The sequence below is a fragment of the Leucothrix arctica genome (assembly GCF_003172895.1).
Lineage (GTDB): Bacteria > Pseudomonadota > Gammaproteobacteria > Thiotrichales > Thiotrichaceae > Leucothrix > Leucothrix arctica.
Map to the genome: position 1 here is coordinate 288,357 of NZ_QGKL01000029.1, position 45,055 is coordinate 333,411.

At 42.7% G+C, this 45,055-nt stretch carries 41 protein-coding genes and 1 riboswitch (1 of these 42 running past the window's edge); of the genes, 17 read left to right on the plus strand and 24 right to left on the minus strand.

The features are described 5' to 3' along the window. Positions 1–464, plus strand: the final stretch of a protein-coding gene (locus DKT75_RS10420; protein ID WP_109823361.1) for an ankyrin repeat domain-containing protein. It extends 841 nt beyond the left edge of the window; only the last 464 of its 1,305 coding nucleotides appear in the window; its start codon lies off the left edge, out of view; it ends in the stop codon at positions 462–464. A 4-nt stretch (positions 465–468) separates the two neighbouring features. Here DKT75_RS10420 and DKT75_RS22505 read toward each other — a convergent pair whose 3' ends face one another. Continuing rightward, positions 469–747, minus strand: coding sequence for a magnesium chelatase subunit ChlI family protein (locus DKT75_RS22505; protein WP_109823362.1), 279 nt, complete (start codon positions 745–747; stop codon positions 469–471). After that, entirely contained in the window at positions 690–1,982 is a 1,293-nt protein-coding gene (locus DKT75_RS10430) for a YifB family Mg chelatase-like AAA ATPase (RefSeq protein ID WP_109823363.1), read from the minus strand. Before DKT75_RS10430 ends, DKT75_RS22505 begins: the two co-directional genes overlap by 58 nt. 158 nt (positions 1,983–2,140) lie before the next feature. Between DKT75_RS10430 and gpmI the strand changes: the two genes are divergently transcribed. After that, a complete protein-coding gene (gene gpmI, locus DKT75_RS10435; RefSeq protein WP_109823364.1) occupies positions 2,141–3,679 on the plus strand; it encodes a 2,3-bisphosphoglycerate-independent phosphoglycerate mutase in 1,539 nt (512 codons plus the stop codon). 71 nt (positions 3,680–3,750) lie between these two features. After that, positions 3,751–4,386 carry a CAP domain-containing protein gene (locus DKT75_RS10440; protein ID WP_109823365.1) on the plus strand — a complete coding sequence of 212 codons (636 nt, stop codon included), beginning with the start codon at positions 3,751–3,753 and terminating at the stop codon, positions 4,384–4,386. Here DKT75_RS10440 and DKT75_RS10445 read toward each other — a convergent pair. Next, entirely contained in the window at positions 4,383–5,006 is a 624-nt protein-coding gene (locus tag DKT75_RS10445; RefSeq protein WP_109823366.1) for a DsbA family protein, read from the minus strand. The genes DKT75_RS10440 and DKT75_RS10445 overlap by 4 nt on opposite strands. Positions 5,007–5,029: 23 nt before the next feature. Here DKT75_RS10445 and DKT75_RS10450 point away from each other — a divergent pair, with 23 nt between their 5' ends. Then, positions 5,030–5,368 (plus strand): hypothetical protein, encoded by a 339-nt coding sequence (locus DKT75_RS10450; RefSeq protein WP_109823367.1) that lies wholly within the window; start codon positions 5,030–5,032, stop codon positions 5,366–5,368. Between the two features lie 76 nt (positions 5,369–5,444). Here DKT75_RS10450 and DKT75_RS10455 read toward each other — a convergent pair whose 3' ends face one another. Together DKT75_RS10455 and DKT75_RS10460 are read right to left on the minus strand one after the other, a co-directional pair. Next, positions 5,445–6,185 (minus strand): phosphoadenylyl-sulfate reductase, encoded by a 741-nt coding sequence (locus DKT75_RS10455; protein WP_109823368.1) that lies wholly within the window; start codon positions 6,183–6,185, stop codon positions 5,445–5,447. Between the two features lie 97 nt (positions 6,186–6,282). After that, on the minus strand, positions 6,283–7,527 hold the full coding sequence (locus tag DKT75_RS10460) for a multifunctional CCA addition/repair protein (RefSeq protein ID WP_109823369.1): 1,245 nt from the start codon (positions 7,525–7,527) through the stop codon (positions 6,283–6,285). A 134-nt stretch (positions 7,528–7,661) separates the two neighbouring features. Here DKT75_RS10460 and DKT75_RS10465 point away from each other — a divergent pair, with 134 nt between their 5' ends. From DKT75_RS10465 to DKT75_RS10475, 3 genes are all read left to right on the plus strand, one after another. Next, positions 7,662–8,285 carry a LysE family translocator gene (locus DKT75_RS10465; RefSeq protein ID WP_109823370.1) on the plus strand — a complete coding sequence of 208 codons (624 nt, stop codon included), beginning with the start codon at positions 7,662–7,664 and terminating at the stop codon, positions 8,283–8,285. A 52-nt stretch (positions 8,286–8,337) separates the two neighbouring features. Further along, positions 8,338–8,480, plus strand: a riboswitch (FMN riboswitch). Between the two features lie 90 nt (positions 8,481–8,570). Beyond that, positions 8,571–9,029 (plus strand): 6,7-dimethyl-8-ribityllumazine synthase, encoded by a 459-nt coding sequence (locus tag DKT75_RS10470; RefSeq protein ID WP_170310670.1) that lies wholly within the window; start codon positions 8,571–8,573, stop codon positions 9,027–9,029. 574 nt (positions 9,030–9,603) lie between these two features. After that, entirely contained in the window at positions 9,604–10,389 is a 786-nt protein-coding gene (locus tag DKT75_RS10475; protein WP_109823371.1) for an alpha/beta fold hydrolase, read from the plus strand. Position 10,390: 1 nt separating this feature from the next. On the opposite strand, the gene DKT75_RS10480 is transcribed toward DKT75_RS10475, so the two are convergent. Then, the gene (locus DKT75_RS10480; protein WP_158278837.1) at positions 10,391–11,212 is read right to left on the minus strand and encodes an HAD-IIB family hydrolase; all 822 of its coding nucleotides are present in this window, start codon (positions 11,210–11,212) and stop codon (positions 10,391–10,393) included. 29 nt (positions 11,213–11,241) lie between these two features. Beyond that, positions 11,242–12,246 carry an NAD(+) diphosphatase gene (nudC, locus tag DKT75_RS10485; protein WP_109823373.1) on the minus strand — a complete coding sequence of 335 codons (1,005 nt, stop codon included), beginning with the start codon at positions 12,244–12,246 and terminating at the stop codon, positions 11,242–11,244. Between the two features lie 294 nt (positions 12,247–12,540). Between nudC and DKT75_RS10490 the strand changes: the two genes are divergently transcribed. The 3 genes from DKT75_RS10490 (at position 12,541) to DKT75_RS10500 (ending at position 15,682) form a co-directional block, all read left to right on the plus strand. Beyond that, positions 12,541–13,050: an RDD family protein gene (locus DKT75_RS10490; RefSeq protein ID WP_109823374.1), complete on the plus strand. Its 510-nt coding sequence runs from the start codon at positions 12,541–12,543 to the stop codon at positions 13,048–13,050. A gap of 108 nt (positions 13,051–13,158) precedes the next feature. Further along, on the plus strand, positions 13,159–14,988 hold the full coding sequence (gene pabB / locus DKT75_RS10495) for an aminodeoxychorismate synthase component I (protein WP_109823375.1): 1,830 nt from the start codon (positions 13,159–13,161) through the stop codon (positions 14,986–14,988). Between the two features lie 82 nt (positions 14,989–15,070). After that, positions 15,071–15,682, plus strand: a complete 612-nt coding sequence (locus tag DKT75_RS10500; RefSeq protein WP_109823376.1) for a hypothetical protein — start codon at positions 15,071–15,073, stop codon at positions 15,680–15,682. 84 nt (positions 15,683–15,766) lie between these two features. Here the strand turns inward: DKT75_RS10500 and DKT75_RS10505 are convergent, their stop codons facing one another. The 4 genes from DKT75_RS10505 to DKT75_RS10520 all read right to left on the minus strand — a co-directional run bounded on the left by DKT75_RS10505 (position 15,767) and on the right by DKT75_RS10520 (position 17,744). Further along, entirely contained in the window at positions 15,767–16,291 is a 525-nt protein-coding gene (locus DKT75_RS10505) for a hypothetical protein (RefSeq protein WP_109823377.1), read from the minus strand. A 40-nt stretch (positions 16,292–16,331) separates the two neighbouring features. Continuing rightward, a complete protein-coding gene (locus tag DKT75_RS10510; RefSeq protein WP_211665346.1) occupies positions 16,332–16,895 on the minus strand; it encodes a CPCC family cysteine-rich protein in 564 nt (187 codons plus the stop codon). Positions 16,896–16,961: 66 nt separating this feature from the next. Further along, the gene (locus DKT75_RS10515) at positions 16,962–17,291 is read right to left on the minus strand and encodes a S1 domain-containing protein (protein ID WP_109823378.1); all 330 of its coding nucleotides are present in this window, start codon (positions 17,289–17,291) and stop codon (positions 16,962–16,964) included. A gap of 90 nt (positions 17,292–17,381) precedes the next feature. Further along, positions 17,382–17,744 (minus strand): tetratricopeptide repeat protein, encoded by a 363-nt coding sequence (locus DKT75_RS10520; protein WP_158278838.1) that lies wholly within the window; start codon positions 17,742–17,744, stop codon positions 17,382–17,384. Between the two features lie 222 nt (positions 17,745–17,966). Between DKT75_RS10520 and DKT75_RS10525 the strand changes: the two genes are divergently transcribed. Both DKT75_RS10525 and DKT75_RS10530 read left to right on the plus strand, forming a co-directional pair. Then, complete coding sequence (locus DKT75_RS10525) at positions 17,967–18,722, plus strand: SGNH/GDSL hydrolase family protein (protein ID WP_109823380.1); 756 nt, start codon at positions 17,967–17,969, stop codon at positions 18,720–18,722. 81 nt (positions 18,723–18,803) lie between these two features. Next, positions 18,804–19,226 (plus strand): hypothetical protein, encoded by a 423-nt coding sequence (locus DKT75_RS10530; protein ID WP_211665347.1) that lies wholly within the window; start codon positions 18,804–18,806, stop codon positions 19,224–19,226. 77 nt (positions 19,227–19,303) lie between these two features. Here the strand turns inward: DKT75_RS10530 and DKT75_RS10535 are convergent, their stop codons facing one another. From DKT75_RS10535 to fabF, 3 genes are all read right to left on the minus strand, one after another. Continuing rightward, complete coding sequence (locus DKT75_RS10535; protein ID WP_211665349.1) at positions 19,304–20,545, minus strand: mechanosensitive ion channel family protein; 1,242 nt, start codon at positions 20,543–20,545, stop codon at positions 19,304–19,306. Between the two features lie 136 nt (positions 20,546–20,681). Beyond that, on the minus strand, positions 20,682–24,554 hold the full coding sequence (locus tag DKT75_RS10540) for a GEVED domain-containing protein (RefSeq protein WP_158278839.1): 3,873 nt from the start codon (positions 24,552–24,554) through the stop codon (positions 20,682–20,684). A gap of 435 nt (positions 24,555–24,989) precedes the next feature. Further along, positions 24,990–26,255, minus strand: coding sequence for a beta-ketoacyl-ACP synthase II (gene fabF / locus DKT75_RS10545; RefSeq protein ID WP_109823382.1), 1,266 nt, complete (start codon positions 26,253–26,255; stop codon positions 24,990–24,992). 113 nt (positions 26,256–26,368) lie between these two features. Here fabF and DKT75_RS10550 point away from each other — a divergent pair, with 113 nt between their 5' ends. Beyond that, the gene (locus DKT75_RS10550; protein WP_109823383.1) at positions 26,369–27,010 is read left to right on the plus strand and encodes a TetR/AcrR family transcriptional regulator; all 642 of its coding nucleotides are present in this window, start codon (positions 26,369–26,371) and stop codon (positions 27,008–27,010) included. 16 nt (positions 27,011–27,026) lie between these two features. On the opposite strand, the gene DKT75_RS10555 is transcribed toward DKT75_RS10550, so the two are convergent. From DKT75_RS10555 to DKT75_RS10585, 7 genes are all read right to left on the minus strand, one after another. Beyond that, entirely contained in the window at positions 27,027–29,627 is a 2,601-nt protein-coding gene (locus tag DKT75_RS10555; protein WP_109823384.1) for a CheR family methyltransferase, read from the minus strand. Next, positions 29,624–31,711, minus strand: coding sequence for a putative bifunctional diguanylate cyclase/phosphodiesterase (locus DKT75_RS10560; protein WP_109823385.1), 2,088 nt, complete (start codon positions 31,709–31,711; stop codon positions 29,624–29,626). The genes DKT75_RS10555 and DKT75_RS10560 overlap by 4 nt, the downstream gene beginning before the upstream one ends. A 215-nt stretch (positions 31,712–31,926) precedes the next feature. Next, positions 31,927–32,439, minus strand: coding sequence for a response regulator (locus DKT75_RS10565; RefSeq protein ID WP_158278840.1), 513 nt, complete (start codon positions 32,437–32,439; stop codon positions 31,927–31,929). Positions 32,440–33,014: 575 nt separating this feature from the next. Further along, positions 33,015–33,890 (minus strand): NAD(P)-dependent oxidoreductase, encoded by an 876-nt coding sequence (locus DKT75_RS10570; RefSeq protein WP_109823387.1) that lies wholly within the window; start codon positions 33,888–33,890, stop codon positions 33,015–33,017. A gap of 475 nt (positions 33,891–34,365) precedes the next feature. After that, positions 34,366–36,009: a DUF1501 domain-containing protein gene (locus DKT75_RS10575; protein WP_158278841.1), complete on the minus strand. Its 1,644-nt coding sequence runs from the start codon at positions 36,007–36,009 to the stop codon at positions 34,366–34,368. Between the two features lie 10 nt (positions 36,010–36,019). Then, positions 36,020–38,197 (minus strand): DUF1800 domain-containing protein, encoded by a 2,178-nt coding sequence (locus DKT75_RS10580; protein WP_109823389.1) that lies wholly within the window; start codon positions 38,195–38,197, stop codon positions 36,020–36,022. 236 nt (positions 38,198–38,433) lie between these two features. After that, positions 38,434–39,366, minus strand: coding sequence for an AEC family transporter (locus DKT75_RS10585; RefSeq protein WP_109823390.1), 933 nt, complete (start codon positions 39,364–39,366; stop codon positions 38,434–38,436). A gap of 286 nt (positions 39,367–39,652) precedes the next feature. On the opposite strand from DKT75_RS10585, the gene DKT75_RS10590 reads away from it, so the two are divergent. The 3 genes from DKT75_RS10590 to uxuA are packed head-to-tail and all read left to right on the plus strand — an operon-like array spanning position 39,653 to position 42,565. Further along, positions 39,653–40,390: a FadR/GntR family transcriptional regulator gene (locus DKT75_RS10590; RefSeq protein ID WP_109823391.1), complete on the plus strand. Its 738-nt coding sequence runs from the start codon at positions 39,653–39,655 to the stop codon at positions 40,388–40,390. A 51-nt stretch (positions 40,391–40,441) separates the two neighbouring features. Next, positions 40,442–41,356 (plus strand): sugar kinase, encoded by a 915-nt coding sequence (locus DKT75_RS10595; protein ID WP_109823392.1) that lies wholly within the window; start codon positions 40,442–40,444, stop codon positions 41,354–41,356. Between the two features lie 27 nt (positions 41,357–41,383). Next, positions 41,384–42,565 carry a mannonate dehydratase gene (gene uxuA, locus DKT75_RS10600; protein WP_109823393.1) on the plus strand — a complete coding sequence of 394 codons (1,182 nt, stop codon included), beginning with the start codon at positions 41,384–41,386 and terminating at the stop codon, positions 42,563–42,565. Between the two features lie 97 nt (positions 42,566–42,662). Here uxuA and DKT75_RS10605 read toward each other — a convergent pair whose 3' ends face one another. Together DKT75_RS10605 and DKT75_RS10610 are read right to left on the minus strand one after the other, a co-directional pair. After that, a complete protein-coding gene (locus DKT75_RS10605) occupies positions 42,663–43,238 on the minus strand; it encodes a 2-hydroxychromene-2-carboxylate isomerase (protein WP_109823394.1) in 576 nt (191 codons plus the stop codon). Positions 43,239–43,330: 92 nt separating this feature from the next. Beyond that, positions 43,331–43,774 (minus strand): hypothetical protein, encoded by a 444-nt coding sequence (locus tag DKT75_RS10610; protein WP_146201354.1) that lies wholly within the window; start codon positions 43,772–43,774, stop codon positions 43,331–43,333. Positions 43,775–43,901: 127 nt separating this feature from the next. Between DKT75_RS10610 and DKT75_RS10615 the strand changes: the two genes are divergently transcribed. Further along, a complete protein-coding gene (locus DKT75_RS10615; protein ID WP_109821420.1) occupies positions 43,902–44,885 on the plus strand; it encodes an IS481 family transposase in 984 nt (327 codons plus the stop codon). Here DKT75_RS10615 and DKT75_RS22015 read toward each other — a convergent pair. Further along, the coding region (locus tag DKT75_RS22015; RefSeq protein WP_211665096.1) for a hypothetical protein at positions 44,841–45,055 on the minus strand (215 nt) is incomplete at its 5' end. The genes DKT75_RS10615 and DKT75_RS22015 overlap by 45 nt on opposite strands.

Sequence of the window (45,055 nt, forward strand, 5' to 3'; positions counted from 1 at the left end):
CACTCAAAGGTACTCCGATACAAATGGCTATTCGTACAGGTAATGCAGCTATCGTAGGCTTACTGACACGTGGTGGCGCATCATCTAATGTATCTGACAGTATCGGTGAGAGCTTGTTACACAAAGCATCTGCTCGTGGCTTAACAGGCGTTGTCCAGTCACTTATTAGTGGTGGCGCGGATGTTAATGCAACCGATAAATTTAACGAGACGCCTCTGCACGAAGCTGCAGCAAAGGGTCAGTTGGACGTCGTTAAATTACTACTAGCAAGCGGCGCAAACAAAAGAGCCCTAACGACTAAAGGCTGGACAGCATTACATGAGTCTGCACGTTTCGGTCATGCCGAAACATCGTCATACCTTATTGCTCAAGGCTTAAGTCGTAACGCTAAAAACAGTGACGGCATGACACCAAAAGCACTCGCAGCACATTTGAATCATACTGCTGTTATGCCAATGCTATAAACGACTATTGGGCTGCCAATAATCGATCCATCGCACGATACGAGACAGCTTCACTCAGGTGGGCTGTCTCGATGTTTTCTGCTTGATCAAGATCCGCAATGGTTCTTGCGACCTTCAATATCCGATGCCTGGCTCTCGCTGACAGTTTAAACTTCTCTAATACCATCCCCAGTAACTCTTCATCATCCTTCGACAAGCCGCAGTACGTTTTAATTTGGCTAGCCGCTAATGCATAATTTGGTTTCTGCTGACGCAGCTGTTGTATTTCTCTAGCTGCACACACACGTCTTTCACTTGCTGACTTGTTTCTGAGTCCTCATCATTACTCATATCCACATGACTCACTCTCGGAACATTGATTTGTATATCGATGCGATCAAGGAAAGGCGCAGATAGTCGTTTACGATAACGACGCTGCTGCTCCATCGTGCACTGGCACTGAGTATTCAAGTCACAATCTAAACCTTGAGGACATGGGTTCATCGCAGCAATGAGTTGGAACTGTGCAGGATAATTAGCTTGTCGTGCCGCACGCGATAAGACAATTTTACCCGTCTCTAGTGGCTCTCTTAACACCTCTAACACAGGCCCTTTAAACTGAGTTAACTCATCTAAAAACAATACACCATGATGTGCCAATGAGATTTCACCCGGCATGACTTTCGCTCCACCGCCAACTAAGGCGACTGCCGAAGCGGTATGATGCGGCTCACGAAAAGGACGCCTTGCCCAATCATCTGGATCAAAGCCATGATGACTCACCGACGCAATTGAAGCTGACTCCAACGCCTCTTGCTCAGTCATCTCTGGCAAAATTGTGGGTAAGCGACTCGCCAACATGGTTTTACCCGTACCTGGAGGCCCCACCATTAATAAATGGTGCCCGCCCGCTGCGGCTATTTCTAATGCTCGTTTTGCTTGAAACTGGCCTTTCACATCAGACAAGTCGACGGTGTAACTACTCTCCTGCTGACTAATATCCGCACGCTTATAGTGATCCAGTAGTTTTTTGTTATTAAGATGCTCGACTACTTCAATCAAATTTCGGCAAGGCAGTACTTTTGCCTGCTGAATTATCCCGGCTTCTTTCGCATTTTCAGCCGGTAATATAATTGCCCTTCCCTCACCATGCGCCGCAAAAGCGGTTGGCAATACTGCACTGACGACACGTAATTCACCACTTAACGCTAACTCGCCGATAAACTCATATTCATCTAAAGCAGATTGTTCAATTTGTTGTGACGCTGCCAAAATACCAACGGCAATCGGCAAGTCAAAACGCCCACCTTGCTTTGGCTTATCGGCAGGTGCAAGGTTGACAGTAATGCGATTATTAGGAAATTCAAAACCAGAATTAATGATCGCAGAACGTACTCGATCCTTACTTTCTTTAACCGCAGCTTCCGGTAATCCAACAATAGAAAACCCTGGTAAACCATAACTAAGATCAACCTCAACACTGACTTGGGGAGCATTTACACCATCGTTGGTGCGCGTATATGAAACGGCTAGAGTCATGATTTTATTATTAGTTATTTGACAAGACTCTCCATGCTAGCAAAAGGCCAGAGCATCCGTCGCAACATCAGACAAGAGGAAGTAAGCTTTAATGTGCAGCAAAAGCCAAAATAATCTACACTAGGCCTATTTATGTGATCCCTTAAAGGCTTATTACTGTGACTACTGTTTCTGCTCCTCGTCGTAACACAATTTTGATTATTCTTGATGGCTTTGGTACTAACCCTAGCAAACAAAACAATGCCGTTTATGAGGCTAATACTCCTAACTTGGATCGTTACTTCGGCTCAAACACACACACAACACTACAAGCATCGGGTAACCCTGTCGGACTTCCAGAAGGCCAAATGGGTAACTCTGAAGTGGGTCACTTAACCATTGGTTGCGGCACCATCATCAAGCAAAACTTGGTACGTATTGATGACGCGATTGAAGATGGTAGCTTTGCTAAAGACGAAACGATCCTAAACGCAATCAAAGCAGCGAAATCAGCTAACCGCCCTTTACACTTAATTGGATTAGCTTCTGACGGTGGTGTTCATAGCCATATCACCCACCTTTGCGCTTTAATTGAAATCTGTGCTGAGAATGGTGTAACGCCAATGATTCATGCGATTACAGATGGCCGTGACACGTCACCTAAGTCAGGTAAGCGTTTCATCAAAATCATACAAGACTGCCTAGACAAGAATGGCGGAAAAATCGCATCAGTCAGTGGTCGTTTCTACGCAATGGACCGTGACCAACGCTGGGAACGTACTGAGCAAGCATGGCAAGCAATGGCAAACCACCAAGGCCCTAACTTCGCTAATGCTATGGATGTCATGGAAGCGGGCTATGCGGCTGGTGAGACTGACGAATTCATTACACCTTGCTTCATTGATGGCGCAGAAAAGGTTCAAAGTAATGACTCTGTTTTATTCTTCAACTTCCGTAATGACCGTCCACGCCAAATGGCTGCCGCACTAGCACCAACAACATTTGACGGTTTTGATCGTGGTGATTTTGAAGGTGTTAGCCTCACAACAATGACTGAGTATGATAGTGTCTTAACAGGCCCTATCGTTTTTGCTAAAGAAGAGCCTGCAACATGCCTATCTAAGGTCATCAGTGAAGCAGGCATCAAGCAACTTCATTGTGCTGAAACAGAGAAATACGCTCACGTTACTTTCTTCTTCAACGGTGGAAAAGAAGAGCCTTATGAAGGTGAAGACCGTATCGTTATCAAGTCACCAGATGTAACAACATACGATGAGTGCCCAGAAATGAGCGCTGCTGAAGTGGCTGATACGGTTGTTGGAGCACTGAATGAAAAAGAGCATGGTTTCATCGTTGTAAACTTTGCGAATGGCGACATGGTAGGTCACACAGCGATCCCTGATGCCATCATCAAAGCAGTTGAAGCGATGGATACTGAGGTAGGTCGTGTCCTAGACGCTGCTGTCGCAAATGATTACTCAGTGATCTTAACGGCTGACCACGGTAATTGTGATGAGTATGTTGACCCGATCAGCAAAGAGCCAAATACACAACACACGGTTTACCCTGTACCTTGCTTACTAATCGACCAAGTATATTGGACAGTTAGCTCAAGTGGTGGTCTTGGAAACCTTGCACCTACCATCTTGCAATTGATGGGCTTAGAGCAACCAAAAGAAATGAGCTGTAAGTCATTACTACTGACTGAACTCGCATAAAAACAGTTTGCTAAAGGATCTGCAGACTCGTTCAAATGGATTTGTTTTCTGAATTTAATAGGAAAATAATAATGTCTTGGAAAAACACCAAAAAGGTCGCTATTAGTTTAGCGGCCGCTGTATTACTTGTGGCTTGCGGTGGTGGAAATAGCAACCAAAAAGAAGTTGTTAGACACACTGCTCCAGATGCACATGGACACAAAGAAGCAACAGCCTTAGGCGCAATTTCTAATCGTAGTCGGTTTGCTAATAGTGTTGCAGCACACAACAAAGTCAGAACAGCGCACGGGCTTAACCCGATGCGTTGGTCAGATAGTTTGGCGGCTTATGCTCAGGAATGGGCTGATCAGTTAGCAAACACTAACAATTGTAAAATGCGTCATCGTCCACACAATGGCGGGAAGTTTAACCAAGTACACGGTGAAAACTTATGGTGGGCAAGCCCAAGAGTGTGGTCTGACGGTTTGAAAGAAGTTCAAAACATTACTATTGATCGTGTTGTAAAAGATTGGGCCGATGAAAAGCCGTTTTACAACTACAATACTAACGGCTGTAAAGCCGGCGAACAATGTGGCCACTACACACAGATAGTATGGAGAGAGACCACAGAGGTCGGCTGTGCTTACCAACAATGTAGTGATAAGTCACAGCTTTGGGTGTGTAACTACAACCCACCGGGTAATTATATCGGTGAGCGTCCTTACTAAACGCCCAGTGCTTTTAGTGTCGCTTTAGCTTGGTTGTAATCTAGCGGGATAGACTTATACCCTTTAGAAGTATGTAGTATCAAACTAGGAAAGCCTTGAGCGCCGATTTCAGCGCTCAAGCGCATTTCCGCTTTCAGTGCTTTATTCGTGTGCGCGCTGTTCAAGTCTTTCTCAAAGTACACTTCATTCAGACCCAACTCACCTGCAATCTCAACTAACGTAGCATCGTCTGACGGATTTCTCGCGTTCAAATAATACGCTTCTTGGATAGCACGAATCATCGGCTTTTCTTTATCTGGGTTCTGACTTTTTGCCGCAAGTACCGCGCGACATGAAGGGTAAGTAGAACGACGTGGGTGGCATTTTTTCCAGAAGTCAAAGTTGAATTCTGTACCCGGAATGCGCTTCTGAATATCTTTCCAAGTACCTTGTAACGATTTCTGCATTTCTTTAGGCATTGGCGCTGTTGAATCTGGTGCTAAACCACCCATTACATAACGAACCTCAATATGCTTAGGTAGTTTGTGTAAAATTCTTTCCCACGTAGGCACAAAGCCCCAACACCAACTGCACATTGGGTCGTGAACGTAGTAAAGTATAGTCTGATTACTCTGAGTCATTATTGAAACCTATAGGAGAAAAAATGTTACGCAAAATCATTTTATTAGTTGCGTTAAGCACGCTACTAGCGGCTTGTACGCAAGAAACACAAAATCGCCTGAGCCGTTCAATCAACAACTGGACAGGTACTAACGGTATACTTGAAATCTACGCAGGCGACAAGCTTGCTAAGCGTTTCATGAAAATAGACAAACTATCAACAGCTGCTGGAACAACGTCAGAAGTTGATCGCCCTTACCGCTACGGCTATGGCGTTCTTGACGCTAACTTAAACGGTAAAGCTGATTCTGGCGAAAAGAAAGTTTACTTCGAATTCAGTGACTATTCTACTTCTTACATCTTCTACGAAGATCCAGCGTAAGTAGACTCACTAAAAAAGGCAGCTTTCTTAAGCTGCCTTTTTTGCTAGCAATACTATAAAAGTGAAAGGGTATGAGCTAACTTTCATCTAGGTGTAAGCCACACTCTCGAGTAACACCATTAAAACGCGTATCTTCCTCACGCATCCCTTCTACAAACTTACGTGTGGTGTGTGTATCACCAACACTCACATAACCTTGCTCCCATAGCGGGTGATACGGTAAATCATGTTCCTTAAGATACAAGTGCACATCACGGTTTGACCAATCGACAATAGGATGAAACTTCACACGGCCTGTTTGAAACTCAAGGAGTTTACGCTCAGAACGCGACTCCGACTGTGAACGACGTAAGCCGCTATACCATGTACCAGCAGCGACTTTAGTCATCGCTCGTAACATCGGCTCAACTTTATTGATGCGGTTATATTTTTTCAACCCGTCTTCACCCTGCTCCCATAACTCACCAAAACGTGCTTCTTGCCAAGCGGGTGTCATATCAGCACTAAACACTTGCAGGTTCAGATTTAGGCGCTCTTTCATTTCATCGACAAAGCGATACGTTTCTGGAAATAAGTAGCCAGTATCAAACAACAACACTGGAATATCAGGCAAATGCCTCGTCATTAGATGCAACATCACCGCTGATTGAATGCCAAAGCTAGAAGACAACACATGGTCACGTGGCAAGTTCTCTAACGCCCACTCAATGCGTGTATCAACAGACTGTGTTTCTAACCACTCATTCGCAGTGTTAAAGACTGTTGGCCATTCTTTCTTTTGCTGAGTGTCTGCTTGCGGATTCGTGGATTCAATCATTAGAGGGTTTCCCAATTTTCAGTGTGTCGAGATTATAGCGGAGAATACGTTCATTAGCCCATTGCTGTCTTGCAGAACAAGTATGCGTTAGCGCATCTCAATAAATGCCCTCAGGCCCTTTGCTCTCACGCTTAATTTCACTGATCACCCTAAGTCGCACAAGTCTCAGCTGTTCTTTCACATCCGCACCCGTAAACCCTGCATCCAAAATCGGCTTAACAGGTACAACACTCGTCGCTTCCATCAACTTCGTATAAAAGTCGGCCTGCAAATAAGCGCGGTCTTCAAACGTTGGACGTCCACGACTATCAGCCTTACATGCCAGTAAGAACTGCTTGAAACGCTCGGGTTTACGATAAGCATCTGCTGCCATAATCGTTTTCAGTAGCGTCTTTGGTTTCACATCAAATGCACGGTGCACATGTGTGTGATAACGACAGGTTAACTCAGCAAGTTGGCGATATTCAGTCGGTACTTTCAATCGCTGGCACAGCTCAGTCACTAATGGCACACCTGACTCTTCATGCCCATAGTGATGCGGCAATATGTCCGCCGGCGTTATGCCTTTACCCAAGTCATGTGTTAACGCAGCAAAGCGTGTCACTGGGTCATCAGTCAACAAGCAGCATTGATGAACAACCATCATCACATGAATGCCCGTATCAACTTCAGGATGGTATTCCTTCACTTGCGGCACACCAAACAAACGGTCAATTTCTGGGAATAATACCTTTAATGCACCACAACTGCGTAATGCTTGGAAAAACTCTTCAGGGTGATCTTCTGTCAGTGCTTTTTGAGTCTCTTGCCACACGCGCTCAGGCACTAATGCATCAACCTCGCCTGCAGCGACCATGTCTGTCATTAGCGTGAGTGTTTCATCTGCAATAGTGAAACCAAGTTTATGGAAACGCGCCAAAAAACGAGCAATACGTAGGATACGCACAGGGTCTTCAGCGAATGCTGATGACACATGCCTTAACACGCGATTTTTAATATCTGCCTGACCATCATAAGGGTCAATTAAGCCACCCTCCGCATCTTCAGCGATGGCATTAATGGTTAAGTCACGACGCGCCAAATCTTGCTCAAGCGTCACGCACTCCGCAGTATCAAATTCAAACCCGTGATAGCCCGCTTTGGTTTTACGCTCAGTGCGAGCTAGTGCATATTCTTCATGAGATTCAGGATGCAGGAACACAGGAAAGTCCTTACCGACAGAGCGATAACCTTTCTCCAACATCCGCTTAGGACTTGTTCCAACCACCACCCAGTCACGGTCTTTAACAGAGATCCCTAACAACTTATCTCGTACTGCGCCGCCAACTAAAAAAATATCCACTTTCCACTCCCATCAAGCTATACCAGCTTTAAATCTATTCAATACTACTTAGGCGATGAGCCTCACACTTTTTAAAGACATAAGCAATAGTTTCCGATTTAATAGCCATTTCTGTCCCCCTTACTGTTATTAAAATGATCGACTTATCCTTACTAGTGATTTTTATTCCGACCTTTTTCTTTGTCTCAATCACACCAGGTATGTGCATGACACTAGCCATGACTATGGGCATGACCATTGGCGTAAAACGTGCACTATGGATGATGCTAGGCGAGCTAGTGGGCGTGGGTCTCGTTGCAATACTTGCCGTTATTGGCGTAGCGGCGGTTATCGTCACCTACCCTCAAGTATTCACAACCTTCAAGTTCATCGGTGGCGCTTACCTGTTTTACATAGGCGTACAAATGTGGCTATCGCGCGGTAAAATGGCGATTGGCGAGAACTTTGAAAGCCAACAGGCATCATCTCGCACCGAACTCATCATTCAAGGATTCACCACAGCAATCGCCAACCCTAAAGGATGGGCATTTTTCATCTCATTACTGCCTCCTTTTGTAAATACAAACCTGCCGCTTACGCCTCAGCTCGTTGTGCTAATTTCACTTATTTTAACCCTAGAGTTCAGCTGCCTCCTTATCTACGCTACAGGTGGCCGTACACTTCGACGCTTCCTAGAGAAAAGTGGCAATGTCCGTATACTTAACCGTGTCGCAGGCACACTCATGATGGGCGTTGGTGTTTGGCTAGCGGTTGGCTGACCATCAAGTCAGATTAGGCATTGCTAAATTAATTATCTCTGTAGTAACATTAAATTGTTCTCAGGGCGGGGTGTAATTCCCCACCGGCGGTAAGTACTCCTGTACAAGCCCGCGAGCGCCAAGGTTTTCCTTGGGTCAGCAGATCTGGTTAAATTCCAGAGCCGACGGTCATAGTCCGGATGAGAGAGAATCACTTCTAGCGGTTAGTCGCGTCTGTAAAAAGTCGGGACTACGAACGCCGCGCGTTGTTCTGCCCTGTTTAAATTTAACTTAAGGATTTAAACAATGTCTATTCAAAACAGTAAAATCGCATTCATTCGTGCACGTTGGCACTCAGAAATCGTTGATCAGGCCTATGAAGGCTTTAAAGCTCAGGCGGTAGCGCTTGGTTTCGACGAGAAAAATATTGAAGTATTTGATGTGCCCGGCGCATTCGAAATGCCATTCCTAGCAAAACGTATTGCAGAAGAAAAAGATATTGATGCAATCGTTGCTGCCGCTTGGGTTGTTGACGGTGGTGTATACCGACATGACTTTGTTGCATCAGCAGTCGTTGACGGCTTGATGAGTGCACAAATGACAACGGGTGTTCCCGTGTTTTCAGTATCACTGACACCTCACCAGTACCAAGAAACAGACTTCCACAACGAAACATACATTAAGCATATGTATAAAAAAGGTGAAGAAGCAGCTGGTGCAGTTGCCATACAGCTAGAGACACTAGAAAAGCTAGACCGCAAGTAATACACGTCAGCGTTCGATAAGAAGCCATGTTTTTTAGCATGGCTTTTTGATGCCTGTAAATCGGGTAATTATGAGCATGAAGATGACTACTTTAGAATATTTTAAGCGGTGACAAATCGCCTTTATTTATTACAGTAGCCATCTCCAATTTTCTTGTTTGAGCAGCGTTAGCGACAACATTTTTTTATTAATTACGGCTCATTCTCCCTATCGCTCCATAAGTTTTGCTATCACCTCAAAACTTATAAACCTCTAAGTCCTTCTCCACTAAATCACTCACAATCCGTGTGATAGATGCACTAGATCTGTGCTACTGCTAGATGGCGACACCCCATAAATAAGCAGCTAAGTGGACTTAACACACTAAATAACAGCCTAGGTGGCCCTAAATAGTTATCCTTGTAAATATATATGCAGAAAACGTGCCAAAGATCATCTTACTCGAAGAGCCTCAATAACGATTGGACATGACAATCACATGTAGCCCTGGAGGCTTCATTAATATCTGATGATTGATGGTTAACGGTTATTTATATATGCTGGAAATACATTTAAAGGCAATTAGGCTAATTTTATGAACAATATTTTTTTCGCCCATGCCATCGGTTTTCCCAGCCGTAGCTACCAACCTTTTTTTAATGAGTTAGAAAAGTACGATTACACTATCGACTTTATTGAAAAGATTGGGATGAATCCAAAGTACCCAATTACCAATAACTGGCCACACTTAATTGAAGAGCTAGCAGATGAAATTCGGAGTCGTCACAGCGAACCAGTGATTGGCATTGGACACTCAGCAGGTGGTTTACTGACTTACTTAGTCGCACGCAAATACCCAGAATTGTTTAGCCAAATAGTTGTGCTGGATGCACCCGCGATCAATGGCTTGCAGAATATACCGTGGTGGATATTAAAGAAGCTTGGACTGAGCGACTTAGTCACGCCAGCAAAACAAAGTAAACACCGTAAAACGCACTTCAAGTCGCTAGAAGAGATTAATGAACTACACTACTCTAGGCTGTTGAGAAATATTCAAGACGACTCATTTTCATCCTACGTTGAGCACGGCTTTGTACCACACAAAGATGGAGGGTTTACTTTAGCCTTTCCATTAGACACTGAGCTTGCCCTATTCCGAAACGCGCCTGATAACTTATGGCGTTATAAAAAACCACTAGCGGTTAGAGGGATTTATATTTCTGCTGAAGAGAGTGAGTTTTCCCAGCTACCTTTTGCTGAGCGTTTATGCAAAAAGGCAGAGATGGATTACCATGTTTTGAAAGGTAGCCACATGTTCCCGCAGGAACACCCAAAGGCGTCCGCTGACTACATAGAACAGTGGCTAACTAGCGCTAGCTAACTTACAGCGAGTAACGCTGACGAAGGAATCGTGCAACGCCGTCTTCTTCGTGATGACCAATGACGCCTGTCGCCATCGCCTTTAGCTCATCCAGAGCATTGGCGGTGGCATACGCTTCATCCGCCATTTGAAACATACTAAAGTCATTATCGCTGTCACCAAAGCAAACCACCTTATCAAACCCTAAGCTTGCCTTAAGTGTTTGGACGGCCTCACCTTTGGATGAACTGTGGTGATGAAGATCCATCCAGTGATAGCCCGCGGTGTACATATCGCCACCGTTATAAACCACTAACTCTGGGGCTGTACGAATCTCAGCACACAACTGGGCAATAACCTGCTCATCACCCAGAGCATTAACATTAGTGATCTTCACACCTTCATGCAAACTCTCTAAAGGCTTTACCGCCAACCCTTTACGCGCATCAAACTTATCACCGTAGAACTTACAGTTTTCCGTTTCTAACTCACCCATATACACGGAGTGAGTGCCGTCTGGCTCGACTGCAAAAATAAAGGGTGAAATTGGCTGCTTAGCAAAGGCGTTTAACACAACCTCAATTTCTTTATGGTTCAGACTATTATGATGTGTATACCGTGTCGTTTCAGGACACCAAATGACCACACCGTTGTTATAGACATGAAGTAACGGGAAATGAGCGCCCTCAATACATTCTTGAGCAGCATGCAAGGTACGGCCTGTTGCAAGCGTGTAAGGAATATTATTGTGCTGCATGAGCAACAACGTTTCACGCGTGTAGTCACTCAACTGCTGCTTACCGTTGAGCAAAGTACCATCTAAATCAAATACTGCTAATTCCATAACCATCTCTCTATAATCGGCGTAAATGCCTATTCCTCAGCGACAAACCAAGGCTCTTCAGGCTGAATACTGGCTAGCGTAACACCCGTTTGTTGCTCAAACCAATCATCTATTAAACGATAAGAGATTGATAAGTTAGGTGGCGTTAAAATCTCACCTGCGAGGTTCTTTTCACGAAGCTCTTCTGCGGTCAACCAGACTGCTTGGGTAATATCATCCTGCTCCAGCTCGACGTCAAAGGTCGACGCTTCAGCGGTATAGCCCAACATATAGGAGTTAGGATATGGCCACGGTTGTGAGGAGTGATATTGAATATTATCTACCGCTAAACCAACCTCTTCCATAACTTCGCGCTGCACTGCGCTCTCTAGTGGCTCGCCCAACTCAACAAAACCTGCAAGTACTGAGAAACGACGCTCTGGCCAACTCTCTTGACGCGCAAGCAATATTTTATCGCCATTAGTGATACGCATAATCACGGCAGGGTTGATGCGTGGAAACTCGATACGAGCACATTCTTCATTACTACACTGTTGACTCAAACCACCTTGCTGGTGAGTAAGCCCACTGCCACACGCTACACAAAAACGTGTGGTTAACTGCCAGTGGTTGAGTAGCTTTGCGTAGGAGTACATCGCGGCGGTGTTAACGCCTAACTGATGACTAATCTCTCTCAGACTAATAACCCCTAGGGTCTTGCTCTGAAAGTCAGGCGTGTTTTTTAGTGCGGCAAGCTCAGTTTCAACATCAGCAACGTTGAGAACAAAGACAGGGCTACCTTTATCTTTACCGGCTTTGTGAATCCCTAACAGGCTAACAGCTTGAACGCGCTTCAATAATTGGAACTGATTTTGATTTAGCGCAAGTACCTGTTCATCCACGGTAACAACGTCTTGGTCATTTAACACAAGATAGCTTGCTTGCGGATGTTGGTATTGAGCACCTAACCAAGCAGTATTCTGCCGACCATGCGAGACACGGTCTAAAGGTTGAGCAGTGTAAGTGTTTAGCATCGAACGACGAAGATCATCCATGGATAGCACCCGATTTAATAACAAGGGCGCTCATCTTAACATTCGATGACTAGTGAATTGTGTAAAACACCATGGCAATTTCAGCAACGATTGCAACAGCGGTTGTAGCGAAAACTAGCTTTTTAGTCATTTGTAAATCCCCCGAATAACGTTCAGTCACTTATTTAGTTTTTACAGTAGCAAAGCTTAGATAAATTTAACGTGAATTAAAATTTCTTTAAAAAACTTTATAACGGTTGATATTAATCACTTTATAGCTACACTTGTCTGAAAATAATTATAATGGAGTAAAATATGAATAATCCCTACCAATCACCCACTGCTGACTTACAGTCGAAAACCAACAGTCTACCTCTTCAATATGTAGGGTTTTGGGCACGTACAGCGGCTTATATTATTGACTCTATCTTGTTGATGTTAATCGTCTACCCGCTGTTATTTTTGGTATTGGGTACTGGCGCTATGGATGGAACTAACCCTGAATTAATGTTCTCAGCGTCATATTGGATAATTTCTTTTGGTCTACCTGTCGCTTTCTTTATTGGTTTTTGGTTTTATAAATCATCAACACCTGGAAAGATGATATTCAGTGCGAAGATTGTTGATGCTAAAACAGGTGGTAAACCATCTAAAGGCCAGCTTGTTGGTCGTTATTTCGCATACATTTTGTCGGGTATTCCATTAGGTCTAGGTTTCTTCTGGATCGCTTGGGATAAGCGCAAACAAGGCTGGCACGATAAGCTTTCTGGTACGGTTGTTATTAAGCCGACGACTAATCCTGCTAAACAAATCTCATTTGACTGATAGCTCGTCATAAAGCTACTTGACTACCCCAATCAATAGCGGGAGGATTCAACCTTTCCCGCTGGGGTAACAACTTACCCTGTAAGTTTCTCTTTGTAGCCTGACATCATGACTCAACTCTCGGATACGCTCCAACACACGCAACCTTTCATACTGTTTGAAAATACCCTGCCTGCCTACGCAGACGAACCCGCGTGGCTATTTAGCAATCCTATAAAAGAAATCGTTGCGACTGATCAAGCATCACTCCTTACTGCACTTGCTGAGATTGATGATGCTCGAAAACAAGGTTATTACCTTGCTGGTTACATCAGTTATGAAGCGGGTTACGCACTCTCAAAGAAGCTACATAAGTTCTTAAAATCTGTCCCAAAAGATCAACCTCTCCTCCAGTTTTATGCGTTTGAGAAAACAACGGTTATTGATGCAGCTGCTGTCACCGCAGCGCTTAAAGCATTGCCCGAGTCTCCTCCCTATATAAGGGACTGGAAGCCTACTGACACTCAAGCCGAATACACTCAAAAACAATCTAAAATACATGACTACATCACTGCGGGTGATACGTATCAAGTGAATCAAACCTACCGTGTTAACTTTGAATTGGACGGTAGTATTAACGGGTTGTATCAAGCGCTGCGCGAACGTCAGCCCGTTGCGTTTTCTTGTTTAATGCACTTACCCGAACGCTCCATTTTGTCGTTATCACCCGAACTATTTGTGCGTAAAAAAGGTGAAGTCCTTTCTGCTAAGCCCATGAAAGGAACTGCGCCTCGTGGTGAAACTGAGGCTGATGATAAGGCCATATTAAAAGAGATGGCTGAGGACAAGAAACAGCGCTCTGAAAACCTGATGATTGTTGATCTGATGCGAAATGACATCGGACGCTTAGCCAAAATTGGCACGATGAAAGTCAGTAAGTTATTTGAGATTCAAACCTATAAAACACTGCACCAAATGATCTCTAGCATTCAAGGTGAAGTGGACCTTGAGATTCCTTTTATTGATATCGTTAAAGGACTGTTTCCTTGTGGCTCTATTACCGGTGCGCCAAAGATTCGTACCATGGAAATCATCCATGAGCTTGAGTCTACTCCGCGTGATATTTACACCGGCGCGATTGGGTTTATTACACCTGAGAACGACTTCTCGTTTAACGTACCTATTCGTACCATTAGCTTTCCTAAAGACAGTAAGGTCGGCACTTTAGGGATTGGTGGTGGCATTATTCACGAAAGTGATGTGCTTGAAGAATGGGAAGAGAGCAAGCTGAAAGCGAGTTTTATTACAGGTTTGAATGAGCAGTTTAAACTGATTGAGACATTTCTTTATGACGCCAAGCTAGGTGAGAGCTTGCGGTTTGAACGTCACCTTGAGCGCCTAGAGAATAGTGCATCTGCTTTCGGCTTTGCTTTTGATAAACAATATGTTGAGCAGGCTGTTAAACAGCACTTGTCTAGTGTCGATACTTCGCGAGACTTAAAGGTTCGCTTATTGATGAATTATCTTGGTGAGGTAACTGTTAGTAGCGAAGCTATGCCAGCAGTGACAAGCAAGGTGCTACCTCACGTTGGCATTAGCTCATATACCATCGATGCTGATAGTTTATTTCGCCGCCATAAGACGACTAACCGAGCAATTTACAATCAGGCGTTTTCCGAGGGTGAGCAACAAGGGCTTTATGATGTGCTGTTTTTTAATCAATATGGCATGTTAGCGGAAGCTAGCCGACATAATGTTTATTTGGAAACAGATGGGGTATTTTATACGCCACGTATTGAGGATGGGGCTTTGCCGGGTGTGATGCGAGATACGCTGATCTCTGGGGAGCAATACTCAGTGATTGAGAAAAGCCTGACTAAGGAAGATTTGCTTGGTGCTGATCGGGTTTATTTGTCTAACTCGGTGCGTCAGTTGGTTGAGGTTGTTCTGGCTCAGTAAAGCGTTTAAAAACTTTCACTAGAACCAAAAGGTATAAGCTATACCCCACAAGCAGGTTAACTTTTACTAGCTAGGTGCAAACATGAATCAGATTATAACCTCGTTCACCCTAATCATACTTAGCATCAACACTGCTTACGCTTGCTACAAAAAACCTTTCACCTCCACAGAAATCAATGATTACCCAATAGAAAGAGTCCTTTCTCAAAACGGGAATTACTTATTGGAAATGTACCCAGCAAAGTGGATAAAACAAGGTAACGACTTTAACCGAATTACCGATGCCATAGCAATTGTCTATGACGTTGCCAAAGACGGTCGGATGACCAAACTATGGGAAACTAAAGGCATTTATCCTGCTACCTATAACCCCAAGAGAGACAGTTATTTCCCTAACAAATATAGCCACTACATAAGTAATGACGGTAACAAAATAGTTAGCATTCTTGAAAGTAGGGTCATAAGAGACAAAACAAGCCCTTTGGTCTTGATCAAAGGGAAGCTAGGAGCTTGGCATAGAATCAGTCATGACCAAATAAAAGCAGCTTCTATTTACTCATGTAGAATGCATTTTTTTCGGTCTCATGAACTTATGCAAAATGATGATCTAAAACTGGAAAACCTTGTGGCATCAGACCAGCTTGGGAAAAGTTGGTTGATCAAAACTGATACAGGTCAATTGATCCGCAATTAACGAGCTATGACCTCCTAAACCAGCACTCTCAACATTGATCAAATAATGAAAAACCAACTTTCAAAATTACCGATTTAAAGCTTACTAAAGAGCCCCACCAACAGTCACCCAAACTTTCTTTGGTTCCTCAGGTAAATAAACAACTAAAGGCACAAAATCGAACCATTCACCTCCTTTACCAAGCGAGCGAAAAACAACCAAAAACTCTTGCTTATCTTCCAACCAAGCACCTGCAATTCTCCCCATTCCAGGATTATCAGATACTCCTCGCACTAAGTAAGGTCGCAAACCATCAACTGGTTCAACTTTTGACCCAATATAATAATCAACCATTTCCGAGGATAACTCTAGAGCCTCCCTATGCTCTAACTCCATTACTGCACTATATAACCTAATTAATTGAACTTGATATGTATTAGCTTTTTCTGGACGTTCATCAAGAAGCAATCCCAAGTTACTAGGTGTAATCCATGATTGAGGAGTAAACGGATAAAGAGGTTCACCTATTGAAGCAATTGGTTGTTCTTTACAGTAACTCATAACAAATATGAAAGCGGTTGCTATGGATAATATACAACTAGTCCTCAACATAATTTTACTAATTGCCATTCTTACCTCTTCTTATTACAACAAAGCCTTATAACTAATTTCAGTAAACCCATTTTCGGTGGTACTTGTAAATACCCTCTGCCTCTACATGCTGTTTTGATTTTTCATCACATGCACCTAATTTGGAAAAGTTTTCACGCCCTTCCTTTAGAGTTTTGTGATTTGGCCCACTATAATCTTCATCTTTGATCGCACCATCATCCTCCCAAAAACATACACTACAGATATCATATGCATTTTCCTCTGGTAGTGTTAAGTAGCGGCAACATGGGCACGCAAACAGGGATTCTGGTTCACCTTCGATAGCGGTTTTTTCAAGCCTGATTTCTTGTATCTTCTGAAGAATGAATTCATTCTTAGCACCAACATACGAGCGCTCAATATTATCAATGATAATTGGGTCGTATATAGAGTGTGATGACTCATACTTTTGCTCTCCTGCACACAACTCCTCTTGGAGCGCAGGTGGGTAATGCTGTATATCTTTGTCCCTCGGCTCATAGCCGGACAAGAACTCACACTCAACTACATCATTCCTCTTATGCCGTGAGACTGCCCTCATAGCATGAATTGCGATCTGCTTTATTGCTAGTTTGCGATGCATAGTATTTCCACATAATGCGTTCGGCACAAAGAGCGATTGATGCCGCTTGTTAGCGCTTCCCAATGCCTAGTCATTTGCTATCTGCTCCAAACGTATTTGATGACCTCTAGTGGTACAGCTTCTTATCATCGCTTCAATTTTTGATCCTGGAGGATAATAATCATCTTTTCGATATTTCTCAGGCGTCATGTTTACTATGTGAATAATTTCTATTAGCGCTGGAAACCCAAGTCCTATGTCTACCCATACACCAAAAGTAGAGTGAGCTAATACAACACCCTCAACAGGATCACCTCTTTCAAGATCCTTGGTAACACCAAGCCAACGGTCCTCATGCTCCTCAGACGCATAGTCACCAAACTCATCTTTTAATATTTCATCCCATTCAGAACTCAACTTTACTCCTCGGTGAAACGTAACCGCGAACGCCTTACACAGCGGAAAACGACGAGCGCCAGTGAGTTGATTTTCCGATGATGTAACTTGTTATGTTTTATCATTCAACGTGTTCAAATATTTATCGGCTTCAGTTTTAAATGAAGGATCTTTTAATACAAGTTTTTCAAAAATTTTCTTAGATTCTTGTTTTTTACCGGCACGAAAATATGTGACAGCAGTCATAAGCAATACATTAGGGTCATGAGGTCTTTTTTTATGTAGCTTTTTACAAATTGCCAATGCCTTTTTGTAATCTCCTTTAGCTAAACAATGATGTATTGCCTCAAAAAAGCTAGTACCTGTAAGACGATTTTTATAATAATTTGAGAAAACAAATAAGATATTTAATAAAACTAAAAACAGGGCTAAGTAAATTATTATATCAAGTTTGGTTTGTGGCAAAAAATTCAAATTTAAATTGCTCCTGAATATGATTACTAAAAATGCCAAAAAGTAGAGGGGTGTCACTTTTAACTATTAAAACACAGAAAATGTGCTTTTGCGTCGAAGACAACATAACTTGCTCTGTACAACTTTACCGTTACCCTGTAATCAGCCTCCCACACGCCATATATTAGGGGCATCTCAGCTAGACATATCATCGCCAAAGTATAAAAAGAGCACTTTACACACATGAAACTAAAATACTTATTCGTCACCGCACTTGTCGGCTTACTCGCAGTGTCTGTAGTGCTGAATTACTTTTTCTACAAGAAAGCATTCCTGCCCTTACACGCGGTAAAACTCGACCCACTAGAGCTTAGCTACTACCCATCAACTAGTGCGCCCGAGGCCACGAACAGCGTTATGTTTTATGGCGACTCACGCGCATTGAGCTGGCCGTTTCCAAAGAACACTGGGCAAGAGTTTGTAAACAGAGCGATTGGAAACCAAACCTCAGTACAAATACTCGGTAGATTTGATACACATGTCGCGCCACACAAACCCAAAACTATCTTGATTCAAGTATGTGTGAATGACTTAAAAATGATCCCTCTCTTTCCTGATAGAAAAGAGCAGATCATAGAGGCTTGTAAAAGCAACATAACAGCGCTGCTTGAGAAGAGTCATGCACTGGGTGCACAGGTTATTCTGAGTACTGTTTTCCCACTCGGTGACGTATCAATCGCTAGACAGGCGCTGGGTACGACAGAGCCACCAATTATTGATGGTATAAGCCGTATCAACGACTTCATCAAAACGCAGCAGTCTGACAACACAGTGATATTTGATAGTTATGAGTTACTGCTTGGCGAGAATAACAAAATAGACCCGCAATACAGCCATGACTGGCTTCACCTTAACAAAGCGGGTTATGAGCACTTAAACCAAGTACTCTCAATATTGATCAATATATTTACCAGAGAGAAAACCAAACAAATAAAATAATAACTAAAAGTATATAAAAAAAACAAATAAAATGATACTTTGTCTCATTTTAAATGATTAATTTTCAATTAAGGTTACGATATGAAATACGCAGTACCTGCCTCTTTACTTTGCATTCTTACTCTATCTGGTTGTGCATCATTAACTACTGATGCAATGCAGCCAGTAGAAGTAACAACTAAAACAGTAGCTGGCCAAGCTGTTTCAGATGCTAAATGTACTTTGCAAAATGAAAAAGGTCAGTGGGAAGTAACAACACCAAATACAGTCAGTGTGCACAAAGCTTCTGGTAACTTGATGGTTAACTGTAAAAAACAAGGCCACCCAGAAGGCAAGCTTCAAGCAATATCAAGAGCTGGTGCGGGCATGTACGGAAACATTCTTGTAGGTGGTGGCATAGGTGCGGTAATTGATCACACTAGCGGTAAAGCATACAACTACTCTAGTAAACTTCCAGTTGTAATGGGTAAGCTTGTCACTGTTGACCGTAGTACGTCAAAATAAATGTAAAGGCCCTTCTGCATTAGTAGTTAGGGCCTTTTCTTAAACTAAAAAATTACTTTTTTCTATACACACTGTATTTACTTAAAACTATTAAAATCAGCTCCACTAGGATTCTGAAACACCGTCAAATCAAACTCAGTCGCCACGGCCAAAATATGATCAAAAATATCCGACTGGATACTTTCATAACGCTTCCAGTTGGTGTCATTGGTAAACGCATAAATCTCAACTGGCAGGCCATTTTTAGTAGGGTTTAACTGCCTTACTAAAATTGTCAGGTGCTTATGTATTTTAGGGTGGTGCTGCAAATAAGCTTCGATGTAATTACGAAAAACACCAATATTGGTCATGCGGCGGCCATTAGCCAAGCTCTCTAAATTGACCTTCTGAGCCGTATTATACTCTGCAATTTCTTTGTGCTTTTCCTCAATATATTCACTGATGTATTGGATACTTCCAAACCGCTCAAGATCTTCCTTAGTACAAAAACGAACACTATTTAGATTGATACAAACAGCACGTTTAATTCGTCTACCACCGGTCTCTTGCATACCCCGCCAGTTTTTAAACGAGTCCTCAATTAACGCTTGAGTCGGTACGGTAGTAATCGTTTTGTCGAAGTTACGCACTTTTACCGTCGTAAGTCCGATCTCCATGATGTCACCGTCAACACCATATTTTGGCATTTCCACACAGTCACCAGGTGCAACCATGCTGTTTGAACTCAGTTGAATACCTGCGGCAAACCCCATAATAGGATCTTTAAACACCAACATCAGCACGGCTGTCATCGCTCCCAAACCAGCAAAAAGCTTGGCAGGAGACTCATTTAGAATAACCGATACCACTGCAATGCCACATAGAAAAAAGAGCAATATTCTCGCCAACTGAATAAAGCTAGTGAGCGGCATCCGCTTCGACACTTCCCACGTTTTATATACCTCGGCAAAAGTATCGATCAACACATTCAGTATCAACGTCACAATGATAACCATAGCCACTAAGGCAATGATTGTTATGACGTCTGACACCGCGGGATAAAGGGCAAGCGCACTTGGCGTGTAATAATAAATAATCGCTGCGGGCGTTAGATAGGTCAGTTTGCTCAAAATGAGACGAGACTTATACATATCCTCTTGGCTGTTTTTAATCAGCTTGATCAGAGCGCTAGCCAAACGAATAGCAATCCCTTTCGTCGTCAAATGGACAAGCACTGCAATACAAATAACAGAGACAAAAGCGATAACTGAAGCGAGTTCTTGTTCGTATCCTGCAATTAAAGGGATTTTCTTTAAATAAAGGCTTATCGCTTCTATCACACTAGCATTCCTTTTCTATTTCAAACCGAAAAACAAGTAGCAGTATACTGCGGAACTCACTTTGCGATGTTATAAAAAAGCCCTACGATCATTAATGCCAATATCACACTGCCTGCAGTCCATCATTTAGCTAAGTTTAATTATCAACAGTCACTTCATAACTCACACTGCCACTTTCTCCACCGTTAAGCACCCCAACAAAGTTCCAATCGATAGCACCACTACTATTTTCAGTCGGAACACAATTAACTAGGCTCGCAGGCGTACTATCACATGAAGCACTACTACCCACTAGGCTGGTATAAGCAGGCACGCTGTCGTTGACCACTAAGTCATAGATAGGCCCTGTACCTGTATTGCGGTAATAAATACGATATTTTAACGTATCACCTGATTTAGCTTGATTCATGCTTTCCGTTTCTGCTGTATTTTGTGCCGTATTCTCAACCGTTTTTCTCAACTCTAGCCCTGATGCTTCATCAGACTGCGACACAATCGTCAGATCTTGAGTGGTCAATGTTTCGTTTGCTAACGTGCCGTTACTGAAACTAAATGTTGCCGTCGTCTCAACTAAATAACGATCTTGCGCGGGCGCATTAGCGGGGGAGTAGACTTTATTGATAATACAAATACGACTCCCTGCCGTGACACTAAAGCTCGCAACATCAGCATTCAGTGCTGCGGCCTCAACAGCATCTAACGAACCACTACAATCACTGTCTTGATAAGCAATATGTGACCATCCCGTGGCAATATTACCACTCGCCACAGTATCAAAACTCACATCACCATCCGCTTCACTTGTAAACACATGCGCATAGAAAGTCACATTACCGGGGAGTATTTCACTCTGATGGTTAGGTTCAAACGTAATACCAAAGCCAGAATAGCCTGACGAACCATAAGCACCCGCGACCTCGCCAAAGTCTTGGTCAGTCACATCAACACCTACCACAGTAATCGTCAAAACATCATCCGTTGTTGATTGGTACCCCGTTGGGTTATTTGCCGACGTCGTACCACAACTCTGTGGCACTGGTGTTGTTTCTCCGTGTGCTTGATAGATTTCGTAATCACCATCCACAACACCATTGAAGCTGTAGTCACCACTACCCGAAGTCAACACACTACGACACACACCTGTATTCGTGTCACGTAACACCACGACAGTACCACCAATGCCTGACTCTCCTGAGTCTTCACTCGCATTACTGTTCACATCAATATAGACACGCCCACTCACTGTCGTCCCTACAATCATAATTGGATAATCCTCAACCTCACCATCCTCTTTAAGACCTGTTGGTTCAAGCGTTGAAATAGATTCTGTGGTTAAACGTACTCGGATATAGCTTTGACCAGCTTGAATATCAGCAGGAATAGCTGACCAGCTCACTGTCACCGTACTCGCTGTCACACCTGTTACAATGGTACGAAGCGCGGCTTCATCTGCATCAAAGGTACCACTACCGTCAAAATCAAGCCATGCAATCAGTCGTGCATTATTTCCCGTTTGGTTAGTCACCACGACATCAACAGAGTAAGTACGGTCATTCGTCGTTAACTCACTAATAACACTGACACCATCTTCATCGTTGCCACCTTCAATGTTATCACCATCGGCTGCCACCGTTGGTTGGCCATCAATTTCAGAATCACCAATCACATTACCTAAGTACAGCAAGCTATTGGAAATATGATGCGCACCGTTGGTAGCATCCGTTGTGCCATACGTATCGGGCGCATCTCCAAAGTCACAACCACCCGGTATCTTTGCTGCATCTAGAAAGTTTCCCGTACTTGACGAGCCCACCGCTTGAAAACCAAATCGAGTAATGTGTTGCCCTGCGGGCACAACATAAGTCCCGGTATAAACCTTCCATGCGCTTGTATCACTGGTATACGTACCTTGTAAGACCATCGAATCAGGGTGGCCCATTAAGACATTAAGAGTATTGCTTCCAGAGCGAGCACGATGTGCAAAGCTCCATGTATAATTTGAACCTGGTATGAGTTCAACATCTTGATAAAGCATGCCAGGTACATACGCATTAAGTTCGGCAAAATAAGTCCCATCATAAGATGGCACACCTAGGAACCCCGTCTTCCAGAGCTCAATGGCATTACGTCGAGCAAAACTATTACTAGATGTTGGGCTATCCGGAATAGTTGCCCAGCCTTCGACCAAGTCTTCGGCAGGTTGAATAAATGTCGAAGGGTTGGGTGAAGCTTCAAAGCCTGTATTTAAAATAACAGACGAACACGCATCATCACTGGGTGGGGGCAACATCAGGTGAACGGTATAATCCTCTACCTCACCATCATCCATTCCACCAAGTGCTGAAGGTGTGGCCACAGACTCACTTGTAAATCGGAAGCGGCTATACGTCTCACCATGAGGAGAGTAAATACTCGGTGTCACGGTAATCGCATTACTACCAGCCGTCAGCGCTGTATTCGTCGCTACTTGCTCACCTGAATCATCCCAGTCACCATCCTGGTTCCAATCGATCCAAGCATTTAAGTAACCATCCACCGATGCCGTGACAGTGATGGTATTAACCCGATCAACACGTAGCACTGACGTAGTGCCGACTACTGGAAATACAACACCATCATCATCATCTGAGCCATCCATATCATCGCCATCGGCATCTAGACCTGTATTTTGACTACCTGTCTCTGAGTCAATCAAACTACCCAAATAAATTGTGTCGTACAGTGTGTGCCAAGCATCGCCATAAGTGTCATCAAGATCATCATCGATGCTTTGCATATTAGTCGGTGCATCACCCCAATCATTGGGGTGGATTGAAACAACTGTTGGATCATCAATATCGGAAGTGTCAGGGTCATTACTATAAGACGTGTTAGCGCCGTAAGTGATTTCAGCTTGATTGGCCACAGAGGTCAACGCGGACACATCATTCGCCACCGCTTGAACGGTAAAGGTTACCTCATTAGCTGGGGACAGACCTGATGGTATAACAATATCATCAATAAGCAGCGAGTCTGTAGTATAGGTAGAAACTGTTCCACCGCCTGGCGTTGTTGTCGACAACGTACCTAATACAAAATTTAGCCCCGCAGGAATATTATCTTCAAAGTCGACGGTAAGCGGAGTTGATAATGGGTTGATCAGTGTAAAAGTATAGGTGAATGCTTCACCAATACTCACAGACTCTTCACTCACTGACTTTGAAAGTACCGCAGGCGTGCATGCTGTCGCATCAAACGTTCCATTACTTGGAACATTTCCCACAAACGCAACAAGCGGTGTAGCCTGTGTCATGTCAACACTATAAAGCAGGCCTGAACCATTATTATAAAAATATAGTGTTCCGCTAGACGTGGACCATGCACCGCCGGCACTTCCAGAAAGGCCTACACCTGCCGTGGTCACAGTACTTCCAACACCAGCGGCAGTAATCTTTCTTAAGTTACCTCCGCTCATGCCATACAAGTTTCCATCTAGCGGGTTAAACGCTAAGTCAGCAACTTTTCCTGTAAAGGTGCCTGAACGAGCCAAACGTTCAAATGTTAAGCTGCCGGCTGCAGGGTTACTTCCGATACTAACGATATAAACATAGTCAGTGTCATGTCCATACCAGTTACCACTAGCATCCATTGTACCGGCATAATTAACGCCAATAGCCCAAGTAACACCTGTGGCAGTCCCTACACCTGTAGGCTGCCCTAATATTTCATAAGTTCCATCTGCGGATAACCGGTAGAAGTTTGACCCTTGTAAACCATAGATATAGTTATCAAGAATATTATAACCCGTTGCATTGATGGTACCGCTCGGATCTACCGTTGCAATATCTGTCACAGCAAGTGTAGTTTTATCCATCTGCTGTAACGTAGTGGGGTTACTACCAAATGTAGGATATGCCGTCCCATCACAGACAAATGTAGGACCTGCCGAGAAAGCAGAATGACTTGCTAATAGTAGTGTCGAAAACAATATTAACTGATTAATCAGCGGTCTTATGTTTCTTACGTTCATTTCGCAAGCCCAATAGTTGTTTTTATGATTTGGTTGCAAGCAATTCATTCATTTTTCAACTTCACGCTTTTATCAGCCAATTATAAACAACCTGTTAGCTTCTTAAAGTTTATGAATCATCGATCTAAATCACCTATATTATGGATATAATAGAGAGGCAGTGGTTAATAGATTATTAACGAAAAATATAAAAAACAACCAAGTCAATATAACTTTGAGCTAAAAAACAATAATAAAAACACAATTTAGAAAATATTATGAAGAGCTAAACTAACCAAAATGGAACTAATGGCTCAAAATAAACTAAGGACTATTCGCTGAGAGAGACTAAGTAAATTAATGAATTTCAGCCATAACATCGAACATAAATAAAACAAAAGCCCCTACTGCAACCAAGCAGTAGGGGCTTTTTTGTGATCGTACCTTAGTAAAGTATTAGGCTTTACTAACAACAACCGCTGCATTAACACCACCAAAACCAAGGCCATTACATAGCGCATGTTTGATGTCAGCTTTCTGAGGAACATTTGGAATAAGGTTTAAACCTTCGAAGTTCTCATCAGGCTCTGACAAGTTGATTGTTGGCGGCAAAATACCTTTCTGCAACGCTTGGATAGTGAAGATAGTCTCGATACCACCCGCAGCACCCAGCAGGTGACCTGTTGAAGACTTAGTTGATGAAATCGGCGTATTAGCAACATTCTCACCAAATACAGAACGTAAACCAGCAACCTCAGCACGGTCACCAACAGGCGTTGATGTTGCATGAGCGTTCACGTAGCCAATGTCAGATGCTTCAAGACCAGACTGCTTTAGCGCTGCACGCATCGCTTGTGCGCCACCTGCACCATCATCTGGGCCCGATGAAATATGGTGAGCATCACAGCTTGTGCCGTAACCGCTTAGTACCGCTAGGATCTTAGCGCCACGTGCTTCAGCGTGCTCTCTCGTTTCGATAACAAGCAGACCAGCACCTTCACCCATAACGAAACCATCGCGATCTTTATCGAAAGGACGTGAAGCGCCTTTAGGATCTTCGTGGTTATGAGACAACGCCTTCATTGCATTAAAGCTAGCCAATGCTAATGGATCAACACAGGCTTCAGCACCACCCACTAGCGCAACCTTAGCTTCGCCACTCTTAAGGATACGAGCACCATCACCAATCGCTTGAACACCTGCCGCACAGGCTGTCACAGGGCAACCCATTGGGCCACGGAAACCGTATTTAATAGATACGTTACCAGCCGCAAGGTTAGCTAGGAAGCACGGTACAACGAATGGAGAAAGACGTCTGAAGCCTTTAGCTTCCATTGTACGCTGAGCGTTAGTAATCGTTGGGAAACCACCGATACCAGAACCAATAATAGTCGCTGTGTTCATCTTGTCTTCGTCAGACTCAGGGTACCAATTAGCTTGCTCAAGCGCTTCTTTTGCTGCCGCCATTGCGTACAACGAAAAACGATCCATCTTCTTTAGATCTTTCTTAGGTACGATCGACTCTGCATCCAAACCTGCTTCAGGATCATCTGCAATGCTTGGAACCATACCCGCCATGTACACAGGGCTGCCGTCTTCTTTAAGCTGTTCAAATAATTTAATACCGCTTTCGCCAGCAATCAAACGATCCCAAACTTTCTCAACGCCGCAACCAAGAGGTGTGATTGCACCCATACCTGTAATAACAATATCTGACTTCATGATGTACCTAAGTGTTTATATCAATTTAATAAAAAGTGTAGCCACTCTCAAAATATGATCAAGATAATACGATATTTTGTTATAATGCATAAGCGTAAATCTGAGTCCTCACTATGTCATATACAAAACACCATAAAAAACAGTCTAAAGAACGGATTTTAGAGTCTGCATCTCAGCTATTCTGTCAATTTGGCTATGAGAAAGTATCCATAAGCCAAGTGATGAAATTAGCGCGCATGACACACGGTGCTTTTTACGCTCATTTTGAGTCGAAAGAAGCACTCTACAAAACGTCACTAGTCAATGTACTCAAGCGTAACCGTACTAACCGTTTAGCGAAATCACCGTTTTCAATCAACCACTTGATGGAACTTGTGAACAACCTAACCAATTTGAGAACAAGATCAACTCAAGGTGACCCTTCTCCTGAAAATATTTTATTCAATGAAATTGGTAACGACAGCGACGAGATTAAGAATGTTTATGAAAAGTCGTATCACAGCATTCTTAAATTACTAGAAACTCGCATTAAAGCGCTTAGAAAACTTAGGCAAGTACCTAACGTTAGATCATCTGAAGGTGCTAAAGAAACATCGCGCGTTATTTTGGCAACCATGGTCGGTGCCGTAGCCATCGCAAAAAGTATTCAAAGTGATGAAGAACGGCAGTTACTTTTACTTTCTGCGCAAAACCAGATACTGAGCTTACTCGGTGGCACAACTCACATAAAACAGTATGCGACACCGATAGTGTAACGGTATCGCATACTCTTTATTCAGTTCCGATTTCATTTATTTCATCGATCATCAAAACAACGCCATCTACTTTTCTCTTTGAATTCAAATAAGGCAATATCTTTAATGCACCTTCATGCCCATTAGGCAGTATGATTTTTCGAGTATGAGTTGTTCCCTTTAAAGCACATTGAGCCAAGTATTTTTCGATGCTTTCAAAGCCAAACGATAGCTTTAAGTCTAAGAAAGAACGATTGACATCAACCGGTAGAATATTGATGTAGTCTCCAAATGGCGCAGTGTAACGTCGAATTCGATAAGACTTATCTAAAAATATTGCCGCTATTCCCGTTGATTTCATGAAGTTATCAATATCGTTTGTTGCGACCGTTAACTCATTTATTTTCTGCTGATATTCTGAGTTAAGTGTATAAAGCTCTTCATTAACCGCCTGTAGCTCTTCATTGGTGCCCTGTAGCTCTTCATTTGACGCCATAAGCTCTTCGTTTGACGTCTGAAGTTGTTCACTGGCATTACTCAACTGTGCTTGTGATGTACCTAAACGCGCCCTCAACTCTTTAACTTCATTTTCAAGAAATTCTAGGCGTTTCTTCTCAGCCTCATCAGCAGGCAGTAGAAGACTATTGTCTTCAGTACTGATCACCGAAAGTTCAGTCGTGGTATCCATTAGTGTCACGATATGAAACACATCAGCATCACTATTAGGTTTATCATAATGGTGATACGGAATCACACGAACAGTGAAACGCTTATCACCTGACTGACTTTCTTCTAGGTCTCGATAAATAACTTCTTTTTTAGTCGTATTGCACTGATCTATCGCTGAAAGTATGTAACTTGATATTGAAGGCGTAAATAAGTCAGTGATCTTATCCGATGTCCTTCCTGGCTTATGTGGTAAAAGCCAATCAGAAATATGTCCGTAAGAGTGAATCACCTCTAAGTGCTTATCTGCGATAACCGTGGCCGGCAAAAAGCGATCAAAGATCAACTCTGCGACCTGTGAAAGTAATATAATTTTATTATTAGCTTGGCTGCGTTGAACAAATTTCGTGGGTGTCTTAGGTTTCTCCTTGTCATTGTTTGCGAGAAACTGCGTATTCTGATTAGTCATCTTGACTTTTTCAGTCGACGCATTGATCTTCTTATAAATTTTGCCTCTATAATCAACACACTCAAACACATTATCCGACTGAAAAGGTGTTTCAGCCTTACCCAAAAATAAATGCCCGCCTTGCGCCAACGAAAAACTAATCGAATTAAATGCTTTTTGTTGTCCCACAGGCTGGAAGTAAATCAGCATATTACGGCAAGTCACGAGGTCTATATTAGAAAATGGTGGATCCTTGAGAATGTCGTGCTTCGCAAAAACGACCATATTTCTAATATGTTTTCTTATCCGATAACTATTCGCAGTTTCTTTGACAAAGTGATTACTTAAAAGGGGCTCAAAAATCTCGGTAGAAATACTTTCTGGATAAATACCCAATGCTGCTTTATCAAGACCACGAACATCAGCATCCGTCGCAAAGATCTTAACATCTAACTGCTTACCCATTTGCTCCATCACATCGTGGCAGATCATCGCTATGGTGTAAGCTTCTTCACCACTAGAACAGGCAATACACCAAATACGGATAGGCTCATTAGTCTCTCTTGCGGCTATAAGCTTTTCAATGACCTCCTCTCGAAGTGATTTGAACGCTTCAGTATCTCTAAAGAACTCGGTAACGCCAATAAACAGATCTTGCTGCAAACGTATAAGTTCATTACTCGGTTTATCCTCGAGTAGCCTGATGTAATCAGTCAACGAAGCAACTTGATTGATATTCATCCTGTTCTTTAATCGTCGCGAAAACGAAGAAAGCTTGTAAACAGAAAAATCTATGCCTGAATCTTCCATCAGAAGACTGCAAATTTTCTGCACCAGACGATTTGAATCACTCATTTCACTTGCTAATGTCTGGCCGGAAACATGTGGGTTTTTGAGGTAGTTAACCGTGGTTAACGCTAGCTCTTCGATAGGCGCTGTAAGGTCAACAACACCCGTCGCAATGGCATTCATTGGCATACCATTAAACTGGCTATCATCTGGGCTTTGTACCATGACCAAACCACCCGTCTCATGTATCGCTTTGATACCAAGACAACCATCGCTTCCAGTACCAGACAAAATAATGCCAATACTTCGATAAGTAACATTTTGCGCGATACTTCGGAAGAAGTAATTAATCGGTAAATGGAGTCTTGTCTTACTGCTACGATCAATGGGGACTATTTTATTCCCCTCAAGCGCCATTTCCTTGCCTGGAGACATTAGATAAATATTATTTGGCTCAATATCGACGGCTTCATCAACCACACTCACGGGCATCGTTGTATGGCGCTCCAAGAGCTTGTCCATAATGCTTTTATAATCTGGTGACAAATGTTGAATAACAACGAAAGCTGCATCCGTATCATTAGGGATGCTATCAAACCAACGTTGCAGTGCCTCTAAGCCTCCAGCAGATGCTCCGATCGCGACAATGTTCATTAGCTCTTCTGACAGCAAGTCACCCTTTGCCTCGACAAACGCAGGCTGTAACGGGTTAAATTCAGGTATATTCTCTTTCATGAATAGACGACTTCCTTTGTCTTAGTCTGAGCTTGAGTAAAGCTGGCCATTTCTTCTAGTGGTATCGCTTTTGATATTAACCAACCTTGAATAATATCAACGCCTTCTTTCTTTAAAATAGTGAGCTGTTGTTCACTTTCAATGCCTTCAAATAATATGGTTTTGTTTAATTCATTACTCATTTTGATAATTGCTCGAACGATTTTTCTCGTATCATGTAACGCCAAATTTTGTGTGAAGCTTTGATCAACCTTGATAATGTCTATAGGGAAATTATGTAACATTGAAAGGCTAGAATACCCTGTTCCAAAGTCATCAAGCGCTATCTTCAAACCCACCTCTTTTAGTCGCTCTAGTTGCTTCTTAACTTCTATATGATTAGAAATAAGTAGGCTTTCTGTTATTTCAATGGTGACGGTTTCAGCAGGTATCGAGTATTTCTGTAATGTGTCTTCAATAAACCGATAAAGATTATTATCACGGAACTGAATGGAAGAAAAGTTTACGGACAACTGATGCTTAGCACCGCTACCTCTAAGTAACTTGGCATGGTCAGATATTGCTTTCTCAAAGATCCACTTACCCATTTCACTCATCAAACCATTACTTTCAACCAATGGAATAAATAAGCTAGGGGCAATGTAATCACCATTCTTTTTCCATCGGATCAATGCTTCGTAACCATAAATCTCCCCAGTGGATATGTTCCACTGCGGCTGATAATAGAGCTCGAATTCATTACCCTCTAAAGCCCTATGCAAGGAGTCAATCAATAACTGTGTTTTACGTGCCTGTTCATTAATTCTTCCAGCGTACAAGCGATAAGTATTCTTACCGTCATCTTTTGCATGATACATAGCCGTATCCGCTTCACTTAACAGCTGGCTACACTTTTCAGTTACTTTATCTTTGTCTAAAGTATCAGCATATGCAATATCAGATGGATTGACGCTAACAATACCGATACTCGCTGAAATATAGGATTCTTCTGCATGCTCTATCAGGGAGTAAGGCCGTGAAATTTCTTTGAGTAACCTTGAGGCATAGGCCTCAATATCAGGTGATGCTGAGAAGGTTTGTAATATCGCAAACTCATCCCCACCTAAACGTGCGACAGTGCTGTATTGGCCAGTAACAGATAAAATGCGTCGTGCGGTTTCAGCGAGCAATTTATCACCAATAATATGCCCATAAGCATCATTTACCGCCTTAAATCCATCTAAATCAATAAACAACAGATAAAAAGAATGGACGGGGTGTAGTTGCCTAATATGCTGCTCAAGTGACTCCTGAAAAGCATAACGATTGCTGAGTCTAGTCAGCAAATCTGTCGTTGCTATTTGCTGTAAATGTTCCTGACTTTGCCTTTTATTATGTATATCTAAAAACAGTAAGATCACACTTGAACAATTGTTTAATTGATCAAAACTAATTCGATAATGAACATTGAACCATGTATAGCTTCCGTGGGGAGTCATGATCCTGACATCTTGTTCTGAGTTCTTTTCGACTTGTGCGTGTTCATGCAACATGTCTAGGAAAACATTTTTATCTTCTGGGTGCAGTATATTCACCCAATCTCTACCGACCACTTCCGTCAGGCTATAACCTGTCATTTCACTCCATGTCTTACTAGCGTAGAGTGTTCGCCATTGATCATCAATTTGAAGTACGCCAATGGATGACACTTTAATGATATCTCTAAACCGAGAAATTTCGATACTTTCAATGACATCTTTGTCGACTTCATCGAGTGTAAAAACATCAGGTACATTCGAGTACTCTATCAAATACAGAATACCAGATTCATTTGAACCACTCAGTTGAAGCAGCTTATAGAAAGACTTTCTTTTATCGCTTTTTTGCTCAAAAAACCCTAGGTTATATATGGGGGTTTCATTAGAAAACTCAGCAGAGCTAATGTTGTTATTTAATATCAGTTGATTGATTTGATTCTCAAGTTCAGCATCACATTCACCGATGGTATAACCAAGTGATAACTTCGGTGGAGCAGCTAAGTTCTTGAGGCTTCCCGATATTTTCACAACTTTTAAAGAGCTATCTAAATAGTAATGGACGTACATATAATTATTTTACACCACCTTTCATCCCGAACATCTCGATATATGCCCAGCTAAGGCAGAACCCCCTTGCAAGTTAATGAAAAACAACATTCAATTTTATAATTTCTTACTAATCAACATTACAGAAGCGTTCACGACAGTCATAGATCAAATATCAACCAATAATATTAAAATTAAAGATGGCCCGGCCAATATTCAATCAAACCCTGTAGGTTTTAAAATCTAGCACTTTGAATATCTTCTTTTATTTGCATATAGCTCTGTATATGCGTCATGTTGTCTCTGTTCATTTCACTAACAAATTTTTCAACGCGTGATAAGTCAAAGTACGTATCATTACAAGACACTCGTCCCCCAATAAGCAACTTATTAATCTTTTCTGGTAACTTTTCTAGAGTATTTTTTAAGAGAAAATCATCTGCTTTCGCCAAAACAGTTTGAGATGCAATACTTTCATCCTCAAATGCATTCGTTACGAAAATAAATAGGGATTTAGGCAAGGATTGACGAGAGTAGTCCATTACATCTAAACCACAAAAGCCAGCAAACTTATACTCAGACAAGATAAGGTCTGGACTGTGATTATCTAGATAGTTTAAAAAATCACAGAACGACCCGACCACTGCGACCTTCGCAAAGGGAAGCACCTCTTTAACGTAAAGACTAGTTGACTCGGCATACCCCTTATTTTCTTCAATAATGAGAACGCTTAATGACTCTTTTAACATATTATCGACCCTCACATCGGGAGATTTAGCATTTACAGCTGACTTATGTAAGCTACCCAGTAGCATTATGGGAAAAGCCAATTAAACAGTCTGTATAACTAACAGTATTAAAGGTTCAACTGCACTACTGAAAAAGTTAGCTCTACCAACAAAGAGATACTAAAATCCTACCAATGAATGATGAAATAAATAAATAAATAAATAAATAAATAAATATCTTACTTCTAGATTATTTAAAACAGCCTCTGACTCAGGCCTGTCATCTAGATGACATTTTTGTCAGAAAACTACTCTTTGAATCAAAGTCGAAGTATGAATCTACGTTTTTGAAGTTACCTATCTCAGCTGATAGTCGGGGTGTCGTTGGTTCTTAGGGTATATGCAGCTACACAGCTTTTATTAAATCAGCTAGAAATTAAACCATACAATATGTACATATATTAATCATTTTCATGATGGTTTTAAAAAAAGCCCGATAGAATGAACTATCGAGCCTATTTCGTGATTTATTTCAAGCATTAGCAACTTGACAAAGATGCACCACAACCAAAAATTGAGTGAGTAAGTCGTGAAGTTTACTTACGAGGCAGGCGTGTCACTAGGCTTGACGTATCTGAACGATTGCCGCCGTTGCTCTGCACTTCTTCGTAGAATGTATCGACTAGCTTAGTCACGGGCAGCTCCGAACCATTTGTTAGTGCTTCATCAAAACAAAGCCCCAAGTCCTTACGCATCCAGTCCACGGCAAAACCATAATCAAATTTGCCATCAATCATCGTTTCATGACGGTTATCCATTTGCCAAGATTGTGCGGCACCCTTGCCTATTACATCAAATACTTGTCTAGCGTTTAAGCCTGCATTTTGAGCAAATGCGACACCTTCAGATAAGCCTTGTACCAACCCTGCAATACAAATTTGGTTGACCATCTTAGTAAGCTGTCCCGCGCCTGACTCACCCATACGTTGAATTGACTTTGCGAAGCATTCAATCAATGGTCTTGCGGTATCAAAACTAATCTCACAACCACCACACATGACCGTCAGTGCGCCATTGACCGCGCCTGCTTGACCACCTGAAACAGGGGCGTCAATAAAGCAAAAGCCAAGATCTTCAGCAGTTTCTGAAATCTCACGTGCAACGGTGGCAGACGCGGTGGTGTGATCGATAAAGATAGCGCCTGTTTTCATGCCTTTGAATGCGCCCGACTCCCCAGTCGTTACGCTACGCAAATCATCGTCATTCCCGACACATGAAAATACGAAATCGGCACCTTCAGCAGCTTCGGCGGGTGTTGCTGCATGGCGCCCACCATGTTCAGCGACCCACGCTTCGGCTTTACTACTGGTACGATTGTAAACGCAGACAGAGTGACCTGCTGCAGCTAAATGTCCGGCCATAGGGTAGCCCATTACCCCTAAACCGATAAATGTTACCTTGTACTTGCTCATGCTTTACCCCTTAAATGCATTGCAATGTTTTTATATGTTAGAAATATATTAACAGAAGAATGTATCTATTAGTCAGCAGTTGCCATCAAGAGTTTCTATAGTAGAGTGATATATTTTTATACAATGCGAATACCCTAAACACTTTGGCCGAAAAGTATCTACAGGCTTCATTTCAAACGAGATAAAACGTTATTTCACTAGTGTAGTTATTGATGCCGAACTGGACTGTCGAAGTGACCGCTTCCCAGTTCTTTGAACGGTTAGATACCGCACCACCCATTCGGTGAGAAAACCGTCAATAAAAATAATTGGTGTGCCCACTCCAGATTTAATTTCTACTACGTTCAACTGACTCTCTTTGCTCTCAAAAAGGTCAGTGAATATCGTTGTGTTTTTTAGCTTACTAATCACGTATTCATTACCTAAGCATTGCCTCGAGAGTTAGCCGATTAAGCTATTGGCTAATCTTACCCTATTACGCAAACAACCCATCCAAATATGCACTATTCAGATCTCCCGAACTCGTTACAAAGTTACCCAAGTTAGGGAATATCGTTGGCATCAATGCATCGTCAATACCAAACCAACGACATAAGGACGCGTTCAATTGGTCTTGTGCAGTGGTTGGAATTATTCGTCCTTTGTGACTGTAGTCATCTGCGCCATCAATGGTTACATCAGGCAGCTTACCTAGCATCTGACCTCCCATTAAATTACCTGCGTTGTTTGCACCATCGCCTCCCATCACAAGGTGGTGTGCACCCCATGCATGATCTGTTCCATCGCCATTATTTCCGAGAGTTCTCCCGAAGTCTGACATGGTAAAGCTAGTCACTTTATTGGCATGACCAAGCTCTTCCATCGCTGTTTGAAACTTAGATAAACCCAAACTCAATTCACGAAGTAATAACGGATGTTCAGTCTCTTGCTTACTATGCGTGTCAAAACTTCCCAAACTCACCATAAAGATCTGGCGTTTATAGCCGCCACTTTGGAAGGCATCTTTAGCGCCCATATCAATCATTTTAGCCACTGACTCAAGCTGGCTAATCAGTCGACCACCAATGTTACCTGATAAACCAAGGTCACTAGAAGAAGGCACTGAGAACAACTCATTCCCGTAACTATCCTTGCTGCTATAACCAATATCGTGATTATTCCAAGCCTTATCAATTAACTCGAATATGTTTAATGAGCGATTGGACGCAGACGAGAACAATGATTTAAACGGATCACTACTTGTGAAAGTACTGCTTTGATCAAAGCTAACATCACCCGTTGCAGATGTATTCGAAACACCCGTCAACGCTTTATAAAGCGCAATACGATCTTGGTGGCTCGACCACTCTTCATTTTGCATATCATATATTTCTGGCGGGCTGCCGGGGCTAAAAACCAGTGGGTTACTGTTAGCGCCAATCAACATACGGTCACTGCCTGCATAGGAAATATTTAGTCCCATCAGTGAGCCATTGTTTATTTCTGGCCAGCTATCCGCGATTCGTCCTGCCCAACCGACATCATTTAAGTTGTCACCCTGACCGGTCTGTAAGGCACGCTGCTGGTGGTTATGTGCGAACAAAAACAACGGTAATCGTGCTATTTCTGCCTTAATACCAGCACGCGTGACACGCTCCACAAGATTACCAACATTGGCAACAACAGAGGCTTTGTTCTGGCTGAGTAACTGCGCAAGCTCTGGCATCACGCCATTAACGCCCAGATCAAAACCATTACCTTGCAGCATCGGGTAATTCCCTTTGAGGTAGGCCGCAGCATCGCTACCACCATCATAATATGGGTTTAAAGAACCACGCCCCAAATAGCCATCACCTAGCGGCAAGGCCGTATTAGCAACTGAGAGGTCACCTCGACTTTCAGCATAAGCGTTATAGCCTGTTTTGCTGTCACTCCCCGTCGGTATTAGCATATTAAAACTGTCATTACCGCCATACATAAATACACAGACCATAGCTTTGTAATCAGAAAAGGCAGGTGTTGCTGCCATTGCTTCACGCATTAGTGCGAGCTGACCGACTGAGCCTAATGCACCTGTGGCTCCACCCGCTAACAAGGTCTTGAGAAAGTCGCGACGATTTTTTAACGTATTATTAGACATCATCAATTCCTTATTTTTGAACCATGTAAGCACTAGACGTGGCAATCATTCGTATCGTATCTTTCGCCATTTGCTGCGCTTCTTTAAAATTATTATTGTTGTAATTAGTACCCGCAGACTTCATCAGGTACTCATACAATGCTGCGCGGAAAGTATCTTCCATCTCCCCTCCGAGCATTAGAGCATTGTAGTAATTAATGACCGCGTTTGTTGCCGCTATTTTGTAAGGGCGCTCGCTCACGTTGTATTTTTCTAGATTCTCTAAGTCCCCTCCCGCAGCGTCAGTAATTAAAGCGATGGCTTCATCGGTATTAGTTAGTAAGGCCATTTTTCGGCTGTAGCTGTTTTCCGCCGCAAAATCAGCAAGGGTCTCTTCATTAACACCTGTTATTTTATTCTTTTCATAAGTCTCAGTCGCTAAAAACACAAGGTTGTTAAAGGTTAGTAGTGTTTGGTCAGTCAGAATTTTCATCTCAGGGCTCACCAACCCTCTAGAAGCAAAGTAGCTATTACTCGGAACATAGTCAGACTGATAAAAGTTAAACACTGAAGGTGAGCGTAAAGCAGCTTGTCCTAAGTCTTCACTTGGGCTTTTAAACCAGTAAACGCCAAAAACTTGTGTCACATCATCTTGACTTATCCAACCATCTAGAGGTACCGCGCCCATTAACCTAAACAGCTGAGCCATAGCGATAACGGGTTCTTTTACTTTTCCAAACTCTAACCCAGCCTCAGTACGCGCTTCTGTATCGAGTAATATCGCTTCAACAACTGCTTTCAAGTCACCACGTGTGCCTCGTCCATTATCAGTAAAAACAGATGAGACACGACCAACATAAGCAGGTGTTGGGTTGGACGTCACTAAGCGCATGATAAGGTGCTTACTAACATGAGGAGCAGCGTTAGGGTGATTGAACAATATGTCTAGTGCTGCATCCATACCGCTATTATCAGCCCCAGAGTTAAGGGCGAAGGTTGTTCCTAATAAAGAAACCAAACCATCACCGCCCTCATCCGACTCGTCTTCATGTTCTGACGAAGTGAACTCCATAGGAACGGTGTAATCACCTTGAGTATTCCAACTGTAACCATAGCCATCATTGCCAGCTAAATCCCAGCCCGTCATTACTTTAGACAGCTCTGTTATATCCGTTTCGTTGTAGGTAGGTGTTAGGGTGTCACCTGACTCAGGGTAGCTACTTGAATTACCGTCTTGATCGGGTGTCCCATCAAGGTTTAAATGGTAAAGCCCAATGGTAAATAATTGCATCAGTTCACGTGCAAAGTTCTCATCTGGCGTCGTGCCTTTTGCAAGATTCGCTTTGCGATTACCTTGGTGTGACAAGTACATTCCCATCACTGGACTACGTGCCATTTCACCTAGTAAATCTCGGTAGTTTCCAAAAGCATGCTTGGCTAACATATCGTAGTAGTCTGCAAGCCCTTCACCACGTCGGTGAAGCGGTGGCTCAGAAGTTGATACAACGAGTAACTGACTTAATGCAAAGGCAACCCGCTGTCTAAGTTGATCGCTACCATGCAATGTCTTGCTCGGATGTAAGCCAATAACATTTTCCCACCACACTGCCATTTGATATTCATCGACACTAAAGTCAGCCTCTTGCTGGTTGAATACAACCGACTCGTACCAGTTAGTGTCTGGCTCTGCCTGAAAAGCAATTTCGATCAGGCGTTGAAGATGACTTAAGTGATCATCAGCTTCACGATCGTAAGCTGATGGCTTATTGAGTTGTTCGTCAATCCACGCTTCTGCTCCCATTCGCTGAACACTACTAATGTCATCAAGCATTGGGCCAAAGGTTGTCTGTAGCAATAATCGATGAGCACTCTTGAGTGTTAGTGCTTTAGTTGCATCTTGCGGAAGCTCGTCATTTAAATCTGAGATGCCATCACCATCAGTATCTGATCGTTGTGGGCTCGCGCCGATTAACAACTCCTCGGCATCACTTAGACCATCATTATCATCATCGCTATCGCAAGCATCACCAAAGGCATCGTCATCTGAGTTGGTCTGGTCGGTATTGGTGAAGTTAAGGCAGTTGTCTATTGAGTCTGAAACACCGTCGTTATCCGAGTCAACTATTGCCGTAGAGGACGAAGAAGTACCACTACTACAGGCTGATAAAATGAGCGCACTAGACAGTATAATAGCTAAAGTATTTTTCATGGTTGATCGGTCTCAGAAAAAGCTTTGATGAAGTTACTTTCTGAAGTCTAAGACCTTGGTGTTTAAACTAGGCTTAATATGTGTCGTTATGCTTGGTGTAACAACTGCCCCGTACAGTAGGCAAGACAAGCTCACAATTAGCAGTCAATGACCATGCCATTTCAAAGAGCACCGATAGTTTATAGCTTGATACCTTGTAAGACTAACAATGAAACGATAAAAAACGCTATCACTCACTACTCTAATATCACTAACCACACAGATATAGTGACTACTGACAACACAGTTGAAACTAATATGCTCGAAGCGGCGATCCCTTTTGCTCGATCATATATGTTCGCAAAGATGTAAACATTCATACCAGGCGGCATCGCAGCCATGATCACCATAGGGTTTAATAGCTCAGGCGGCAGGTCAAACACAAAACGCCCGATGAGATAGGCAATAACTGGATGTAAAATTAGCTTACTGACACTCACCATACTGACTTCGCCAATGCCTGAGCGTAAACGATAGCTAATTAACAGCGCACCTAAACTAAACAATGCAACGGGTAAGGCTGAAGTAGCAATTAAGTTCAGTGCAGTGCTAATAGAGACCGGCACTGCGATTTGGCCTAGGTTTACTATAAAGCCCAGCATAATGCCTATCATCAATGTATTTGAGAAAACTTGCTTTACAACAGACTTGAGCGTTTCCCCAAGACCCAGACCATCCGCTCTTGAGAACTCCATCGAAACGATCCCTAAGATGTAACAAAACGGGGCATGCATGGCGATAATCGCGATCGCTGTTTTAGATGCTTCCATACCGTAGGCAAGCTCAATGATAGATAACCCGATCAATACAAGGTTTGAAAACAAGCCTGCAAAACCAATGGCTACCCGTGCGCCCGGGGTATGTTTAAAAATCAGACCGGCACCTAACCATACGACTGCAAAGCTAAAAAAAGCGCCTACATAAAAGGGGACTAAAATATTGGGATGAAATTCTTTCGCTAGATCGAGGTTGACCAATGCGTTAAACAATAGACAAGGAATTGCGAACTGTGTCGCAAAACGCATCATCGCAGATGCTTGATCTTCTGTGAAAAACTTAAAGTATGCTGCAAAGTACCCTGCCCCAATAACTAGAAAAACAGGTAGCACTATTTGTAAAATCTGTAGCATCTTTGTAATTTTCTCCTCAGGTTTAACCAGCACTTCGTGATAGTTAACACTCACTATAATTTATACGCCAAGAAAAAACCTTATTTTTTGTAATACGTGTTTACATATTTTAGCACTGTAAACTTACAAGTTAGTGATTCATCTCATCTAACAGCTACAGCATCTCCTAAAAACCGTGTAAATAGCCGTTACTCTGTAACCTGTAGATACGTATTTATTTGATTTACAAATATTTAACAAATAACTATACTTATTACTGGCATATCTAAGCGGAGAAGATAAATTTATGGGTTCATCTTTCGGTAGTACATCTCAGGGAAGCACTCTCTTTAAGGACAATACATTGGCTGATCGTGTATACGAACAGCTGCTAGAAATGATTGTTCAAGGAAAGTTTCGTGTGGGTGAAAAGCTCCCTACAGAGCATGTACTCAGCGAACAGATGGAAGTTTCCCGCCCTATTCTTCGCCAAGCACTTAAACAATTACGCTCTGACGATGTCATCGTTTCTCGTCAAGGCTCAGGCTCTTTTGTTAAGCGCCGCCCAGAAGAAGCCATACTCGATTTTGCACCGATTGGCTCTATCGCAGACATTCAACGAACGTTTGAATTTCGTGCTGCTATTGAAGGTGAAGCCGCTTACCTTTGCGCTATTCGTAGAACAGACTCTGAGCTATCAGAGATTAAAGCGGCACTAGCAGAGCTAGACCGTTGCATTGAAAATAATGAGCTTGGAACCGACGCAGATGCAATCTTCCATGAAGCCATCTGTCGATCCTCGCACAACCACTATTTCGCTGCTGCACGTAGCTCGATGAAGTCTAATATTCTGACTGGAATAAACCTGACTCGAAATTTATCGTTGATCAAACCTCAAGAACGCTTACAGATGGTTCAACAAGAACATCGTATTCTAGTACAGGCGATCGAAGATCAAGATGCAGAAGCAGCTCGTGCGGCGATGCGAACCCACATAGATAATGCTCGTCGACGCGTATTCGAAGGAAGCGCGTCAGAGAGCTAACACTTTTCTGTTACACACTTACACAAATCCAAACGTTTGAGGACGTTATATATGAAGTCATTACTTGGCATCGGCGAATGCATGATCGAGCTATCATCCGCAGGCGACAACCTATGGAAGCAGAGCTTTGCAGGCGATGTATTTAATACACTTTGGTACGCTAAAGCGCTAATGGCTGAAGATACTGCTATCGACTTTTTTAGCGCGGTTGGCGACGACCAAAGCTCAGAAGATTTGGTTGAGTTTATTGAGAAAGCAGGCATCTCATGTGCTGGCATTCCACGTATAGAAAAAGGTGTGCCGGGCTTGTACCGCATTCACCTAGATGGCGCTGAGCGTTCATTTAGCTATTGGCGTGATACATCAGCGGCAAAGCAGTTCATGAAGAGCCCTGAACTCCTTTGGAAGCAAATTGCGACAGCTGATATTGTATATCTGTCAGGTATCACGGTTGCAATCTTGCCTGACGAAGATGTTGAGGTCTTTATCTCTGGTTTACGTGCGGCACTTAAGCCGGGCGCGATCGTTGCATTTGATCCAAACATTCGTCCGCGCCTTTGGGCTAACGAAGCACGTATGAAAGATGTCATCACTCGTACTGCTGCGATCTCTGACCTTGTTATGCCTAGCTTTGAAGACGAAGAAACGACGTTTGGTGATAAAACACCTATGGCCACTGCACAGCGCTACCAAGCACTAGGTGTTAAGCAAGTTCTTGTGAAGAACGGCGAAGACGACACGTTATTTGTTGAAGGCGATAAGGCTGAGTACTTCCCTGTTAAAACAGTTGAAGGCGTACTAGATACAACGGCTGCTGGTGATTCATTCAACGGGGCTTTCTTTGCTGAATACATGGTATCTGGTGACGTTCCTAAAGCAATCTCTCTAGCGCAACGTTGTGCTGGTGTTGTGATTTGCAATAAGGGCGCACTAATTCCGTTCGAAACTGTTAAAGCTAGCGTTTAAACAAGCGGCTAATTGAGGTAAAAAACCATGAAACAAACATGGCGCTGGTTTGGTAAGAATGACCCAATTTCTTTAGAGAATATCCGTCAAGCAGGTAGTGATGGAATCGTGTCTGCTCTTCATGGTTATCCGCCTGGAACAGTCTGGTCTAAAGAAGATATTCTTGAGCACAAACAACTGATCGAAGATGCTGGTTTAACTTGGGACGTTTGCGAGTCTATTTGGATGAGTGACGAGATCAAACTTAAAGGTGCAGCTGCTGTTAAAGAAGTCGCAGCTTGGAAAGAGACACTGCAAAACTTAGGTGAGGCAGGCGTTAAAACAGTCTGTTATAACTTTATGCCAGTGGTTGACTGGACGCGTACAGACCTTAAGCACCCTATCGAAGGGAAAGGTATTGCACTGCGTTTTGACATGATCGACTTCGTTGCTTACGACGTATACGTTCTAAAGCGTCCAAACGCTGAAAACGACTACGAACCAGCAACGCTTGAGCTTGCTAAGAAGGCACTTGCAGAGAAGTCTGCTGAAGAGATTGCACTACTAGAGAAGAACATCATCGCTGGTTTACCGGGTGGTGCAGAAGCGGCTGGTACAGGTGAGTTTGCTCAGCGTATTGCTCAGTTTGATAATTTGAGCAACGAAGACATGCGTAACAACCTTGTGTCGTTCTTGGAAGAAGTAATTCCAACGGCTGAAGCAAATGGCATTAGTTTGGCGATTCACCCAGATGATCCACCGTTCCCACTGTTTGGTTTACCACGCATCGTGTCAACGGAGTCTGACTTAGACTTTATGTTTGGTGCTGTAAAAAGCCCTGCTAACGGCCTGACTTTCTGTGTCGGTTCGTTTGGTGCTCGTGCTGATAATGACTTAGTGAAAATGGCGAGTAAGTACATCGACCGCATTCACTTTACGCACTTGAGAAATGTTCGTCGTAACCCTGACGGTTCTTTCCATGAAGCTGAGCATTTGGATGGTGATCTAGATATGATCGCAATCGTTCAGTCGCTTATCTCTGCAGAGTTGGCTTCTAAAGCAGATGACTCTAAAAAAGATCATGAGATTTACATGAGACCTGACCACGGCCACCTGTTGGCGTTTGAAGAAAACTCAAAGGTTAACCCTGGTTACTCTTACCTTGGTCGTTTGAAAGGTATGGCTGAATTGCGTGGTGTGATTCAGACTATTGAACGCTTCGGTAGTTAATACGACGTTCTTTGTACGATTAAGTATAAAAAATAAAGCCCATTACCTAGCTGGTATATGGGCTTTATTTTTGCTTGGCGTTTGTTTTGCAGAAAGCTTACTTACTAACCGCTTCAACCAAGAAGTTGAGACGGTCTTGTCCCCAAATCATTTCCTCATCGACGAAGAATGTTGGCACACCAAAGCCACCACGATCTAATAACTCTTTTGTGTTTGCTGACATCAGCGCTGCGCACTTATCATGATCAACGGCTGTCACACCTAGTTCAGCCGCTTGAGCTGTTAGGTAGTCTGTATCAGCGAGGTTTGCATCTTGTGACCATAGTGCATGACTAAGCTTTGCAGCAACTTCGAGACCTGTATCCTTTTCTTGCTCAGCAGCTAATACTAGCGCTAACGCCCCTACTTCATTAGTGGGGAAGAACGCTGGTGCTAAGTTGATTGGGATATTTAGGTGGTTACTCCAACGGGTCAGCTCGACAATACGGTAATCCAGCATGTACTGAGGGCGATCTGGCACAGCTGGGAAGTTGATTGCTGTGAAAAGCTCACCGATGTTGACTGGCTTTAAGTTTAGTTCAATATCTAATGTTGGCATCAATTCGATCAATTGCTTTGATGCGAACAGTGACCAAGGAGAGTTTAGGCAGAAGTAGTAGTCTACGGATTTCATGGTTAAACCTCTTTTTACTTTAACGAATTACAGTCATCAATCGACAGTATTGAGCTAGTAACAAAACTACACACTAGTTAGTTAGCTAGCTATTATTTACTTTCTATAAACTTAGTCGCTTCATTTGATAACGCTTTCGAAGGGACTTTCTTTACAGTTAAGTTTTTCTTTTCGGGAATCATTCGTGGATAATCATTAACTAAAACAGGAGCTGCACTACCAGCATACACCGAAGGTTCCGTAATCATAATTACGGAAGAGTATGGAATAAAAACTGTTCCTACATCGAACCCAAAGAACTTATGTTTTTTAAAAATAATTCCATTAGAAACACGGTGAAGTGGGTATCCGTCTAGTTTTGTGCCGTTAGAGAAAACCACCTGCATAAGCCTATTTTTTGGCACGGTTCCAGCTTTAACCTCACCGGCATAATAAAACGTCGGAAACAACACAAGCATTAGCAGTGGTGTAAAAGGATATTTCAGCCCTCTTTTTTTACAAATGAAAAAAGATACTATCGCAACTAAAATAGACACTACAACTAGACCTACTGATTGTATTGCATAGTTGTTTAGATCCAACTGGTTATGGGCTTTCTAAATTTGATAAACTATACCATGCTCGTCAAGTGATGAAAGATCTTTTAAACTCTGGAAAGCAAACATGAATGTTCATCGTAACGCTCGAACCACTCCTAAGACTCGTGAAGAAATTCATGCCAGTAAAGGCCATATGACCATTGATGTGGCAGCAAAGCACTTTAATGTAAGTCGTGGCACGATTATAAAGTGGCGTAAGCGTAAGAACTTCAATGATAAATCTCACCGACCTAACCGGTTGAACACCGCTTTGTTACCCGTTCAAGAAGCGATTATCGTTGAGCTCCGTCGCACATTACTATTAACACTGGATGACCTTTTGGTGGTGTCGCGCGAGTTTGTTGATAAAACACTCTCTCGATCCTCCTTACTTCGTTTACTCAAACGCCATGGTGCTAACCGTCTATCCCAGCTTTATGCAGAGCAGTCAGAAAGCTCAGGGGCTAAGAAGCCTAAAACCTTCAAAGATTATGAGCCTGGCTACCTTCATGTAGATATTAAGTACCTTCCCAACATGCCTGATGATACGCAAAAACGTTATTTATTAGTGGGCATTGATCGTGCGACACGCTGGGTCTATATGGAAGTGATCACCGATAAAACAGCGAAGACAGCCGCCAAATTCATCAAGACACTAGCTAATAAGTGTCCTGTTAAGATTACAAAAATACTCACGGATAATGGGAAAGAGTTTACTGACCGCTTCTGTGTCACTGGCGAGCGTGAACCCACAGGCAACCACTTATTTGATAAAATGTGTGACTCATTGACAATAGAGCACCGTTTAATTCCAGCAAAACACCCACAAACTAATGGCATGGTGGAACGCTTTAATGGTCGAATATCACAGGTGATTAAGTCCACCTACTTTGCTTCTGCCGAAGAAATGGAAACAACGCTAAAACGTTACTTAATCACGTATAATCACCACGTTATTCAAAGAAACCTTGGACATTTGACCCCTATTCAAAGTATGAAGCAGTGGCAATTAGACAAACCTGATTTATTCAAAAAGAAAGTTTACAACCACGCGGTTCTCGACACGTAACTGCTTTTTTGTGTAGCTTGATTGTTCAGTAGCTAATGACTGCTTACCGTCTGCTATGTCATCAATATATTTAAAAGCAGCGTATTGTTTCTTTGTCATCATTTCTTCTGGAGGAAGTTCTTTATAGAGCTTTTGTAACCACTTGCTCGACCTGCGGGTACTCTTCCAAA

Coding starts and splice junctions, on each gene's coding strand:
- DKT75_RS10430 (WP_109823363.1), bottom strand. CDS start 1,982: ATGACTCTAGCCGTTTCATATACGCGCACCAACGATGGTGTAAATGCT.
- DKT75_RS10440 (WP_109823365.1), top strand. CDS start 3,751: ATGTCTTGGAAAAACACCAAAAAGGTCGCTATTAGTTTAGCGGCCGCT.
- DKT75_RS10445 (WP_109823366.1), bottom strand. CDS start 5,006: ATGACTCAGAGTAATCAGACTATACTTTACTACGTTCACGACCCAATG.
- DKT75_RS10450 (WP_109823367.1), top strand. CDS start 5,030: ATGTTACGCAAAATCATTTTATTAGTTGCGTTAAGCACGCTACTAGCG.
- DKT75_RS10455 (WP_109823368.1), bottom strand. CDS start 6,185: ATGATTGAATCCACGAATCCGCAAGCAGACACTCAGCAAAAGAAAGAA.
- DKT75_RS10465 (WP_109823370.1), top strand. CDS start 7,662: ATGATCGACTTATCCTTACTAGTGATTTTTATTCCGACCTTTTTCTTT.
- DKT75_RS10470 (WP_170310670.1), top strand. CDS start 8,571: ATGTCTATTCAAAACAGTAAAATCGCATTCATTCGTGCACGTTGGCAC.
- DKT75_RS10475 (WP_109823371.1), top strand. CDS start 9,604: ATGAACAATATTTTTTTCGCCCATGCCATCGGTTTTCCCAGCCGTAGC.
- DKT75_RS10480 (WP_158278837.1), bottom strand. CDS start 11,212: ATGGAATTAGCAGTATTTGATTTAGATGGTACTTTGCTCAACGGTAAG.
- nudC (WP_109823373.1), bottom strand. CDS start 12,246: ATGGATGATCTTCGTCGTTCGATGCTAAACACTTACACTGCTCAACCT.
- DKT75_RS10490 (WP_109823374.1), top strand. CDS start 12,541: ATGAATAATCCCTACCAATCACCCACTGCTGACTTACAGTCGAAAACC.
- pabB (WP_109823375.1), top strand. CDS start 13,159: ATGACTCAACTCTCGGATACGCTCCAACACACGCAACCTTTCATACTG.
- DKT75_RS10500 (WP_109823376.1), top strand. CDS start 15,071: ATGAATCAGATTATAACCTCGTTCACCCTAATCATACTTAGCATCAAC.
- DKT75_RS10505 (WP_109823377.1), bottom strand. CDS start 16,291: ATGGCAATTAGTAAAATTATGTTGAGGACTAGTTGTATATTATCCATA.
- DKT75_RS10510 (WP_211665346.1), bottom strand. CDS start 16,895: ATGCATCGCAAACTAGCAATAAAGCAGATCGCAATTCATGCTATGAGG.
- DKT75_RS10525 (WP_109823380.1), top strand. CDS start 17,967: ATGAAACTAAAATACTTATTCGTCACCGCACTTGTCGGCTTACTCGCA.
- DKT75_RS10530 (WP_211665347.1), top strand. CDS start 18,804: ATGAAATACGCAGTACCTGCCTCTTTACTTTGCATTCTTACTCTATCT.
- DKT75_RS10540 (WP_158278839.1), bottom strand. CDS start 24,554: ATGAACGTAAGAAACATAAGACCGCTGATTAATCAGTTAATATTGTTT.
- fabF (WP_109823382.1), bottom strand. CDS start 26,255: ATGAAGTCAGATATTGTTATTACAGGTATGGGTGCAATCACACCTCTT.
- DKT75_RS10550 (WP_109823383.1), top strand. CDS start 26,369: ATGTCATATACAAAACACCATAAAAAACAGTCTAAAGAACGGATTTTA.
- DKT75_RS10555 (WP_109823384.1), bottom strand. CDS start 29,627: ATGAAAGAGAATATACCTGAATTTAACCCGTTACAGCCTGCGTTTGTC.
- DKT75_RS10560 (WP_109823385.1), bottom strand. CDS start 31,711: ATGTACGTCCATTACTATTTAGATAGCTCTTTAAAAGTTGTGAAAATA.
- DKT75_RS10565 (WP_158278840.1), bottom strand. CDS start 32,439: ATGTTAAAAGAGTCATTAAGCGTTCTCATTATTGAAGAAAATAAGGGG.
- DKT75_RS10570 (WP_109823387.1), bottom strand. CDS start 33,890: ATGAGCAAGTACAAGGTAACATTTATCGGTTTAGGGGTAATGGGCTAC.
- DKT75_RS10575 (WP_158278841.1), bottom strand. CDS start 36,009: ATGTCTAATAATACGTTAAAAAATCGTCGCGACTTTCTCAAGACCTTG.
- DKT75_RS10580 (WP_109823389.1), bottom strand. CDS start 38,197: ATGAAAAATACTTTAGCTATTATACTGTCTAGTGCGCTCATTTTATCA.
- DKT75_RS10585 (WP_109823390.1), bottom strand. CDS start 39,366: ATGCTACAGATTTTACAAATAGTGCTACCTGTTTTTCTAGTTATTGGG.
- DKT75_RS10590 (WP_109823391.1), top strand. CDS start 39,653: ATGGGTTCATCTTTCGGTAGTACATCTCAGGGAAGCACTCTCTTTAAG.
- DKT75_RS10595 (WP_109823392.1), top strand. CDS start 40,442: ATGAAGTCATTACTTGGCATCGGCGAATGCATGATCGAGCTATCATCC.
- uxuA (WP_109823393.1), top strand. CDS start 41,384: ATGAAACAAACATGGCGCTGGTTTGGTAAGAATGACCCAATTTCTTTA.
- DKT75_RS10605 (WP_109823394.1), bottom strand. CDS start 43,238: ATGAAATCCGTAGACTACTACTTCTGCCTAAACTCTCCTTGGTCACTG.
- DKT75_RS10615 (WP_109821420.1), top strand. CDS start 43,902: ATGAATGTTCATCGTAACGCTCGAACCACTCCTAAGACTCGTGAAGAA.